The organism is Microbacterium sp. M3, assembly GCF_033548675.1.
In the GTDB taxonomy this organism is placed as follows: Bacteria; Actinomycetota; Actinomycetes; order Actinomycetales; family Microbacteriaceae; genus Microbacterium; species Microbacterium arthrosphaerae.
In genome coordinates, this window is the sequence record NZ_JAWTZT010000002.1 from 865684 (window position 1) to 922147 (window position 56464).

The 56464-nt window shown below is 71.9% G+C and carries 52 protein-coding genes and 2 tRNA genes (2 of these 54 running past the window's edge); 25 read left to right on the forward strand and 29 right to left on the reverse strand.

Annotation, left to right across the window (positions count from 1 at the left end; genetic code table 11):
- Positions 1-309, reverse strand: partial view of a helix-turn-helix domain-containing protein gene (locus R8Z57_RS09380; RefSeq protein ID WP_318353482.1) — the 5' end (the start) only. The gene continues 666 nt to the left of window position 1, outside the view; the window shows 309 of its 975 coding nt (coding positions 1-309); it begins with the start codon at positions 307-309; its stop codon lies off the left edge, out of view.
- A 123-nt stretch (positions 310-432) separates the two neighbouring features.
- Here R8Z57_RS09380 and R8Z57_RS09385 point away from each other — a divergent pair, with 123 nt between their 5' ends.
- On the forward strand, positions 433-4287 hold the full coding sequence (locus tag R8Z57_RS09385; RefSeq protein WP_318353483.1) for a S8 family serine peptidase: 3855 nt from the start codon (positions 433-435) through the stop codon (positions 4285-4287).
- A 58-nt stretch (positions 4288-4345) separates the two neighbouring features.
- Here R8Z57_RS09385 and R8Z57_RS09390 read toward each other — a convergent pair whose 3' ends face one another.
- From R8Z57_RS09390 to R8Z57_RS09425, 8 genes are all read right to left on the reverse strand, one after another.
- Positions 4346-5167: a serine protein kinase RIO gene (locus tag R8Z57_RS09390; protein WP_318353484.1), complete on the reverse strand. Its 822-nt coding sequence runs from the start codon at positions 5165-5167 to the stop codon at positions 4346-4348.
- 279 nt (positions 5168-5446) lie between these two features.
- Positions 5447-5830, reverse strand: a complete 384-nt coding sequence (locus R8Z57_RS09395) for a pilus assembly protein TadG-related protein (RefSeq protein ID WP_318353485.1) — start codon at positions 5828-5830, stop codon at positions 5447-5449.
- 68 nt (positions 5831-5898) lie between these two features.
- Positions 5899-6375 (reverse strand): TadE family protein, encoded by a 477-nt coding sequence (locus R8Z57_RS09400; protein WP_318353486.1) that lies wholly within the window; start codon positions 6373-6375, stop codon positions 5899-5901.
- Positions 6350-6763, reverse strand: a complete 414-nt coding sequence (locus R8Z57_RS09405) for a TadE/TadG family type IV pilus assembly protein (RefSeq protein WP_318353487.1) — start codon at positions 6761-6763, stop codon at positions 6350-6352. The genes R8Z57_RS09400 and R8Z57_RS09405 overlap by 26 nt, the downstream gene beginning before the upstream one ends.
- A gap of 25 nt (positions 6764-6788) precedes the next feature.
- A complete protein-coding gene (locus tag R8Z57_RS09410) occupies positions 6789-6977 on the reverse strand; it encodes a hypothetical protein (RefSeq protein WP_318353582.1) in 189 nt (62 codons plus the stop codon).
- Positions 6978-7010: 33 nt separating this feature from the next.
- Positions 7011-7943 (reverse strand): type II secretion system F family protein, encoded by a 933-nt coding sequence (locus R8Z57_RS09415; protein ID WP_318353488.1) that lies wholly within the window; start codon positions 7941-7943, stop codon positions 7011-7013.
- On the reverse strand, positions 7940-8800 hold the full coding sequence (locus R8Z57_RS09420) for a type II secretion system F family protein (protein ID WP_318353489.1): 861 nt from the start codon (positions 8798-8800) through the stop codon (positions 7940-7942). The genes R8Z57_RS09415 and R8Z57_RS09420 overlap by 4 nt, the downstream gene beginning before the upstream one ends.
- The gene (locus tag R8Z57_RS09425; RefSeq protein WP_318353490.1) at positions 8797-9945 is read right to left on the reverse strand and encodes a CpaF family protein; all 1149 of its coding nucleotides are present in this window, start codon (positions 9943-9945) and stop codon (positions 8797-8799) included. Before R8Z57_RS09425 ends, R8Z57_RS09420 begins: the two co-directional genes overlap by 4 nt.
- A gap of 102 nt (positions 9946-10047) precedes the next feature.
- Here R8Z57_RS09425 and R8Z57_RS09430 point away from each other — a divergent pair, with 102 nt between their 5' ends.
- The 3 genes from R8Z57_RS09430 to R8Z57_RS09440 all read left to right on the forward strand — a co-directional run bounded on the left by R8Z57_RS09430 (position 10048) and on the right by R8Z57_RS09440 (position 11241).
- The gene (locus R8Z57_RS09430; protein ID WP_318353491.1) at positions 10048-10254 is read left to right on the forward strand and encodes a PLDc N-terminal domain-containing protein; all 207 of its coding nucleotides are present in this window, start codon (positions 10048-10050) and stop codon (positions 10252-10254) included.
- A 72-nt stretch (positions 10255-10326) separates the two neighbouring features.
- Positions 10327-10408: transfer RNA gene (locus tag R8Z57_RS09435), tRNA-Leu, on the forward strand.
- Between the two features lie 47 nt (positions 10409-10455).
- A complete protein-coding gene (locus R8Z57_RS09440) occupies positions 10456-11241 on the forward strand; it encodes a DedA family protein (RefSeq protein ID WP_318353492.1) in 786 nt (261 codons plus the stop codon).
- Positions 11242-11250: 9 nt separating this feature from the next.
- Here R8Z57_RS09440 and R8Z57_RS09445 read toward each other — a convergent pair whose 3' ends face one another.
- Positions 11251-11583, reverse strand: coding sequence for a hypothetical protein (locus R8Z57_RS09445; RefSeq protein ID WP_318353493.1), 333 nt, complete (start codon positions 11581-11583; stop codon positions 11251-11253).
- 85 nt (positions 11584-11668) lie between these two features.
- Entirely contained in the window at positions 11669-12568 is a 900-nt protein-coding gene (locus R8Z57_RS09450; RefSeq protein ID WP_318353494.1) for a Ku protein, read from the reverse strand.
- A 71-nt stretch (positions 12569-12639) separates the two neighbouring features.
- Here R8Z57_RS09450 and R8Z57_RS09455 point away from each other — a divergent pair, with 71 nt between their 5' ends.
- A complete protein-coding gene (locus R8Z57_RS09455) occupies positions 12640-15207 on the forward strand; it encodes an ATP-dependent DNA ligase (protein ID WP_318353495.1) in 2568 nt (855 codons plus the stop codon).
- A 32-nt stretch (positions 15208-15239) separates the two neighbouring features.
- On the opposite strand, the gene R8Z57_RS09460 is transcribed toward R8Z57_RS09455, so the two are convergent.
- Entirely contained in the window at positions 15240-16151 is a 912-nt protein-coding gene (locus R8Z57_RS09460; protein WP_318353496.1) for a cation diffusion facilitator family transporter, read from the reverse strand.
- A gap of 103 nt (positions 16152-16254) precedes the next feature.
- Between R8Z57_RS09460 and R8Z57_RS09465 the strand changes: the two genes are divergently transcribed.
- Entirely contained in the window at positions 16255-17892 is a 1638-nt protein-coding gene (locus R8Z57_RS09465; protein ID WP_318353497.1) for a CocE/NonD family hydrolase, read from the forward strand.
- A gap of 22 nt (positions 17893-17914) precedes the next feature.
- On the opposite strand, the gene rdgB is transcribed toward R8Z57_RS09465, so the two are convergent.
- The 3 genes from rdgB to murI all read right to left on the reverse strand — a co-directional run bounded on the left by rdgB (position 17915) and on the right by murI (position 20232).
- Entirely contained in the window at positions 17915-18538 is a 624-nt protein-coding gene (gene rdgB / locus R8Z57_RS09470; protein ID WP_318353498.1) for an RdgB/HAM1 family non-canonical purine NTP pyrophosphatase, read from the reverse strand.
- Between the two features lie 3 nt (positions 18539-18541).
- Entirely contained in the window at positions 18542-19279 is a 738-nt protein-coding gene (rph, locus tag R8Z57_RS09475; protein ID WP_318353499.1) for a ribonuclease PH, read from the reverse strand.
- Between the two features lie 101 nt (positions 19280-19380).
- Positions 19381-20232: a glutamate racemase gene (gene murI / locus R8Z57_RS09480; protein ID WP_318353500.1), complete on the reverse strand. Its 852-nt coding sequence runs from the start codon at positions 20230-20232 to the stop codon at positions 19381-19383.
- A gap of 41 nt (positions 20233-20273) precedes the next feature.
- Between murI and R8Z57_RS09485 the strand changes: the two genes are divergently transcribed.
- The gene (locus R8Z57_RS09485; RefSeq protein ID WP_318353501.1) at positions 20274-21608 is read left to right on the forward strand and encodes a nicotinate phosphoribosyltransferase; all 1335 of its coding nucleotides are present in this window, start codon (positions 20274-20276) and stop codon (positions 21606-21608) included.
- Between the two features lie 102 nt (positions 21609-21710).
- On the opposite strand, the gene R8Z57_RS09490 is transcribed toward R8Z57_RS09485, so the two are convergent.
- From R8Z57_RS09490 to R8Z57_RS09500, 3 genes are read right to left on the reverse strand one after another with little or no spacing between them, the layout of a single operon-like run.
- Positions 21711-21977 (reverse strand): DUF3039 domain-containing protein, encoded by a 267-nt coding sequence (locus R8Z57_RS09490; protein ID WP_318353502.1) that lies wholly within the window; start codon positions 21975-21977, stop codon positions 21711-21713.
- Positions 21978-22027: 50 nt separating this feature from the next.
- Positions 22028-23512: a hypothetical protein gene (locus tag R8Z57_RS09495; protein ID WP_318353503.1), complete on the reverse strand. Its 1485-nt coding sequence runs from the start codon at positions 23510-23512 to the stop codon at positions 22028-22030.
- 56 nt (positions 23513-23568) lie between these two features.
- The gene (locus R8Z57_RS09500; RefSeq protein ID WP_318353504.1) at positions 23569-24900 is read right to left on the reverse strand and encodes an ABC transporter ATP-binding protein; all 1332 of its coding nucleotides are present in this window, start codon (positions 24898-24900) and stop codon (positions 23569-23571) included.
- A gap of 336 nt (positions 24901-25236) precedes the next feature.
- On the opposite strand from R8Z57_RS09500, the gene R8Z57_RS09505 reads away from it, so the two are divergent.
- The 5 genes from R8Z57_RS09505 to R8Z57_RS09525 all read left to right on the forward strand — a co-directional run bounded on the left by R8Z57_RS09505 (position 25237) and on the right by R8Z57_RS09525 (position 29117).
- The gene (locus R8Z57_RS09505) at positions 25237-25929 is read left to right on the forward strand and encodes a phosphocholine cytidylyltransferase family protein (protein ID WP_318353505.1); all 693 of its coding nucleotides are present in this window, start codon (positions 25237-25239) and stop codon (positions 25927-25929) included.
- Positions 25930-26000: 71 nt separating this feature from the next.
- Positions 26001-27005, forward strand: coding sequence for a hypothetical protein (locus R8Z57_RS09510; protein ID WP_318353506.1), 1005 nt, complete (start codon positions 26001-26003; stop codon positions 27003-27005).
- Positions 27006-27083: 78 nt separating this feature from the next.
- Positions 27084-27386, forward strand: a complete 303-nt coding sequence (locus R8Z57_RS09515; RefSeq protein WP_318353507.1) for a hypothetical protein — start codon at positions 27084-27086, stop codon at positions 27384-27386.
- A gap of 34 nt (positions 27387-27420) precedes the next feature.
- Positions 27421-27657, forward strand: a complete 237-nt coding sequence (locus R8Z57_RS09520) for a hypothetical protein (RefSeq protein WP_318353508.1) — start codon at positions 27421-27423, stop codon at positions 27655-27657.
- Positions 27658-27725: 68 nt separating this feature from the next.
- Entirely contained in the window at positions 27726-29117 is a 1392-nt protein-coding gene (locus R8Z57_RS09525) for a maltokinase N-terminal cap-like domain-containing protein (RefSeq protein ID WP_318353509.1), read from the forward strand.
- 36 nt (positions 29118-29153) lie between these two features.
- Here R8Z57_RS09525 and R8Z57_RS09530 read toward each other — a convergent pair whose 3' ends face one another.
- A complete protein-coding gene (locus R8Z57_RS09530) occupies positions 29154-30431 on the reverse strand; it encodes a CDP-glycerol glycerophosphotransferase family protein (protein WP_318353510.1) in 1278 nt (425 codons plus the stop codon).
- A 98-nt stretch (positions 30432-30529) separates the two neighbouring features.
- On the opposite strand from R8Z57_RS09530, the gene R8Z57_RS09535 reads away from it, so the two are divergent.
- Positions 30530-31567, forward strand: coding sequence for a glycosyltransferase (locus R8Z57_RS09535; RefSeq protein ID WP_318353511.1), 1038 nt, complete (start codon positions 30530-30532; stop codon positions 31565-31567).
- A gap of 9 nt (positions 31568-31576) precedes the next feature.
- Here R8Z57_RS09535 and R8Z57_RS09540 read toward each other — a convergent pair whose 3' ends face one another.
- From R8Z57_RS09540 to R8Z57_RS09550, 3 genes are read right to left on the reverse strand one after another with little or no spacing between them, the layout of a single operon-like run.
- Positions 31577-33028 carry a CDP-glycerol glycerophosphotransferase family protein gene (locus R8Z57_RS09540; RefSeq protein WP_318353512.1) on the reverse strand — a complete coding sequence of 484 codons (1452 nt, stop codon included), beginning with the start codon at positions 33026-33028 and terminating at the stop codon, positions 31577-31579.
- Positions 33025-34302: a CDP-glycerol glycerophosphotransferase family protein gene (locus R8Z57_RS09545; RefSeq protein WP_318353513.1), complete on the reverse strand. Its 1278-nt coding sequence runs from the start codon at positions 34300-34302 to the stop codon at positions 33025-33027. The genes R8Z57_RS09540 and R8Z57_RS09545 overlap by 4 nt, the downstream gene beginning before the upstream one ends.
- A gap of 48 nt (positions 34303-34350) precedes the next feature.
- A complete protein-coding gene (locus R8Z57_RS09550) occupies positions 34351-35970 on the reverse strand; it encodes a S1C family serine protease (protein ID WP_318353514.1) in 1620 nt (539 codons plus the stop codon).
- A gap of 114 nt (positions 35971-36084) precedes the next feature.
- Here R8Z57_RS09550 and R8Z57_RS09555 point away from each other — a divergent pair, with 114 nt between their 5' ends.
- Positions 36085-37284, forward strand: a complete 1200-nt coding sequence (locus R8Z57_RS09555; RefSeq protein ID WP_318353515.1) for an aminotransferase class I/II-fold pyridoxal phosphate-dependent enzyme — start codon at positions 36085-36087, stop codon at positions 37282-37284.
- A gap of 9 nt (positions 37285-37293) precedes the next feature.
- Here the strand turns inward: R8Z57_RS09555 and R8Z57_RS09560 are convergent, their stop codons facing one another.
- Both R8Z57_RS09560 and R8Z57_RS09565 read right to left on the reverse strand, forming a co-directional pair.
- Positions 37294-38097: a carbon-nitrogen hydrolase family protein gene (locus R8Z57_RS09560; RefSeq protein WP_318353516.1), complete on the reverse strand. Its 804-nt coding sequence runs from the start codon at positions 38095-38097 to the stop codon at positions 37294-37296.
- Positions 38094-38612 carry a DUF6328 family protein gene (locus R8Z57_RS09565; protein WP_318353517.1) on the reverse strand — a complete coding sequence of 173 codons (519 nt, stop codon included), beginning with the start codon at positions 38610-38612 and terminating at the stop codon, positions 38094-38096. The genes R8Z57_RS09560 and R8Z57_RS09565 overlap by 4 nt, the downstream gene beginning before the upstream one ends.
- A 92-nt stretch (positions 38613-38704) precedes the next feature.
- Here R8Z57_RS09565 and R8Z57_RS09570 point away from each other — a divergent pair.
- Together R8Z57_RS09570 and R8Z57_RS09575 are read left to right on the forward strand one after the other, a co-directional pair.
- Positions 38705-38778: transfer RNA gene (locus tag R8Z57_RS09570), tRNA-Met, on the forward strand.
- A 180-nt stretch (positions 38779-38958) separates the two neighbouring features.
- Positions 38959-40410 (forward strand): DUF1254 domain-containing protein, encoded by a 1452-nt coding sequence (locus R8Z57_RS09575; protein ID WP_318353518.1) that lies wholly within the window; start codon positions 38959-38961, stop codon positions 40408-40410.
- Between the two features lie 240 nt (positions 40411-40650).
- On the opposite strand, the gene R8Z57_RS09580 is transcribed toward R8Z57_RS09575, so the two are convergent.
- Positions 40651-41241, reverse strand: a complete 591-nt coding sequence (locus R8Z57_RS09580) for a hypothetical protein (RefSeq protein WP_318353519.1) — start codon at positions 41239-41241, stop codon at positions 40651-40653.
- Between the two features lie 109 nt (positions 41242-41350).
- Between R8Z57_RS09580 and R8Z57_RS09585 the strand changes: the two genes are divergently transcribed.
- The gene (locus R8Z57_RS09585; protein ID WP_318353520.1) at positions 41351-42391 is read left to right on the forward strand and encodes an AraC family transcriptional regulator; all 1041 of its coding nucleotides are present in this window, start codon (positions 41351-41353) and stop codon (positions 42389-42391) included.
- Here R8Z57_RS09585 and R8Z57_RS09590 read toward each other — a convergent pair.
- On the reverse strand, positions 42363-42836 hold the full coding sequence (locus tag R8Z57_RS09590) for a MarR family winged helix-turn-helix transcriptional regulator (RefSeq protein WP_318353521.1): 474 nt from the start codon (positions 42834-42836) through the stop codon (positions 42363-42365). The two genes, R8Z57_RS09585 and R8Z57_RS09590, sit on opposite strands and share 29 nt — an antisense overlap.
- Before the next feature lie 81 nt (positions 42837-42917).
- Between R8Z57_RS09590 and idi the strand changes: the two genes are divergently transcribed.
- Genes idi through R8Z57_RS09625 form a run of 7 tightly spaced genes read left to right on the forward strand, consistent with a single transcriptional unit; the run spans position 42918 to position 48539 of the window.
- Positions 42918-43484, forward strand: a complete 567-nt coding sequence (gene idi, locus R8Z57_RS09595; protein ID WP_318353522.1) for an isopentenyl-diphosphate Delta-isomerase — start codon at positions 42918-42920, stop codon at positions 43482-43484.
- Positions 43481-44536 (forward strand): polyprenyl synthetase family protein, encoded by a 1056-nt coding sequence (locus R8Z57_RS09600; protein WP_318353523.1) that lies wholly within the window; start codon positions 43481-43483, stop codon positions 44534-44536. The genes idi and R8Z57_RS09600 overlap by 4 nt, the downstream gene beginning before the upstream one ends.
- Positions 44533-45411, forward strand: a complete 879-nt coding sequence (locus R8Z57_RS09605) for a phytoene/squalene synthase family protein (protein ID WP_318353524.1) — start codon at positions 44533-44535, stop codon at positions 45409-45411. Before R8Z57_RS09600 ends, R8Z57_RS09605 begins: the two co-directional genes overlap by 4 nt.
- The gene (crtI, locus tag R8Z57_RS09610; RefSeq protein WP_318353525.1) at positions 45408-46973 is read left to right on the forward strand and encodes a phytoene desaturase family protein; all 1566 of its coding nucleotides are present in this window, start codon (positions 45408-45410) and stop codon (positions 46971-46973) included. Before R8Z57_RS09605 ends, crtI begins: the two co-directional genes overlap by 4 nt.
- Before the next feature lie 2 nt (positions 46974-46975).
- The gene (locus tag R8Z57_RS09615) at positions 46976-47329 is read left to right on the forward strand and encodes a lycopene cyclase domain-containing protein (RefSeq protein ID WP_318353526.1); all 354 of its coding nucleotides are present in this window, start codon (positions 46976-46978) and stop codon (positions 47327-47329) included.
- The gene (locus R8Z57_RS09620; protein WP_318353527.1) at positions 47326-47649 is read left to right on the forward strand and encodes a lycopene cyclase domain-containing protein; all 324 of its coding nucleotides are present in this window, start codon (positions 47326-47328) and stop codon (positions 47647-47649) included. Before R8Z57_RS09615 ends, R8Z57_RS09620 begins: the two co-directional genes overlap by 4 nt.
- A complete protein-coding gene (locus tag R8Z57_RS09625) occupies positions 47646-48539 on the forward strand; it encodes a prenyltransferase (protein WP_318353528.1) in 894 nt (297 codons plus the stop codon). The genes R8Z57_RS09620 and R8Z57_RS09625 overlap by 4 nt, the downstream gene beginning before the upstream one ends.
- Before the next feature lie 269 nt (positions 48540-48808).
- Here the strand turns inward: R8Z57_RS09625 and R8Z57_RS09630 are convergent, their stop codons facing one another.
- Both R8Z57_RS09630 and R8Z57_RS09635 read right to left on the reverse strand, forming a co-directional pair.
- Positions 48809-51730, reverse strand: a complete 2922-nt coding sequence (locus R8Z57_RS09630; RefSeq protein ID WP_318353529.1) for a UPF0182 family protein — start codon at positions 51728-51730, stop codon at positions 48809-48811.
- Positions 51731-51813: 83 nt separating this feature from the next.
- A complete protein-coding gene (locus tag R8Z57_RS09635; RefSeq protein WP_318353530.1) occupies positions 51814-52941 on the reverse strand; it encodes a PDZ domain-containing protein in 1128 nt (375 codons plus the stop codon).
- A gap of 146 nt (positions 52942-53087) precedes the next feature.
- Between R8Z57_RS09635 and R8Z57_RS09640 the strand changes: the two genes are divergently transcribed.
- Complete coding sequence (locus tag R8Z57_RS09640; protein ID WP_318353531.1) at positions 53088-54554, forward strand: zinc-dependent metalloprotease; 1467 nt, start codon at positions 53088-53090, stop codon at positions 54552-54554.
- Between the two features lie 775 nt (positions 54555-55329).
- Here the strand turns inward: R8Z57_RS09640 and R8Z57_RS09645 are convergent.
- Positions 55330-56464, reverse strand: the 3' portion of a protein-coding gene (locus R8Z57_RS09645) for an ATP-dependent helicase (protein WP_318353532.1). Its footprint extends 641 nt past the window's final position; the window shows 1135 of its 1776 coding nt (coding positions 642-1776); its start codon lies beyond the right edge, outside the window; its stop codon occupies positions 55330-55332.

Sequence of the window (56464 nt, forward strand, 5' to 3'; positions counted from 1 at the left end):
GCGGTAGAGATCGCTCAGCTCGACGAGAGCCTCGTGCGCGCGGGTGAGGCCGCGCTCGCGCTCGAGCAGCAGCGGACGCAGCGAGATCGCCGGCGGCGAGGCCACGTAACGGTCGCTGTTCGACGCCTGCCGCGCGAGCAGCCCCAGGCGCTCCAGCTCGGCGACCATCGGACGCACCCGCGGCAGCGACATGCTGAGCGCCGACGCGATCTCGGGCGTCGAGGCCGACGGCTGCTGCAGGACGCAGCGGTAGACCGCGGTGTGGGCCTCGTCGAGGCCGAGCGCATCGAGCACCGTGTTCTCCCCCATGCCTCCATCGTCACCCGCCGACCGTGGCGGATGGTGGCCATGGCAGTTCTCCGCCACCCACTTTAGGCGGGACGGCGGCGAAGGTGGGGAGGACGAATCCCCACGACCCCGAGAGGCTCGCGCATGTCACGACCCCAGCCCTTCGGCCGTCGCCTCCGCCCGATCGTCGCCGCCACGAGCGGCCTGGCGATCGGCATCGCAGGCATCGGCCTCACGACTCTGCCGGCGGGCGCAAGCCCCACCCCAGACGCTCCCCCCGCGACGGGTGCGTCCGCCGGCAGCGCGCACACCGTCACCCTGATCACGGGCGACCGCGTCACGGTGACCGACCTCGCCGACGGCACGCACACGGTCTCCATCGACACCGCGGTCGATGGCGCCGGCGTGCAGACGTACGAGGTCGGCGACGACCTGCACGTCGTACCCCAGGGCGCCATGCCGTACCTGGCGGCCGGCGCCCTCGACGAAGACCTGTTCAACGTGTCGCTCCTCATCGAGTACGGCTACGACGACGCCTCGGTCGACGCCACCCCGATCATCGTCGAGCAGGACGACGCAGCCGCGCGCACGTTCGCCGCGCCCGTGCCGGGGATCGAGCTGCAGACCCCGCTCGAGAGCATCGGCGGTGCCGCCGCCACCCTCGGCCACGGCGACGCCGCCGCCGCCTGGCAGGCACTCACCGCGCCTTCTGCCCGCACCTTCTCGACGACCCCCGCGCTCGCAGGCGGCATCGAGGCGATCCACCTCGACGGCAAGGTGCGCGCCTCGCTCGACTCCAGCGTCCCCTACATCGACGCCCCCGAGGCCTGGGACCGCGGCCTCACCGGCGAGGGCGTCACCGTCGCCGTGCTCGACACGGGGTACGACGACACCCACCCCGATCTGCAGGGCCACGTGGCCGAGGGCTCGAAGAGCTTCGTCCCCGGCGAAGAGGTCGCCGCCGACCCCAACGGCCACGGCACGCACGTCGCCTCGACCATCGCCGGCACCGGCGCCGCGAGCGGAGGCACGCACCGCGGCGTGGCGGACGGCGCGCAGCTGCTCGTCGGCAAGGTGCTCGGCGCCGACGGCTACGGCCAGGACTCGTGGATCATCGAGGCCATGGAATGGGCCGGCCAGAACGCGCCGATCGTCTCCATGAGCCTCGGCTCGACCGAGGCGTCGGACGGCAAGGACCTCATGGCCGAGTCGCTCAACCGGATCGCCCAGGAGACCGGCGCCCTCTTCGTGGTCGCCGCGGGCAACGCCGGCGCGGCCGAGACCATCGGCGCCCCCGGCTCTGCCGCCGAGGCGTTCACGGTCGGCTCGGTCGATGACCCCGACGGCTACCTGTCGTACTTCACCAGCCAGGGGCCGCTCGCGCGCTCGGGCGCGATGAAGCCCGACGTGACCGGCCCCGGCAACAACGTCACCGCGGCGCGCTCCGCCGACAGCGGCGGCGAGGGCCCGTACATCGCGATGAGCGGCACGTCGATGGCGACGCCCCACGTCGCCGGTGCGGCAGCGATCCTCCTCGGCGCGCACCCGGAGTACACCGCCGCCCAGCTGAAGGCGGCGCTCGCGAGCACGGCCGTCGACCTGGGCTACACCCCGTACCAGGGCGGCTCGGGCGTCATCAACGTCGCCGCGGCGCTGGACGCGCCGGTCGTCGCATCGGGCTCGGGCGACTTCGGCATGCTCGCCTGGGGGCAGGAGCCGACTCCCGTCACGCGCGCGGTCGAGTTCACCAACCGCACGGATGCCGAGCTCACGGTCGCGCTCGAGGCCAGCCTCAGCGACACCACCCCCGGCGACGGCGGCGGCGACCCCGGCCCGATGTCTGCCGGCATCGCGTTCGACGCGCTGACGCTCGACACCGAGTCGCTCACGATCCCCGCCGGCGAGACCCGCACCGCGACGATGACCGTCGACCCGGCGAAGGTGCCCGCCGGCACGCAGCTGTCGGGCGCGCTCGTCGGCGCTGTCGACGGCGAGCCGGTCACCCGCACCGCCCTCGGCACGATCGCCGAGGCCGAGCGCTACGACCTCACCCTCACCGCGACGGACTTCGAGGGCAACCCGACGGAGACGTACGCCTTCCTGTGGAACCCGGCCACCCAGTTCGCCGAGCCCATCTACGTCGGCGGCGAGACCACCCTGCGCCTCATGAAGGGCGACTACTCGGTCGTCTCGTTCATGGAGCTCAACCGCACGCCCGACACCATCGCCAGTGTGCTCGTCGGCGAGCCGACGCTCGAGCTCGATGGCGACAAGACCGTCGCGTTCGACGCGCGCACCGCGAAGGAGGTCACCGTCGATGTCGGCGCCGCGGGCCTCGAGGCCGTCCACCGCCGCATGGACGTCAAGGTCGACGACTTCCTCGCGAGCGCGATGATGCCGGTCAAGACCGACGAGATGTGGGCGCAGCCGATGAAGATCGACGACGCCGACTTCGACTTCACGACGCGCTGGCGCCTCCAGACGCCGCTGCTCACGGTCTCCGACGGCAAGAAGCCTCTCGATCTGATCGTCTTCGGCGGCTCCGAGTGGCTGGACGGGTCGTTCAAGGCGCGCGCCGTCGACGGCGGCACCGGAACCCCCGAGGAGCTCGCCGCCGCGGGAGTCGCCGGCAAGATCGCCGTGGTCACCCGCACCGCCGAGCTGACGGCATCCCAGCAGGCCGCCAACGCGCTCGCCGCCGGCGCGAAGCTCCTCCTTCTCGTCAACGACGAGGACGGTGAGCACAACGACTGGGTGGGCTCGGAGGTGGACTACTCCGACATCGCCCTCCCGGTCGCGGGCATCAGCGGCGTCGAGGGTCGCGAACTGCTCGCGAAGCTCGGCGGCAAGAAGAAGGTCACGCTCTCAGCGGTGGGGGTTCCCGCCACCGAGGTGGTCTACGACATCGCGGAGTGGGGTGACGGCGAGATCCCCGAGGATCTGACCTACACGCACACCGCGGACGACCTCGCCCGCATCGACACCCGCTACCACGGCCAGGAGGAGCAGCTCGCCGAGTTCCGGTACGACTTCGTGCCGGGTGCCCAGTACGGCAGCGGCTTCCCCTACATCGCGCACCGGGGCATGGACCGCACGGAGTGGATCAACACCGACAACCTCCGCTGGAACCAGTGGGTCGCGGTCAGCTCGGTGATGTGGGAGATCCGCGACAAGCTGCGCACCTACGAGCCCGGCGAGCGCACCACCGAGGAGTACTTCGGCGGCATCGTGCGGCCGTACGTCGCCACCGGCTTCTGGGTGCCCTACCGCGTCTCGGACTACGCGCAGGTGAACATCCCGAGCTGGGCCGACGGCGGCAACGGTGACCACACCGGCACGTTCGACACGTGGATGCCCGACTCGACCGTTCAGCAGCACACCGACCTCTACCTGGACGGCGAGCTGATCAAGCAGACCGAGCACCAGGGTGCGAACGTGTTCGACCTTCCCGACGGCGAGCAGCAGTGGCGCGTGGTGAGCACCGCGACCCACGACGGCTCGCACCTCGCCGGGTCGACGAAGACGGTCAGCGACTGGACGTTCACCTCCGAGGGCAAGCTCGGCGACTGGAACTACCGGCTGCTGCCGCTCATCCAGGCGTACTACGACGTCGACGTCAACGAGAAGAACCTCGTGGGCGAGGGCCGCAAGAAGGGCACGGCGGTGACGCTCGGTCTCGAGCTCGGCCACGTCGCGGGCACGGTGCCCTCCGGCGCGATCACCGAGGCGACGCTCGAGGCGCGCAGCGAGAACGGCGAGTGGAAGCCGGTCGCGCTGAGCGGCGCCCAGACGGACGCCCCGACCGGCGCGGTCGAGCACGACGGCGGCATCTTCGTCGATAGCCGCGCCTGGGTGAGCGGGTACACCGCGCAGATCCCGGTGTCGGACAAGGGCGGCTGGGTCGACCTGCGTGTGACGGCCAAGGATGCCGCGGGCAACACCTTCTCGCAGGAGATCGAGAAGGCGTTCCAGGCGACGCCCGCAAAGGGCGTCCGCTGAGCTGACGCACGATGAGGGGTCCGGTCAGCCGACCGGGCCCCTCATCCGCGTCCGCGGATCACCACATCATCGCGATCAGGCGGCCGAACACCTCTTCCGGGTCGGTGTCGAGGCCGCGGCGTGCGAACCACGCGGCCACGTTGACGACGTCGCGATGCAGGAAGTCGAATCCCTGCGGATTCGCCGCCACGTCCACGATCTGCGGCAGATCGATGACGACGACACGACCGTGGTGCACCAGCAGGTTGTACGGCGACAGGTCGCCATGTGCGAACCCGGCGTGGGCGAACGCCTCGAGGATGCCGATGACCTGGGTGTAGGCATCCCGCAGCTCTTCGCCGTGGAGCCTGCTCTGCGCGAGGCGCGGCGCGGCGACCCGTCCGTCGCCGATGAACTCCATCAGGACCTCGGTGTCGCTGACCTGCACCGGGTACGGCACCGGCACGCCGGCCCGCCACGCGCGGCACAGCGCGTCGAACTCGCTCACCGCCCAGTGGCCCGCGGCCACGGTGCGGCCGAAGGACGACTTGCGCTGCACGGCCCGCGCGTCGCGGGTGTTGCGCATGGTGCGCCCCTCTTCGTAGCTGCCGGAGCGGTGGAAGTCGCTGTTATGCGACCCGCGGTAGCGCTTGGCCGCCAAGCGCACCCCGACGGTGCCGGGCACGGCGCGCTCGATGAGGTGGACGTCGGCCTCCTTGCCGGTCTTGACGACACCGAGCTCGGTGTCGAAGGCGCCCGCCGCGGTGACGAGCCACGCGGGATGCGGCAGCGGGCCTCGCTGGGCGGGAGGGGATGCCGGCCACGTGGACCAGCGTTGATCAGTTCCCGGTTCGAGCTCCGGGGTGAGAACAGAAGCGGACGCTTCGCGTTCGAATGACATCGGATGGACACTCCAAGACAGGAGGTCGCCGACGATCAGTGGGTGCGGACGACCTCGCGGAAGGGGGAAGAGCTGCGAGGCGCGACAAAGGCAGCCATCATGCGTCCTCCTTCCCTCGGGGTGCCGCGGCACCGGTCCGCCGATCACTCTAGCGCCGTCGTGGCGCGGCAGCCATCCTTTTCTCGCCGCCCGGCCACCCCGCCCCGCCACCCGGCCCGGCCACCCGGCCCGGCCACCCGGCCCGGCGCGCTCAGCGCATGGTCGTGCGGCTCGTCGCCCTCAGCGCAGGGCGGTGCGGCTCGTCGCCGTGGACTGGAGGGCGACACCGTCGGGGACGAAGACGGTGATGACAGGCGGATGCCACGACCCGGCGACCGTCACGCGCGCCGAAACGCCGTCGGGGCTCGCCGCCGAGACGAGCTGTGCCTCGCCGCCGAGGGCGGCGACCATGGCCTCGGCCTCACGGCGCACGCCCGCGTCGGACAGCGTGGCGACCGGCTCCCCGTCCGTCACCGACAGCTCGAAGCCGTCCGCAGCGGCGAGGGCGGCGGCATCCGCGACCGCGTCGAGCTGCTTCTGCGCGAGGTAGAGGCTGGTCGCGGCGGTGCACACGAGGACGACGGCGAGCGCCAGCACGGCGTAGCCGAGCGTCAGGATCAGCACGCTTCCTTCGTCGTCCGACCGGCGACGGATCCGACCGCGTTCATGGTCCCTCGCGACGCACCAGCACTTCATCGCTCGCTCCAGAACCGCGACACCTTGTGTGCTGCGGACGCTTCGACCGGGATCACGGCGATCTCATCGAGCCCGAGCACCGGCGGCACGAGCGGCAGCGCGACCTCCGCCCGCACGGTGATGTGGAGCGTCGCGCCCGCACGCGGGCAGGACGCTCCGGCGGGCGTGCAGGCGACGGACAGGTCGACGTGGTCGATGCCGTACTCCGCCGCGACCGCCGCCAGTACCGCGTCCGCCCGCGTGCGCGCGTCGTCGGCGTCCGACGCGGTGGAGACCGCCCGAGCCACGTGGCGGGCCGCCGCCTCCGCGCCCAGGCTCTGCCCCTGGATGAGACCGAGAGTGACGACGAGGTACACCAGCGGCACCAGCATCAGCAGCCCGACCACGATGAACTCGAGTGCCGCCGACCCGCGTTCGGGGTCGTCGTCGGGTGGCGGGCAGGTGAGGTCAGTCGAACGATTCGACGGGCGCATGCGCCGTCACCTCCAGCGAGCGCGGGGCGCCCAGCAGACCGATCAGCGGGAGCGTCGTGCGGATCCGCACCTCGACGGCGGCATGACCGAGCGCTGACGTCTCGTGCACCGTCACGTCGCCGGCGTAGTCGGCGCCGATCGTCCGCGAGACGATGTCGCGTGTGCGCTCGGCGCCATCGCCGAGCGACGTGTCTGCCAGTGCGGCGTGATAGGCACCCTCGACGGCGGCGTCGTGCACGACGTTGCGGACGTACACCGCCAGGCCGAACTGCAGCACGGCGAGCGTCAGCACCGTGAGGAGAGTGCCCACCAGGACGAACTCGACGGGACTGGACCCCTCCTCGTCGCGCAGCAGCGCCGCCGCGCGCGCACGAAGCCGCCGGATCACGCGACCCGCCGCGAGACGCACGACCCTAGAGCCCAGAGACGCGCGCGATGGCCTGCTCGAAGAGGTCGGCGAGCGCCGGGCCCGCCAGCGCCCAGATCACGACCACCAGCCCGGCGGTCATGAGCGTGATGAGGACCCAGCCCGGGACGTCACCCCGGTCGTCGTCCGCGAGGTCGTACAGCGCCGCGCGTGCCCGGGACGTGAGCCGCAGCATCCGTGCTTTCATCATTTTCTCCTTTCCGGCTGTTCAGCCGAGTCCGAGCCGAAGCATGAAGATCCCGGGGAAGACCGCGAACAGCACGCTCAGCGGCAGGATCAGGAAGACCAGCGGGAAGAGCATGTAGATCTCCTTCCGCCCGGCCCGTTCGATGAGCGTCCGCTTCGCGTCCTCGCGCGCGTCGGCGGCCTGCGCCTGCAGCACGTGCGCCAGCGGTGCGCCGCGCTCGATGGCCGCGACCAGCTGATCGACCGCCCGCGAGAGGGCGGGGATCTCGAGCCCTGCGGCCAGGCGGGTCAGCGACTCGCCCAGTGTCGATCCCGTTCCGACGGCCACGACGACTCCGCGCAGCTCCGTCGTCAGCTCCCCCGCACCGACCTCGCTGACGCGCCGCACGGCGTCGAGGATGCCCTCACCGGCCGAGAGGCACAGCGCCAGGAACTCCAGGACCGTGGGAAGCTCCTCCTCGATGCGGGCGGCACGGGCCTTCGCGGCTCTCGTGAGCCATGCGTCGTAGCCGAGGCCCGCGGCCACGGCAGCCACGGGAGGCAGCAGCCCGAGCGCTGCCGAGCCGCGCCCGGTGAGCACGAGCGCCACCACCAGCACCCCGCCGGCGCCCAGGCCGGCGATCGCCCAGCCGAGTTGGCGTCCGCGGAAGCGCGCCGGGTCGAGCGTCCAGCCGGCGCGGTGCAGGCGGCGCTCGAGCGCCGCGTCGCCGCCGGCCAGGCCGGAGAGCCGGGCCTGCACCAGCGTGGACCAGGCGAACGGCGAACGCAGCGGACCCGGCGCCGTCACGTCGAGCCCCCGTGGATCGGTGACGTCGCGGATGTAGGGCGCGATCCGTCGGGCCAGGCTCGGAGCGCCCCAGCGTGGAGCGAGCGAGACCAGGAGGCAGGCGCCCACGCCGAGCGCCGTGCCGAGCACGAGCGCGTAGGCGAGGTCGCCGGGCGCGAAGCCGCTCATCCGAACCACCGTCGCGGCTCGGGCAACCGGCCCAGGCGCAGCATGAGACGGTACGCGACCACCGAGACGGCCGCGCCGATGAGGATGAGCGCGACGCCGCCCGGGCTCGCGTACGCGCGAGACCCCTCGGGTCGCACCGCGAGGAGCGCGAGGATCACCCATGGTGCGACGACGCCCAGGACGGCCGCGCCGCGGATCCACGACTGACGTGACTCGACCTCGCCGCGCAAGGACGCGTCGGCCCGCACCGAGGTGGCGAGCGCGCGGAGCACCGCGGTGAGCTCCGTGCCGCCGACCTGCCGCGCCATGCGCAGCGTCTCGACGATACGGTCGGCCACGGGGTCGGCGAGGTTGGTCTTCAGCCGCTGGATGCTCGACTCGAAATGGCCGGACGCCGCCATGTCGCGACCGAACGCCGCGAACGCCGGCCGCAGCTCGCTGGGTGCGGAGTCCGCGAGGCTCGCCACCGCATCAGGCAGCGACATTCCGGCGCGCACCGAGGCGATGAGCAGATCGCAGACGTCGGGCCACAGCCCGCGGCGGGTGCGCAGCAGCTTCGACCGGCGCGCGCGCAGCCACGCGAACGGGGCGAGAGCCCCCGCCACCGCGGCGACGAGCGCGAGCGCCGCGACCGGCGCGATGAGCCAGGCGACCGCTCCGCCGACGAGCGCGCACGCTGCTGCGATGACGACGAGAGACACCTCCGAAGTGCGCGGCATCCCGGCATCTTCGAGCAGCCGCGCGAGTCGTCCGCGCCGCGGCTCGTCGGCACGACGCCGGGTTCTCGCCGGCCACAGCCAGGGCGAGGCGATCAGCAGCACACCGGCGGCGAGCACGGCGCCCCACACGAAGGTCATGCGGCATCCAGCCGGTACAGCGTCCGCGCAGCGATCGCACCGTCCTCGACGCCGGTCGGTGCCACTATCTCGACCACACGGCGCACGCCGGACGCGTCTCGCCGGCAGTGGGCGACGAGATCGACGGATGCCGCGACCGCCGGCAGCACGAAGCTCGAGTCGATGTTGCGCCCGGCCAGGAGGGGCAGCGCCGCGAGCTTGCCGAGCGCCTCACGCGCCGAGTTGGCGTGGATCGTCGCAGCTCCCGGCACCCCGGTGTTGAGTGCGAGCAGGAGATCGAGCGCCTCTGCGTCGCGCACCTCGCCCACGACGAGGCGGTCGGGACGCATGCGCAGGGCTTCCTTGACCAGCCGGCGGAGGGTCACCTCGCCGGTGCCCTCGAGGCTCGGCTGCCTTCCCTGGAGCGCGACCAGATCGGGCGCGCCGACCGCGAGCTCGAACGTCTCCTCCACCGTCACGATCCGGTGGTCGGGCGGGCAGGCGGCGATCAGGGCGCCGAGGAGCGTCGTCTTGCCTGCGTGCGTGGCCCCGGAGACGAGGACCGAGCGGCCGCCGACCATGGCGTCGCGCAGCAGCCCGGCCGCCTCGGGCGCGAGTGAGCCGGCGGCCACGAGCCGGCCCAGGTCGCGGTACGCCGGCAGGAACTTCCTGATGTTGACCGCCCAATGACGGCGCGTGATGTCGGGGATCACGACGTGCAGCCGGCTGCCGTCGGGCAGCGAGGCGTCCACGAACGGCTGGCTGAGGTCGACCCGGCGGCCGCTGGACTGCAGCATCCGCTCGACCAGATCGCGCACCGCGGTGTCGGTCAGCATCAGCGGTGTGCGCTCGGGCACGCCGCCCCGTGCGACGAAGATCCGGTCGGGCGCGTTGATCCAGAGCTCCTCGACCGTCGGATCGTCGAGGTAGGCCTGCAGCGGACCGAGACCCGCCACCGCGGCGAGCACCTCGCGCACGCACGCGGTCTCGTCGTCCACCGGCGCGAGCCCGCGGGCGAGTGCGAAGTCGTTGTGGCGTCGCACCTCGGCGCGCGCGACCTGTGCGGCGAACTCCGGGTCTCGGGTCGGGTCGGAGCGCTCCGCGCGGAGCCTTTCGCGCACCCGCTCGGCCACCAGGGTCGCAACGGGGGCGGCGGCGGAGGTCACCGCAGCATCCTCGCAATTCGCCGCCGCGTCAGCCGAAAGTTATCCACAGATGCGGTTGCGCCCAGGGCGGGGCAGGATGGAGGAACCGACGGAAGGACGATCATGACCAAGACGGAGATGGCGCCGGCGACGAAGGCCGGCCTCGGCATCCTGAGCATCGTGCAGGTCGCGTTCGCGTTCCTCGCCTTCTGGGATCTCGCCCACCGCGACCGCGACGAGGTGCGCGGACCGAAGGCGGCATGGATTCCCGCGATCCTCGTCAACTGGATCGGCCCGGCCAGCTACTTTCTGTTCGGCATCCGCCGATAGCCGAGCTGCTCGCGAAAACGGGGGCTGGCCCCACAGCCGACGCGCAGGCGCCTCAGTAGACTGAACCCACTCGCGGGAGTGGTGGAATTGGCAGACACGCAGGATTTAGGTTCCTGTGCCTCCGGGCGTGTGGGTTCAAGTCCCACCTTCCGCACGCGAATCCGCGCATCCTCCGCCGACTGACGACGGGAAACCCACACCGTGCACGCCGTTCCCACCGCCCTCATCCCGTGGCTCGATCCGGCCTCGATCATCGACTGGGCGGGCCCCTGGGCGCTCGCCGTCGTGTGCTTCATCGTCTTCGCCGAGACCGGCCTGCTCGTCGGGTTCCTCCTTCCGGGCGATACGCTGCTCGTGATCTCGGGGCTCCTCTCCCACCCGCAGGACTACGCCCCCAACGGCGTCTTCGGCCTGAGCGTCTGGTGGGTGGCACTGCTCATCGGCCTCGCGGCGTTCGTCGGCGGTGAGGTCGGGTACTACATCGGCCACAAGGGCGGCCCGTCGGTCTTCGAGAAGAAGGAATCCGGCCTCTTCAGCGTCAAGAACGTCGAGCGCACCAACGCGTTCTTCGCGCGCTTCGGCGGGCTGACGATCATCCTCGCCCGCTTCGTGCCGATCGTCCGCACGTTCGCCCCCGTCGCCGCCGGCGTCGGTCACATGAACAAGTGGAAGTACACGCTCTACAACTTCATCGGCGCCGTGATCTGGGGCTTCGGCCTCACGATGTTCGGCTACCTCATCGGCTTCATCCCGCCGGTCGCCGACTTCGTCGAGAACTACATCGACCTGATCCTGCTCGTCGCCGTCGGCGGGACCGCCGTCGTCACGCTGTGGCACTACCTGCGCGAGCGCAGCAAGGCCAAGAAGGCCGCCGCCGCCGGTGAAGACGTCGTCACCGATCACGACGAGGCCGAGGCCCTCGTGCTCGACCCCGAGGTGTTCGACCGCGGCCCCGAGCACCACGAGGGCGACGCGCCCAAGGCCTGAGGCCGCGGGTCAGCCGGCCGCGGATCTCCTGCCGAGCGCCCCCGCGCGCGAGCGACGGAACCAGGCCGGCTGCAGGAATGAGGGCAGCCACCAGAAACCGACGATCGCGAGCAGCATCAGTGCGGCGGCGATGACGATCAGCACGCTTCCGATCGGCGTGCGGACGCCGATCGTGACCGCGACGCCGGCCGACAGCATCCCCACGCCGATGTAGAGGCAGCAGAATCCCATGAAGCTGCCGTATCCGCGGGCCACCCGCATCCAGTTCTTCCAGAGGCCGAGGTACGCCAGCAGGCCGAGCGCGAAGAAGAGCAGGGCGATGATCCAGGCGAGCAGGTTCATCCGGTCCGCTCGCCGCGGGAGCGCGTGATGGTTCCGCGCACCTCGTACACGCGGCCGGCGTCCCGGCGTTCGTTGCAGGCCACCGTCAGGACGCCTTCTTCTTCTTCGCCGCGGGCTTCTTCTCGGCCGCCTTGGGCTTGCTCTTGGCGGGGGCCGCGGCATCCGACTTCTTCTCGGTGGCCTTCGCGCCACCCTCGCGAGCCGCGCGCGATTTTTCGACGCTGGCGCGGAGGGCGGCCATGAGGTCGATCACCTCGCCGCCGGACTCCTCCTCCTGCTCGCCGAACGTCTCTGCCGTGTCGACCGCGTCGCCCTTCTCGAGCTTCGCCTCGATGAGGGTGCGCAGCTCTTCCTGGTACTCGTCGGTGAACTCCTCTGGGTCGAAGTCGCTCGAGAAGCTCTCGACGAGGGATGCCGACAGCTCGAGCTCCTTCGCCGAGATCCGCACACTCTCATCCAGCGACGGGAACGCCGCCTCGCGGACCTCGTCGGCCCACAGCAGGGTCTGGAGCACCAGCACGTCGCCGCGGACGCGGAGGGCCGCCAGGCGCGTCTTCTGCCGCAGCGAGAACCGCACGATGGCGGTGCGGTCGGTCTGCTCGAGCGTCTTGCGCAGCAGCACGTAGGCCTTGGGCGAGGCCGAGTCGGGTTCGAGGTAGTACGCGCGGTCGAGCGTCAGCAGGTCGATCTGCTCGCTCGGCACGAACTCGACGACGTCGATCTCGCGACTCTTCTCGGCCGGCAGCGACGCCAGGTCGTCCTTGGTGAGCACGACGGTCTTGTCGCCGTCGTCGTACGCCTTGTCGATGTCGGAGTAGGGGACGACCTCGCCGTCGATCTCGCAGATGCGCTGGTAGCGGATGCGCCCGCCGTCCTTGTTGTGCACCTGATGCAGCGAGACGTCGTGGTCTTCGGTCGCGGAGTACACCTTCACCGGGACGTTCACGAGTCCGAACGTCAGTGCGCCTTTCCAGATCGCTCTCACTCCCCCAGTGAACACCAGCGCGCCGACACCGGGCCACCCCTTGCGCCGCGGCGCGCCGATACTCTGAGCGCATGGCGCGGGACGAGCAGATGGTGCGCATCGGCGGCAGGCGCCTGCGCATCACCAACCTCGAGAAGGTGCTCTACCCCGAGACGGGCACGACCAAGGGCGAGGTGATCGACTACTACAGCCGCATCGCCGAGGCCCTCATCCCCCACGTCGTCGGCCGTCCCGTGACCCGGAAGCGCTGGCCCGACGGCGTCGGCACGGAGGACGACCCGGGCATGGTGTTCTTCGCCAAGGATCTCGAGCGAGGCGCTCCCTCGTGGGTGAGACGGATGCCGATCCCGCACTCCACCGGCACCAAGGACTATCCGCTGGTCGGCGACGTGCCGACGCTCGTCTACCTGGCGCAGGTGGCCAGCCTCGAGCTGCACGTGCCGCAGTGGCGGTTCGCGGCCGACGGCGGACGCGGCCCCGCCGATCGCCTGGTGCTCGACCTCGATCCCGGGCCCGGTGTCGGTCTCGCGGAATGCGCCGTGGTCGCCGGGTGGGCGCGCACGCTGCTGGAGGGCATGGGGCTCGAGCCCTACCCCGTCACGAGCGGTAGCAAAGGCATCCATCTGTACACGGCGCTGCCCCCCGGCCAGTCCACCGAGCAGGCGTCGGCGCTCGCGAACGAGCTCGCCCGCGCGATCGAGGCCGACCATCCCGACCTCGTCGTCAGCAGCATGAAGAAGACCGAGCGCACGGGCAAGGTGCTGATCGACTGGAGCCAGAACAACGGCTCCAAGACGACGATCGCCCCGTACTCGCTGCGCGGCCGCGTGCATCCGACCGTCGCCGCGCCTCGCACGTGGGACGAGCTCGCCGATCCCGGGCTACGACACCTGGAGTTCACCGAGGTGCTCGAGCGCGTGGAGACCCTCGGCGACCCGATGTCGCCGCTCGGCTTCCACGCCGGCGGTCGCGAGGCGGAGTCGGGCCCGCTGTCGGCGTACATCTCCAAGCGCAGCGCCGACCGCACCCCTGAGCCGGTGCCGCGCAACCCGCTCGGCGCCACGCCGAGCGACGACAAGCCGACCTTCGTGATCCAGGAGCACCACGCCAGCGCCCTGCACTGGGACTTCCGCCTCGAGCACGACGGCGTGCTCGTCAGCTGGGCCGTGCCCCGGGGCGTCCCCCACTCGTACAAGCGCAACAACCTCGCGATCATGACCGAGGACCACCCGATGGAGTACGGCGCGTTCGAGGGCACCATCCCCGCCGGCGAGTACGGCGGGGGCACGGTGACGATCTGGGACGACGGCCGTTACGACCTCGAGAAGTGGCGCGACGACGAGATCATCGCCACCCTCGAGGGACGCCCGGGTGGTCCGCTCGGCCGCGTGCGGCTGGCGCTCATCCGCACCCAGGGCGAAGGCGAGAAGTCGAGCTGGCTGCTGCACCGCATGAAGACGGATGCCGCGGGCCGGCCACAGCCGGACGGCACCCCCGTCGAGCCCAGCCCCCAGGCGGACGAACCACATGGCGCCGGCGCGCGCAAGAGCCCGACTCGGACGGCGCGCGCGGACTCCTCGACCCCGGCCGCGGCCTCGACCCCGGCCCCGGCCTCGGCCCCGGCCCCGGCACCGGCACCGGCACGCGACCGGTCGCCGCTCGACCACGGGATGCTGCGCCCGATGCTGTCGACGTCGGCGACGCCGGCGCAGGCGCGGCGGGCGGCCGAGCGCTGGGGGGACCCTGCGTGGGTGGAGATGAAGTGGGACGGCATCCGCGCCGTCGGCGTCTGGGACGGCGAGCGCCTGCGCCTGTTCGCCCGCAGCGGCAACGAGGTGACGCACCGGTACCCCGAGCTCACGGGGCTCGACGCGGGCTTCGGCCGCGAGCCGTGCGTGCTCGACGGCGAGCTCGTCGCGCTCGAGCCCGACGGGCGGCCGAGCTTCCCGCTGCTGCAGCTGCGGATGAACCTCGAGCGCGCCGGCGACATCGCGCGCGAGGCGCGGCGCACGCCGGTGCGCTACTACCTGTTCGACGTGCTCGCGCACGACGGTGACGATCTCGCCGCCCTGCCGCTGCGGGAGCGTCGCGACGTGCTCGACGCCGTCGCCGGCTCGACCATCGACCCGATAGCCGTCCCGCCCGTCTTCGATGACGTCGACGCCGCCCTCGACACCAGTGAGCAGCTGCGCCTGGAGGGCATCGTGGTCAAAGACCCGGGCTCGCCCTACGTCCGCGGCGGCCGCAGCGAGGCGTGGCTGAAGGTGAAGATCACCCGCACGCAGGAGGTCGTGATCGCCGGCATCCGGCCGGGAAAGGGCGGACGCAGCAGCACGTTCGGATCGCTGCTGCTCGGCATCCCGTCGCCCGAAGGGCTGCGCTACGCGGGCCGAGTCGGCAGCGGTTTCAGCGACTCGACCCTCGCCACCCTGATGAAGAAGCTGCTGCCGCTGCGCACCGACGACAATCCGCTGGTCGGCGTGCCGCCCTTGGACGCGCGCGATGCGCTGTGGGTGCGCCCCGAGCTCGTGGGCGAGGTCGAATACGGCGAGTTCACTCCCGCAGGCATCCTGCGTCATCCCCGCTGGCGCGGCCTTCGGCCCGACAAGAGCCCCGCCGACGTGCGCCGGGAGGACTGACCGGCGGCCTCTCGCTGAGGCGGGCCTCTCGCTCAGGCGTGCGCCTCGTGCTCGACGTGACCGGCCGGCTCGAGCTGGAAGGTCGAGTGCTCGACGTCGAAGTGCTGCGACAGACACGTCTGCAGCTGACTCAGGATGCCGGGGGCCTGTCCGTTGCGCAGCACCCGGTCGTCGACGACGACGTGCGCGGTGAACACCGGTGCCCCGCGCGTCAGCTGCCACACGTGGACGTCGTGCACGTCGACGACGCCGGGCGTCGCGAGGATGTGGTCGCGGATCTCCCGCACGTGCGTGCCCTTCGGCGCGGACTCCGCCAGCACCGAGAGCACCTCCCGCAGCAGGCCGATGGCCCGCGGCACGATCAGCGCGGCGATGAAGAGCGACGCGATGGCGTCCGCCTGGTCCCAGCCTGTCGTCACCACGACGATCGCCGCGACGATGACGGCCGCCGAGCCGACCAGGTCGCCCATCACCTCCAGGTAGGCCCCGCGCACGTTGATGCTGTGCTTCTGCGCCGCGCTCAGCAGCCACATCGCGATGGCGTTCGCGATGAGGCCGACGATAGCGACGACGAGCATGATCCCGCCCGACACCTCGACCTCGGCGGGGTCGAGCAGCCGAGCGACGCCTTCGAACGCCACCGAGGCCGACAGCACGATGAGGATGATGCCGTTCACGAGCGCGCCGAACACCTCGGCGCGCTGGTAGCCGAAGGTGCGACGGTCGTTGGCCGGCCGGGCCGCCAGCGTGCTCGCGATGAGCGCGATCACGAGGGCCGCGGCATCCGTGAACATATGAGCCGCATCGGCGATCAGCGCGAGCGAACCCGACAGCGCCGCCCCGGTGACCTGCACCACCATCACCGTTGCGGTGATGGCGAGCGAGATCGCCAGCAGCCGGCGGTTGCCGGCCCCGCGGATGCCCGACGGCGCGTGATCGTGCATGCGCCCAGGCTATGCCTGTCACGGGCAGTCCACGCGCCGTCACGCTAGTCGGGAACGAGTGTGATTCTCAGTCGCAGGCCGGAGGCGGTGATAGCGTCGCGCCGTGCAGGCACGACCTCTCGGGAACGTGACGACCGATCGCCCGTGGCACCGCTCTGGAGCGGCGGGCTACGCGCGGCAGCGGATCGCACGGATGCTGCGCCCGCCCGTGATCGTGACGCCGATGAGCGGCGAGGTGACCAAGCTCACCGACGTCGAGATCCCGGTGCGCGACGGGACGATCCTGCGCGCGAACGTCTACCTGCCGCCGGATGCGGCGCGGGTGCCGGCGATCCTGAGCGCGCATCCGTACGGGAAGGACGCCCTGCCCCGGCGCACGCGCCGCGGCTACCGCATCAACCCGCAGTTCCGCATCCTGCGACAGACCGCCCCGATCCGCATCTCGGGGGAGACCAGCTGGGAGGCCCCCGATCCCGCGTGGTGGGCGGCGCACGGATATGCCGTCGTCAACCTCGACGTGCGCGGGGCAGGACGATCGGACGGCGTGGGGTCGCTCCTGAGCGACGCCGAGGCCGAGGACGTGTCAGACGCGATCGAGTGGATCGCCTCGCAGGACTGGTGCGACGGCGGCGTCGCGATGCTCGGCGTGTCGTATCTGGCGATCTCGCAGTTCAAGGTCGCCGCGGCCGCACCACCGCACCTGCGGGCCATCGTGCCGTGGGAGGGCTTCACCGACGCCTACCGCGACTTCTTCTACCCTGGCGGCGTCCGCGAGGTGGGATTCTCACGGCTGTGGACCACACTGGTCCGGCGTTCGACGCGCATGTCGCCCGACCTCGGACGCGAAGCCGCCGCCCGTCCGGACGACGACGCGTGGTGGCGGTCGCTCGCACCCGATCTCGCGCGCATCCGGACGCCGATGCTGGTGTGCGGCAGCTTCTCAGACGCGAACCTGCACACACGCGGGTCGTTCCGCGCCTTCGCGGAGGTCTCGTCGACCGAGCGGCACCTCTACACGCACCGGACCGGCAAGTGGGCGGCCTTCTACAGCGACGAGGCCAAGGCGGTCCAGCGGGCCTTCCTCGACGCGCACCTGAAGGGGATCCCGCACGATCTCCCCCGCGTGCGCCTGGAGGTGCGCGATCGCGGCGACCGCATCCACGAGGTCAGACCCGAGGTGGAGTGGCCGCCGCCGAGCACGACGCTTGCGCTGCACCTCCACGGTGACGGACGGATGCGGCCGACCCCCGTCGACGGCGCAGCCGAGGTGTCGTTCCCGGGCCGCCGGCGCGCGGCCCGGTACTCATGGAGGTTCGAGGAAGACACGGAGATCACCGGCGAGGCACGTCTGCGCGTGTGGCTCAGCTCCTCCGCCCCAGGGCCGGTCTCGGTGTTCGCCGGCCTCTCGAAGTGGATCCAGGGACGCTTCGTGCCGTTCGAGGGGTCGTACGGCTTCGGGCGCGACCTCGTCACGACCGGCTTCGCCCGGGTCGCGGTCGGCGAGGCGGGCGGGGCGGGCGAGGCACCGTGCCCCGTCGACATCGCGTTCGCCCCGTCGGCGACCTTCTTCCGCGCCGGCGACGAGCTGCGCCTGCATGTCGCGGGTCGCCCGCTGTCGCCGCGAAATCCGGTGTGGGGGTCCTTCCCCGCCCTCTACCGCTCGAGCGGGCACGGGCTGTGGACCCTGCACTCCAGGCCGCGGCATCCGCAGATCCTCGAGCTGCCCGCGGTCACCCGCTGAGGCCCCCCGGCGGGTGCCCCTCTCAGAGGCCGGCGAGGAGCGGTGCCAGCTCGGCGAAGGCGCGAGAGCGGTGGGATGCCGCGTTCTTCTCCTCCGCCGTCCACTCGCCGACCGTCCGCTCGGCGCCCGGCTGCTGTCCGTCGGGAATGAAGACCGGGTCGTAGCCGAACCCGCCGCCGCCGGAGGCGGCCGTGGCGAGGCGACCGGGCCAGACGCCCTCGACGACGTGCTCGGCCTCCGCCGCGCCTGCCCCGGACGCCGCCTCGGGCACCACGAGCGCGATCGTCGACACGAATCGTGCCGCGCGGTGCGGGTCTCCGATGTCGGAGAGCTGGTCGAGGAGCAGGTTCAGGTTGGCCGCGGCATCCTTCGCGTGCCCCGCCCAGTAGGCCGAGAAGACGCCCGGGGCGCCGCCCAGCACGTCGACGCAGATGCCCGAATCGTCGGCCAGCGCCGGGAGTCCGGTGTGCGCGGCGGCCGCGCGCGCCTTGATGAGCGCGTTCTCGGCGAACGTCACGCCGTCCTCGACCGGCTCGGGACCGTCGTAGCCGACGACCTCGAGGTCGGGCCTCGTCGCGGCGACGATCGCCTGGAACTCCTCGATTTTGTGCGGGTTGTGCGTCGCGAGGACGATCTGGCGCGGCATCCGCTACTCCGCCGCGAGCGCCGCGGCCTGGTGGTCGCGCAGGTCGGCACAGCCGTTGACGCCGAGCTCCAGCAGTGCGTCGAGCTCGCGCTTGTCGAACGGCGCTCCCTCGGCGGTGCCCTGCACCTCGACGAACAGACCCCGGCCGGTGACGACGACGTTCATGTCGGTCTCGGCGCGGACGTCCTCGACGTACGCGAGGTCGAGCATGGGCTCGCCGTCGATGATGCCGACCGAGACGGCCGCGACCGAGTCGAACAGCACCTGGGCCCTCTGGCCGATGAACTTCTTGCCGCGACCCCACTCGATCGCGTCGGCGAGGGCGACGTACGCGCCGGTGATGGCGGCCGTCCGCGTGCCGCCGTCGGCCTGCAGCACGTCGCAGTCGATGACGATGGTGTTCTCGCCGAGCGCCTTGGTGTCGACCACGGCACGCAGGGCACGGCCGATGAGGCGCGAGATCTCGTGCGTGCGGCCCCCGATGCGACCCTTGACACTCTCGCGGTCGTTGCGCTCGTTCGTCGCTCTCGGCAGCATCGCGTACTCGGCGGTCACCCAGCCCTTGCCCTTGCCGGTCAGCCAGCGCGGCACGCCGTTCGTGAACGACGCCGTGCACAGCACCTTGGTGTTGCCGAACGAGATGAGGGCAGACCCCTCGGCCTGGCTCGACCAGCCGCGCTCGATCGTGATGGGACGCAGCTGGTCGACGGTCCGGCCGTCGGCGCGCGTGATGTCGGTCATTTCTCTCCTTCTACGGCGAGCATGTCCCGATTTCGTTCGCTAGCTGGCCCCGGAAGGGCCGAAATCGGGACATGCTTCGTGAAAAGTGGGACATGGATGCCTCAGCCGAGGCGCGTGGGAAGGTCGATGGCGCCGGTCTGCACGAGCCGGACGGAGCTCACCTCACGGCCCATCAGCCGGTGGGCGAGGTCGAGGAACTCGTCGGCGGACGCGCCGGTGGCCTCGTAGACATGGCGGGGTGCGGCATCCGGACCCGCGAGCAGGTCGCGGGAGACCAGCTGACGGTAGACGTCCTTTGCGGTCTCGGTGTCGCTGGACACGAGGCTCACGTCGGGACCCATGACGTAGCTGATCGCGCCCTCCAGGAACGGGTAGTGGGTGCAGCCGAGCACGAGGGTGTCGACGCCGGCATGGCGGAGCGGCGCCAGGTACTCCTCGGCGACGGCGAGCACCTCGGGAGACCCGGTGACGCCGGCCTCGACGAACTCGACGAACCGCGGGCATGCCTGCGCGAAGACCGTGAGTCGCTCGTTCACGCCGAGCATGTCCTGGTAAGCGCCCGAGCTGATGGTGCCGGCCGTGCCGATCACGCCCACCCGTCCGTTGCGGGTCGTCGACATCGCGGTGCGCACCGCCGGCTTGATCACCTCGACCACCGGCACGTCGTACCGCTCGCGGGCGTCGCGCAGCATCGCCGCCGAGGCGGTGTTGCAGGCGATCACGAGCATCTTGACGCCCTGCGCGACGAGATCGTCGAGCACCTCCAGCGCGTAGCGGCGGACGTCCGCGATCGGCTTGGGGCCGTAGGGCGACCGCGCCGTGTCGCCGATGTAGAGGATCGACTCGCGCGGCAGCAGGGCCGACACGGCCCGCGCGACGGTGAGCCCGCCGACACCGGAGTCGAAGATCCCGATCGGCGCGTCGGCGCCGTTCTCAGCCGGTCGAAGGGTCACGGTGCCCCAGCCTACGCCAGCGGCTCACTAGGCTGGCCCGCATGCGCCCCTCGACCGCCCTGCTGACGGACCGCTACGAGCTCACGATGATCGACGCGGCGCTGCGCGACGGCACCGCCGACCGCCGCTGCGTCTTCGAGCTCTTCGGACGCCGCCTTCCCGGCGCCCGTCGCTTCGGGGTCGTGGCCGGCACGGGGCGCCTGCTGTCCCTCCTCCGGGACTTCCGCTTCGCCGACGACGAGCTGCGGTTCCTCCGTGACGAGAAGGTGGTGGATGCCGCGACCCTCGACTTCCTCGAGGGCTACCGGTTCTCGGGCTCGATCACGGGCTACCGCGAGGGCGAGCTGTACTTCCCCGGCTCCCCCATCCTCACGATCGAGGGCACCTTCGCCGAGGCGGTGATCCTCGAGACCCTCGCCCTCAGCGTGCTCAACCACGACTCCGCCGTGGCGACCGCCGCGGCGCGCATGAGCGTGGCCGCGGGCGACCGCCCGCTGGCCGAGATGGGCTCGCGGCGGGCGGCCGAGACGTCGGCCGTAGCCGCCGCACGCGCGGCCTACATCGCCGGCTTCGGCGCGACATCGAACCTCGAGGCGGGTCGGCAGTGGGGCATCCCGACGATGGGCACCGCGGCCCACTCGTGGACGCTGCTGCACGACACCGAGGAGGACGCGTTCCGCGCCCAGATCGAGGCACTGGGCACCGGCACGACGCTCCTCGTCGACACCTATGACATCCGCGCCGGCGTCGAGACCGCCGTCCGCATCGCCGGCACGGAGCTGGGCGGAGTGCGCATCGACTCCGGCGACCTGCCGACGGTCGCCGCCGAGGTGCGGGCCCAGCTCGACGAGCTCGGTGCGACAGGCACCCGCATCACCGTCACGAGCGACCTCGACGAGTACGCGATCGCGGCGCTCGCGGCCTCACCCGTCGACGCCTACGGCGTCGGCACCTCGGTCGTGACGGGGTCGGGCACCCCGACCGCCGGGATGGTCTACAAGCTCGTCGCCCGGCAGGACGGCGACGGCGGCTGGGTGGCGGTCGCGAAGGCCTCGACCGACAAGGGCTCGACGGGCGGACGGAAGGCAGCCTTCCGCACGCTGGATGGCGGCACCGCGACGAGCGAGCTCATCGTCGTGTCGGACGGCTTCGAGGAGCTCGACACCGCGGCCGCTCACCCCGGCGCGCGCGCCCTGCAGGTGCCGCTCGTCGTCGACGGCGAACCGGATGCCGCCTACGAGGGCGCCGCGGGCGTGGAGGCCGCGCGAGCCCATCACGCGCGGGTGCGCGAGGAGCTCCCGGTCCGCGCGCTCGCGCTCAGCCGTTCAGATCCGGCGATCCCGACCGTCTACACCGACGCCGAGTCCGCGGTCTGAACTCGCCGGGTCGTTGCGGGGCCGCCGGTCTGAGCCGCCACCGGGTCGCTGAGGGCGCCGCCGGCTGCTGAGGCGGCACACGGCCGCCGAACCGGCGGTGCGTCAGCCCTGGAGCGACTCGTAGATCTCTTTGCAGGTGGGGCACACCGGGAACTTCTCGGGATCGCGCCCGGGTGTCCACTTCTTGCCGCACAGCGCGCGCACCGGCTTGCCGGTGAGCGCGGACTCGAGGATCTTGTCCTTCTTCACGTAGTGCGAGAACCGCTCGTGGTCGCCCGGCTCGACGTTCTCTTCGCGCAGGAGCTCCTCGAGCTCGCGGTCGAGGGTCGCGACGCCTCCCTGGTCAGGGCTGTCAAGGGGGGTGCTCATGGTGTGCCAGTGTAGTCGCGGGCGGTCGGGATCGGGCGGGGCCGGTCCGCTCAGGTGGACTCCGCGAACTCCATGAGCCGGCCGCCGCGCCGTTCGAACGCGATGGAGCCGACGGCGATGCCGACCACCAGGACGCCGAAGCCGATCGCGAGTCCGCCCCACAGGGCGGTGGTCGCCGCGGCCGTGTCGCCTCGCAGCGCGAGCCAGCCGCACCACAGCACCGGAGCCGACAGCGCGAGCACGCCGAGCATCACCGCCCCCTGGGCGATCGCGCCCCCCGCGCCGGTGCGCTGCGGCTGCTGGAAGGGGCTCTCTCCCGGGCGCGACACCGCGTACGGCGCCACCGCAGACGCGACGCTCGAGAGGCCGAGACCCGCGAGGAAGAGCACCGCGCACACGCCGGTCATCGCGGGCAGGATGGCCCACCGACCGTGGAACATGACGGCGATCGGCACGGCGACCGCGAGAAGCGGCACGCCGACGAGCAGCACCGGGACCAGGCGCCCGACGCGATCCGACACGCCGCGCACACCGCTGGCGATATGCATCCAGATGGCCGTGGAGTCGTAGGCGATGTCGTCGTGGGGCAGCCAGCCCAGGAACAGCGCGGCGAAGGGCACCGGCACGAGCGCGACGAGCTCGGGCGGCACCCCGGCGATGAGAAGGGGAACCGTGGTGATGGCCGCAGCGACGGGGATCACGAGGGCGTTCACGATGTAGCGGCGGTCGCCGAACCAGTACAGGAGGCTTCGTGCGGCGACCGCTCCGCCCGGCGTGCCGGGTGCGACGCCGAACCAGCCCAGACCGCCGCGCTCGCGGCCGAGGCCGGGTCGCTCGGTCGTGGTGAGCACCCGCCTGACCGCCCACGCCCAGAGCAGCGCGAGGACGACCACTGTGCCGACGGCGACGAGCGCCGGCAGCCACGCGTCGCCCCCCGAGGCGGCGATGCCGGGGAGAGCCCAGGCCGCACCGAGCGGTGTGAGTGCGAGCGCGTCGACCGCCTCGACAAGCTGGGTCGGAACGCTCCCGCCCCATTCCAGCGACGAGAGGAAGACGCCGACGGGGACCACGACGACGAGGACGACCAGCACGAAGAGGCCCGAGAGCTCGCGCGAGCGCCGTTCGCGAAGGAACATCGACGCCAGCGCCATGCAGAGCCTCGCCAGGAGCCCACAGGTGACGACCCCGAGCACGACACCCGCGAACGTCGCCCCGAACGGGGCGCCGTGCGCGTTCCACACCACGCCGGCGCAGATCGCGACGGCCAGCAGCACGAAGATCGGCACGCTGAGGAATCCGGCCACCGCGAGCACCGCGGCCAGTCGACCCCGCGGCAGCCCGAAGAGCGCGAACCGGCGGGGGTCGAGCGGGTCGTCGGCCGAGGCGACGAGAGGGGCCAGCGCGAAGCCGAGGGTCACGGCCGACCCGCCCAGCACGGTGACCGCGAGGACCACGTCGGTGGCGGCATCCGTCATCGTCAGCATCGCCCAGCAGGCGGCGACCGTAGCGGCGACGAGGATCACCAGACCGCTCACGACGCGCGCGACATGCCGCGCGTCGCCCCGGGGGGTCCCGACGAGCAGAGCGATCCTCAGTCGGAGAACGTGTGCAGCCACTCCAGGCCCTCCACGTCGCTGAGGCCGCCGGCGAGCTCCACGAAGCGCTGTTCCAGCGTGAGCTCGCCGCGCACCTCGTCGACGGTGCCCTCGGCCAGCACCTGGCCGGCCACGATGACGGCCACGCGCGTGCAGACGCGCTCGACGAGCTCCATCCCGTGGCTCGAGAGGATCACGGTGCCGCCGTGGGCGACGTACGCGGAGAGGATGTCGAGGATGATCGCGCTCGAGACCGGGTCGACGGCCTCGAAGGGCTCATCCAGGACGAGCAGCCGCGGCGAGTGGATCAGCGCACCCGCGAGCATGACCTTCTTGAGCATGCCCGCCGAGTAGTCCGAGACACTGCGACCGAGCGCGTCGCCGAGGTCGAAGGCCCGCGCCAGGTCGGCGGTGCGACTCTCGACCACGGCCGGCGGCAGTCCGCGCAGCACGCCGTAGTAGTAGAGCAGCTGACGGCCGGTGAGGCGGTCGAAGGTGCGCAGCCGGTCGGGCAGCACGCCCATCAGCTTCTTCGCGGCCAGCGGCTTGGCGGCGGCATCCACTCCCCCGACATGGATGGTGCCGCGGTCGGGTTCGAGCAGCCCCGCGATCATCGACAGGGTGGTCGTCTTTCCCGCGCCGTTCGGGCCGACGAGGCCGTAGAAGGTGCCCGCGGGGATGGTCAGATCGATGCCGTCGACCGCGAGGGTGCTGCCGAAGCGCTTGCTCACCCCGCGCAGCACGAGCGCGTCGCCGGCGGTCGCGAGCATGGGAGAGAGAACGACCGGGGCGGATGCCGCCACCGCCGCCGCGTCGGTCGCCGCAGGCGCCACGGGCGCGGGCTCCGTGGTCGGCGCGACGGCGTCGTCCGGCGACGCGGCTTCGCTGGACGCGGGTTCGACGGGCAGGACCGGCTTCGCCGCCGCGGGCTCTCCGCGGAGGACGGTCGGCTCCGGTTCGGGAGCGGCATCCACCTCGGGTGCGGCGTCCGGCTCAGGCGCGGCATCCTCCTCACGCGCGACGTCAGGGTCAGGTGCGGAATCCGCCTCACGAGCGACGTCCGGCTCAGGCGCGACGTCCGGCTCGGGCGCGGCGTCCGGCTCAGGCGCGGAATCCGCCTCAGGTGCGGCGTCGACCTCAGCGGGTCCGACGCCCTCCACTGGACTGGGCGGCAGCGGGGGGCGTGGCGGCACGATGATGTCGGCAGCGGCGCTGGCCGCCAGCTGCAGATCGCTCGGCAGCGGAGGCGGCGGACCGGGATCCGGTGCAGGCGCGGGCGCCGGGGAGACAGCCGGGGCCTTCTTGCGCGGAGCGGACTTCTTCTTCACCGACCGGGGTTTGCGCGGCTTCGGCTGCGATGAGCCCTCGGTCGCTGACGAAGGAGCCGGAAGCCTGACCACGCGCGCGTTCGTGTGACGGTCCGGCTCTTCCGGATCGATGTCATTCGGCACCGGGAGGGAGGCTGTCACCGAACCAACGTATCAAGCGCCTCCCCCAGAGCGGCAGTCGGCGTCGTCGCGTTGCGGCATTCGCGTTATGTCACGAATCGGCAACGGGAGGCCCACATTATGCGGCTTCCCAGGGCTCATCGCTACCATGGACGAGGCACGAAGGGGTGTCGCGCCGGTGAACCGGCAGTGAATCACGCACTTCAGGAGCAGACTTTGACCCTTCAGACCGTCATCCTCGCAGCCGGAATGGGCTCGCGCCTCGGACGCAGCCTCCCCAAGCCGCTCACGGAGCTGAGCGACGGCCGCAGCATCATGCAGCAGCAGCACGACAACATCCGTGCCGCGTTCGGCCGCGACGCCGAGATCACCACCGTCGTCGGATATCGGGCCGAGACGATCGTCGAGGCGTTCCCTGACGTCGACTACGTCTACAACGACCGCTACGACCAGACCAACACCTCCAAGAGCCTGCTGCGCGCGCTCGCGACCACCGGCAAGGGCGGCGTGCTCTGGATGAACGGCGACGTCGTCTTCGACCCCCGCGTCCTCGGCCGTGCCATCGCCCTCATCGAGCGCGACCAGTCGTTCGTCACCGTGAACACCTCGAAGGTCAGCGACGAAGAGGTCAAGTACACCGTCACCACCGAGGGCTTCATCAAGGAGCTGTCGAAGACGGTCAAGGGCGGCATCGGCGAGGCCGTCGGCATCAATTACATCTCCAGCCGCGACAAGAAGGCGTTCATGCGCCACCTGACCCGCGTCGACGACCAGGACTACTTCGAGCGCGGGCTGGAGCTGGCGATCGCCGAGGACGGCGTGCTGCTCGAGCCGCTCGACATCTCCGACCTGTACGCAGTCGAGGTGGACTTCGCCGAGGACCTCGAGCGCGCGAACCTCTTCGTCTGAGTTCTGCGTCGAAAGCGGCCGGGGTGTCAACCCCGGCCGCCTTCGCGTTCACGCGACATAGGATCGGCCCGATGGCCGACAAAGTGCACCGGATCCACTCGCTGCCAGGAGACTCCCCCTGGCACGGCGGGCTGCCGCCGACGGGGTCGGACGAGCACCCGTTCACCATCCGCGCCCTGGACCGCGTGCTGGCGATCCAGCGACCGGTCGTGCTCGCACACCTCCGCAGCATCCGTCTGCGGCATCCGGAGGCGTCCTCGGCCGACATCGTGCGCATCCTCGAACGCCGCTATCTGGCCACGGTGACGACAGGCGGTGCAGCAGTCGGCGCGACCGCGGTGGTGCCCGGCATCGGCACGGGCGTGACCCTCGCGCTCAGCGGCGTCGAGACGGTCGCGTTCCTCGAGGCGACGACTCTGTTCGCGCAGTCGGTGGCCGAGGTGCACGGTATCCCGGTCGCCGACCCCGACCGCGCTCGGGCGCTCGTGCTCACCCTGATGCTGGGCAAGGAGGGCGTCGACCTCGTGGCTCAGCTCGCCGCGCAGGCAGCCGGCCGGGGCCCGAGCCGCGCAGGGTACTGGGGCGAGCTCGTCACCAAGACGCTGCCCCGTGCCGCGGTGGGCCCCCTGGTCGACCGGCTCAAGACGAGCTTCATCCATCAGTTCGCCGCGCGCGGCGGCGCGTCGTGGATCGGCAAGGCGCTGCCTTTCGGCATCGGCGCCGTCATCGGCGGAGCCGGCAACAACATCCTCGGCCGGCGGGTGCTCGTGGGTTCCCGTCGCGCGTTCGGCGCACCGCCTTTCGCGCTGCCGGCCGACCTCGAGCCGCGTCCCGGCGCTGACCGCATCGAGCGACTCGCGGGTCGCGGGATCCGTCGCGCCGGCGAGATCGTCGTCGGTGGCGTGACGCGCGGCACCGCGGCCGTCGGTGGCGTCGTGCGGCGGCGGAAGCCCGCCCTCGAAGCCGGCGCCGGCGTCACCCCGCCCGACGGGGACGCGCGCGAGGGCGAAGGCGCTCAGGAGTGGACGGAGGTCTCCGAGGCACCGGCGGAGGCTCCTCCCCAGACGCGCCGCTGATCGGCCTTTCCACAGTCGCCATCGCCTCCGTCGAAAGCCGGGGCCGGCGCGTCGGACACCGCTCCTACGGTGGCCGGCATGCTGCGCGCACTCGACCCCGACGAACCCCGCCCGCCCCTCGCCTACCGTGTGCCGTGGCGGGTCGACAGCGTGTACGACCGGCATCCGCTCATCACCAATGCCGGCCCCGCGACCCTGGACTTCGTACGGGTCCTGACCGTGGGGCCTGCGGGCTCTGCGCTCGAGGAGTGGGGGCAGATGCCCCCGGGCGACACGGCAGAGCTCTGTCTGTGCGACGCCGACCCCGACACCACGATCGTCACGCTCGCGTGGTTCCGGCCGCAGGACGGTGCGGAGTACCTGTGGAAGTTCGTCACCTGATGCCGCGGTGCGCGGGCCGAGCCAGAATGGTGGCATGGGTCTGTTCAGCCAGCGTCCCGAGGAGACGAACGAGTGGGCCGGTCTGCCGTCCGAGCCCGCGAATCCCGAGTCGGCCGCTGAGCGATTGGCGGATGCCGCTCCCGTCGACGTCGGCGGACTCGGGTTCGGCGACCTCGCACTGGGGGGCGGCGGCGCCGTGGAGTCGATCGTGTTCCCGGTGAAGCCGGCGGTGGAGATCGTCCAGTCCCAGGAGTCCGGCGAAAACGAGTAGCTCGGACCTGCAAGCGCTTGCACGTGGCGTGTCGACACGCTCGCCGTGCGGGGCATACCCTCACAGGTATGGACAGCACGTTGGCGTGCCTGGCGGCGTGGATGCCGCGGCAGCGGTGGTACGCCGCCAAGGGGCGCCCGCCGAGCCTGCGGCTGGTGTCGTGGTGGGACCTTGGCGAGTCCGGTGCCGCCGAGGCCGCGGGCGTGCCGGCGGGAGGCGACGTCCGTGTGCGCACCTTCCTCGTGGCGGACGAAGGCTCGCTTCCCGCCGTGCTGTACCAGATCCCGGTCGTCGAGCGCGCCACCGAGACGGTACACGCCGACGCCGCGCACCTGATCGGCAGCCCCGTGCCGGGGACGACGTTCATCGACGGACCGCACGATCCGGCCTACGCCGCCGCGCTCCTGCGCCTGGTGGCCGGCGGTGGCAGCGCGCGCGGACCCCAGACGGTCGCGATCGGGCATCCGGTGGCGGCTGCGCGGGTCGAGGATCGCCCCTCCCAGGTCGTCAGCGGCGAGCAGTCCAATACTTCGCTCATCTACGAGGGGCCCGGGGTCCCGGTGATCTGCAAGGTGTACCGCCAGCTGCATCCCGGGCTCAATCCCGACATCGAGCTGCAGGAGGCACTCGCCGCGGCGGGCTCCGCGCACGTCCCGCGGCCGATCGGCTGGCTCGAGGGCGCGTGGCCCGATCCCGACACGACCGGCGTCGTGCACGGCTCGCTCGCGTTCGCGCAGGAGTTCCTGCCGCAGGTCGAGGACGCCTGGCGGGTGGCGTTGCGCGCGGCCGCCACAGGCGAGGACTTCCGCGACGCCGCCCGGGCGCTGGGCACCGCCACCGCCGACGTGCATCTCTCACTCGCCGAGTGCTTCCCCACGCGCGCGGCGTCGGCGGGCGATCGCGACGCGGCGGCGGCGACCTGGGAGCGGCGCCTCGCCATCGCGATCGCAGAGGTGCCCGAGCTGGCGCCGTTGCGCGAGGCAGCTGAGGCGGTGTACCGGCGGGCCCTCGAGGTGCCCTGGCCCGCGCTGCAGCGCATCCACGGCGACTACCACCTCGGACAGGTGCTGCACTCCCCCGAGCGCGGCTGGGTGCTCCTCGACTTCGAGGGCGAGCCGCTGCGCCCGATGGTCGAGCGCACGCAGCCCGACTTCGCGCTGCGCGACGTCGCGGGCATGCTCCGCTCGTTCGACTACGTCGCCGGCTCGCTGCGCCTGGACGACCCCGACAGATCCGCCGATGCCGTCCGCGCGTGGGCGCGCGAAGCGCGCCATGCCTTCGTCGACGGCTACGCGGCGGCGTCCGGCGGCCTGGACCCCCGGCATCCGCTCCTGGCAGCCCTCGAACTCGACAAGGCGGTGTACGAGGCGATCTACGAGGCGCGCAACCGCCCGACCTGGGTCGCCATCCCGCTCAGCGCGGTCGCCCGGCTGGTGGAGCGCCCCGCACCCGTGGTGTGACCGGACGGCCGTGTCGGACGCCGCCGCGGAAGGCGCTCAGGCCTCGTCGTCGAGCTCGGCCTCGTCGTCCGGCTCGTCGTCGGCGTCCGCGACCGAACGGGCGTACCAGCTGTCCCAGTCATCCATCAGCCGCTGCACCGCCGTGTGGAAGCGCTCCGTCGCGGCGCCCGGCGCGGTGTCGCCGAAGTAGTGCGCCACCCACTGCTCCAGGCGCGCGACGGCGTCGGGGTCGCCGAGCACGCGCTCGGTCTGCGCCACGATGTCGGCTGCGGCCGAGGCATCCAGCCATTCGCACGCCGACAGGTAGCCGTGCGTGTCGATCGCGGCCGCCGGATCGACCGGCCGCGTGATCATGAGCGGCTTGTCGGCCGCGAGCCGGTCGTAGACCATCGCCGAGATGTCGACGATCGCCACGTCGGCGGCCGACAGCTGCCAGCCGAGCTCGGGACCGTCGTCGAAGACGTGCTGGGCGGTGGCGTCCGCGGCGTTCGCGGCCGCCAGGGCGGCCACGATGCGCCTGTTGGCGGCGCCGTACTCCGGGTTCACCACACCCGAACGGGGGTGCGGGCGGTAGATCACGCGGTGGCGTCCGGTGGCCAGCAGCGCGGTGACGAGGGCCTCGCCGTGGCTCGCGATGGAGCCGTAGTGCGCAGACGGCCGGTCGCCCTCCCAGGTCGGTGCGTACAGCACGACCGTGCGCTCGTCGGGCGTGTACGGCAGCGTGCCGGAGTAGTGGTCGGCCTGCGGGCGTCCGATCTCGATCGTGCGGCGGTCGATGTCGTAGTCCCACAGCACCCGCGACAGCCGCTCGCGCGCGGCGTCGCCCGCGATCATCGCGTAGTCGTACGCCTTGTACTGGTTCGTGGTCATGTACATCTTGTCGGACTCGCCGTGGTTGATGAACACGTGCCAGCGCCGGCCGTACCGGAACATCTGGAAGTTGCGGGTGTTCTGGTTCACGTAGAGCACGACGCGGATGTCCTGCTTCGCGATGAACCGCTCGAGGTCGCGCACCGTCGGCACGAACGCCACCGGCAGCGCGCCGTCGTCGAGCAGCGCTTCGGCACCGGTCGCCGCGCGGCTCAGGACGACGACCGGCCACGTCTTCGCGAGGCCCGCGAGCGGCTTGTACCACTGCCGCATCTGGTACATGTTCACCGCGCCGTCGGCGAAGTAGACGGCGACCCGGTAGTGGAACGGCGGATGCTGCGGCCTCGCCGCGAGCGTCCGCCGGACGTCGATGACCGCCGAGCGGTTGCGCACCGCCTTCCGGACGAGCGCGACCGCCTTCTTGGCATCCGAGACGAGACCCACCCGTCCAGCCTACCCAGCGGTGCCCGTGACATGATCGACGCGTGCATGTCGAGCAACACGGGCGCAGGGACGCTCCGGTCCCCCCACCCGACGCCGGCGTGACCTTCGTGATGCCGGTGCTCAACGAGCGCGGCTACCTCCGCCGTGCCGTCGAGACGGTGCTCGCGCAGGACATCCCCGGTCCCACCGAGCTGATCCTGGCGCTCGGTCCCTCGACGGACGGCACGACCGAGCTCGCGCGGGAGCTCGCCCGCGACGACGCACGGATCGTCCTCGTGGACAACCCGGCGGCCGACATCCCTGTCGGGCTGAACCTGGCGATCCGGGCCGGCCGGTACCCGACGGTGGTGCGCGTCGACGCGCATTCGGAACTGGAGCCCGATTACGCGCGGGAGGCACTGGCCACCCTCGACCGCGTCCGTGCCGCCAACGTCGGCGGAGTCATGCGCGCGGACGGCCGCACGCCGTTCCAGCGCGCGGTCGCGCGGGCTTACAACTCCCCGATCGGCCTGGGCGGAGGCGCCTATCACGGCGGCACGCAGGAAGCGGAGGCGGAGTCGGCGTACCTCGGCGTGATGCGACGCCACGTGCTCGACGAGGTCGGGCTCTTCGACGAGAGCATCCGCCGCGGCGAGGACTGGGAGCTCAATCTGCGCATCCGCCGGGCCGGCTACCGCGTGTGGTTCGATCCGGCGCTCTCCGTCACCTACTGGCCGCGCGAGAGCTGGACGCGGCTCGTCCGCCAGTTCTCGGCGACCGGGCGGTGGCGGGGCGAGCTCGTCCGCCGGTTCGGGCGCGGCAACTCCCTCCGCTTCTTCGCTCCCCCGGCCCTCGTGCTCACGATCGCACTGGCGCTCGTCGTCGCCCTGCTGCAGCTCACCGGCGTGCTGCACGGATGGTGGGCGGTCGCGGCATCCGTCGTCTATCTCCCCCTGGCCGCGTACGCGCTCCTCGTGATCGCCGTCGCCCTGGGCCCCGGCGGCGGTCACGGCTGGCGCGACAAGCTCTGGACGGCCGCGGTGCTGCCCACCATGCACCTGTCGTGGGGAACCGGGTTCCTACTCGGCGTCATCGGCGGCGCGCACGACACCGTCGACACCTCGCGACTGGGCAGCCGCAACACGCCCCTGCCGTGAGCCGCGCGCTCAGGCGCTGATGAACCCCTGATCGAGGATGCGGGTCACGACCCGTTCGGCGGCGCGCCCGTCGTCGCGCGCGTTGAACTTCTGGCGCCACTGGGCATAGCGCGCCGCGTAGTCGTCGGTGTGGTCCGTGCCGAGCGCCGCGACAAGCTCCTCCTGGCTGCGCACCATCGGCCCCGGCGCGTGCGCGGCGAGATCGAAGTAGAAGCCCCGCAGCTCGCCGCGATAGTGCTCCATGTCGGGCACGAGGAAGTACATGGGCTTGCCCGTCACCGAGAAGTCGAACATCACCGACGAGTAGTCCGTGATGAGGGCATCCGCCAGCAGCAGCAGCTGCGACGTGTCGGGGAAGCCGGTCACGTCGACCACGCGCGGGCCCTCCGCGTCGCGCCCCGGCAGCAGCGTGCGGGAGTGGCCCCGCACCAGCACGACCGCATCCGTGGCCGCCGCGAGCGCCACCGGGTCGACGAAGTCGACGATCTGGTCGCGGTCGTCCCGCCAGGTCGGCGCGTACAGCAGCACGCGCTCCCCCTCGCGGATGCCGAGCGCCCGCCGGGTCGCTCCACCGTCGCCCGTGGTCAGCACGTCGTTGCGCGGGTACCCCTCCACCCACACCGGGCGCGTGAGGAACGCGTACGCCTTCCCGAGGATTCGCGCGGCGTACGGGTTCTGCGCGAGCAGGATGTTCCAGCGTCGCGACTCGCGCACCACGGCGGCCATGCGGCGCGGGTCGAAGCCGGGCCGGTGCAGCGCGAGCCGCTTGAGCGGCGTGCCGTGCCACGTCTGCAGCACGACCTGCCCCTTGCGCCGTGAGAACCGGCGCCGCAGCCAGTCGTTGACGACCAGCAGGCGCGCGGCGCCGCGGGCGCGCCACCAGTCCGGGCTTCCCTCGACCACCGGCACCGCACCCTCGGGCACCGCCACCGACAGGTCGACGACGCTCCAGTACCGCGTCACGCCCGGCGCGCGGCGCGCGAGCTCGCGATCGATCGCCAGCGGGTTGCAGCTGGCGTTGCGGCCGTAGAAGCTCTCGAAGAACACTGCGTTCTCGAAGCCTTCGGCCGGCCGTGTGGCATAGCGGCGCTCGAGGGCGTCCTGCCCCTCGCCGGAGTCGTAGGCGGGGTCCATCGGTGGTCCCACCCGCAGCGCCCATCCGTCCAGGCTTGCCCGCAGGGTGCCGAGCTGCGTCAGGCCGATCGCTTCGGGGGGATGGATGCCGCGTTCCTCCGCGTCCGTCACGCGCACCTCGTACGCCCCCGACGGCAGCGGGAGCTCCGTCCCGCCCCAGCGTGCGGCCCGCAGCGCCAGGACCGCGCGCCAGGTCTTGCCGCCGCCGGTGATGCGCGCGGTCACGCGCGCCCGCGCGCCGACGAGCTCGACGGTCGCCGGTCGCTGCCCCTCGCCCGAGAGCACGAGCGCCGGGCCCCCGTCCGTCGTGAAGCGGGCCTCGGTCATCCGTTTCCTTCCCTCGGGCGGGCGTCCTGGGCCGTTCCGGCCAGAATCGCACGGTACACCCTCTGCGCGTTGCGGCCGTCGCGGAAGGCGTGGACGCGGGCGCTGAGCGCCGATGCGCGGGCGATGAGGCGCGCGCGCTCCGCCGGGTCGCCGAGCAGCGCGTCGAGCTGACCGGCGGCCTCTGCCCAGCCGGGCGCCCAGTCGTCGCCGGCCACGTCGCGGTAGGTGCCGTAGAAGCCGCGCCGCCGGGCGTAGGCGTCGACGTCGGGAGCGAGGAACAGCGTCGGCAGCGGCACGAGCGCAGCGTCGAAGGCGAGCGACGAGTAGTCGGTCACGAGCGCGTCCAGCCCCGGCAGGAGCGGAGTGATGTCCGACACGAGGTCGCTGCCGAGCGCCTGCACCCGCGGCGTCGGGAACGGTGGGACGTAGTCGCCGGCGCCGAGCGGGTGCGAGCGCACGAGCAGCGTGGCGTCGCGGCGGTCGAGCACGTCGACGATCCGCGCCCATTCCTCGGGGGTGGGCACCGCGGGGTCGACGGCGCCGTCGCGCCAGGTCGGCGCGTAGAGCACGAGCGCGCCCTGATGCGGCGCTCGGGGAACGGCGCGCGCGATGGCCGCCCGGGCGGCGGTGCGGCGGTCGGCCGCGGTGCCGCGCGACAGCACGTCCACGCGAGGCTCGCCGGTCACCGGCACGCTCCTGTCGGGCAGGGCGAAGGCCGACTCCAGCCGGCCGCGCACGAGGTGGGAGGCGGCCGGCAGCAGGCGGATCCGCCGGGCCGCGCCGCGGAACATGGCTCGCAGCAGTACGCGCACGGGCACAGCCGCCGGCGTGCGAGCCAGGACCCCCGGCGTGCGCAGCGTCTCGAGCGAGTCCAGCCCGATCCGCTTGAGCGGGATGCCGTGCCAGAGCTGCACGACGTACGCGCCCGAGACGGCGTAACGGTTGACGTCGCCGAACCCGTGCGTGACGACGATCACCCGCGCGCGCGCCGTGCGCCACAGGCCTCGCATCGAACGCTTCGGGATCGACGGGATGCCGCGGGCCGCGGCATCCCTCGCCTCCCGGGCGGTGCCGACCAGCCAGACCGCGCGGCGATCGTCCGCCGCTGCCTGCTCCCAGACCGCCAAAGCGCCGTCGCCGATGCCGACGGCGCAGCCGAACACCCATTGGTCGCGCGAGCGCGGGACGAGGAGCGTCAGCATGCGTCCGGCGGCATACAGCGGGATCGTCGCGAGTTTCCGGGCGTTCCCCGCGCCGAACGAGAAGGACGCCATTCCGCGAGCCTACCTGCTCGCGGAACGGCGTCCCTGGCCCTCGAGGGCTTACTGCTCGAGCGTGCCGAGCGTGACCGTGACGGTCTCGGTCTTGCCGTCGCGGACGTAGGTGACCTCCGCCTCGCTGCCGGCCGCCGCCGCCCGCACCTGCGCGGTGAGATCGGTGGCGTCCGTGATGGGCAGACCGTTGAATCCGGTGACGACATCGCCCTCGCGCAGGCCGGCGGTCGCGGCCGCACCACCGTCGGTCACGGCGTCGATGTAGGCGCCGGTGATCTCCGAGCCCTCGACCGAGGCCGCGGGCTTGACGCTCGCGCCCAGGAGCCCGTGCGTCGCGGAGCCGTTCTCGATGATCTCGTCGGTGATGCGCTTGACCACATCGGACGGGATCGAGAAGCCGACGCCGATCGAGCCGGAGCCCTCGGACGAGGAGCCGCCCGCGGTCGCGATCGCGACGTTGATGCCGATCAGCTCGCCGTCGGAGTCCACGAGCGCGCCACCGGAGTTGCCGGGGTTGATCGCGGCGTCCGTCTGGATCACGGCGATCGAGATGGTCTCGGTCGCGGCACCCTGCTGCTGGCCCTGACCGAAGTCGAACCGGAACGGGCCCTGCTGGCCGTTGCCCTCGTCCTGCGGCGCCTGGTCCTCCTCCGCACTGTCGGGCGCTGCCGACGACGCGATCTGGATCGAGCGGTTCAGGGCGCTCACGATGCCCTCGGTCACGGAGTTCGCGAGACCCAGCGGCGCGCCGATCGCGACCGTGGTGTCGCCGACGTTGAGCTTGCTCGAGTCGGCGAAGTCGATGGGCGTCAGGCCCTCCGCGTCCTGGAGCTTGATGACCGCGAGGTCGTACATCGGGTCGGTCCCGACGACCTCGGCGTCGTAGACGCGGCCGTCCGAGGTGGTCACGCGGACCGTCGCGTCGCCCGTGGCGCCGTCGAGGGTGACGACGTGCGTGTTCGTGACGACGTAGCCGTCCTCGGTCAGCACGACGCCCGAGCCGGTGCCGGCCCCGCTGTCACTGGAGGCGGCGATCGTCACGACGCTCGGGACGACCTTCGCCGCGATCCCGGTGGTCTGGTTGACCGAGTCGGTGTCGTTGACGGTCACGGACGACGGCCCGGCCGCGGGAGAAGAGCTTACCGGCGCGAACCAGGTGACGCCCGCATACGAGCCGCCGAGGCCCGCCGCACCGCCGACGATCGCGGCGGCGACGATGAGCCCGACGACCTTGCCCGCGCCCGACGGCTTCTTGGCCGGCTTGGCGGTGGGGACGGTGCCGGTGGCACCGCCGATCGGCAGCGTCGGCTGCGTGTCGGCCGGGTTCACGCCGAACGCGGCGCCCGGCGCCGGCTGGCCGGCATACGAGTGCGGGTACGGCGCGGGCTGACCTGCCCACCCCTGCGGCCGCGCATACGCCTGCGCGCCGGTCGGATAGCCGGCGGGCGGCACGGGCTGCGTCGGCGCGCCCTGCGGCGGCACCGGCTGCTGCGGCGCGGCCTGCTGCGGTGCGGCCTGCTGCGGTGCGGCCTGCTGCGGCTGCTGCGGTGCGGCCTGCTGCGGGTCGGCGCTGTGTGCGGGGGTCGACGGCGAAGCGGGCGGAACCGGGGGCACCGGCGGGACTGCGGGGGTCTGGTCTTGCGGGCGCTCGCCCTGGTTGTCGCTCATGGTTGCTCCTTCTGCAAAGCTGTGACCACTGTGCCCACCGATGCTGTGCGTTTCTTATGTCGGGAATGGGACTCCGCTATGCAACGGGGATGAGCTCCCCGATACGGTGAAGCGATGCGAGAGATCCCCGGAGCCTGGTACCGGACCGCCGCCGGTGCCGGACTCGTCGGTGCCGACGGGTCGATCCACCCCACCATCTTCGCCGAGATGTCGGCCCTCGCGGCGCGAACGGGCGCGATCAACCTCGGGCAGGGGTTCCCCGACGAGGACGGCCCCGCCGAGGTCCTCGACGCCGCCCGCGCCGCGATCGCCGACGGGGCGAACCAGTACCCGCCGGGTCGCGGCATCCCGGACCTCCTCTCGGCCATCGCCGAGCACCAGGAGCGCTTCTACGGCCTGCGGATCGACCCGGCGCGTGAGGCGCTCGTGACCGCCGGAGCGACCGAGGCGCTCGCCGCGACCCTGCTCGCGCTCCTGGACGCGCCGGGCGACGAGGTCGTCGTCTTCGAGCCGTACTACGACTCGTACGCCGCCGTCGCCGCCCTGGCCGGCGCGAGGCTGGTCACGGTGCCGCTGCGGTGGCCGGACTTCCAGCCCGACCTCGACCTGCTGCGCGCCGCGGTGAGCGACCGCACGCGGGTCATCCTGGTGAACGATCCGCACAACCCCACCGGCGCGGTCTTCGACGCCGACGTGCGCGGAGAGGTCGTGCGCCTGGCCGAGCGCCACGACGCGGTGATCGTGACCGACGAGGTCTATGAGCACTTGGTCTTCGACGAGGCGCACGTCCCGATCGCGACCCTTCCGGGCGCGTGGGAGCGCACGCTGACGATCTCGTCCGGAGGCAAGACGTTCTCCACCACCGGCTGGAAGATCGGCTGGATCACCGGGCCGGCACCGCTCATCGACGCGGTGCTGGCGGTGAAGCAGTTCCTCACGTATGTCAACGGCAGCCCGTTCCAGCCCGCGATCGCAACCGGGCTCCGCCTCCCCGACGCATTCTTCCGCGGCATCGCGCAGACCCTCCGGGACAAGCGCGACCTCCTCGGCGGCGGCCTGCGGGCGGCGGGCTTCGACGTCTCGACACCGGCCGGCTCCTACTTCACGGTCGCCGATGCGCGACGCCTCGGAGCGACGGATGCCGCGACCTTCTGCCGTGGCCTCCCCGACCGGGCCGGGGTCGTCGCCATCCCCCTCACCGCGTTCGCGACGCCCGAGCGGCGGGCGGACTACGCCACCCTCGTCCGCTTCGCGGCGTGCAAGCGGATGGACGTGCTCGAAGAGGCGGCATCCCGTCTCGCGCAGCTGGCGTGACCGGACGCGTCAGCGCGGCTCGACCCGGAACCGGCGCAGCGTCAGGGCCGGGTTGACCCGCCGCACGCGCTCGATCGCGCCGACGTCGAGGTGCGCGACCGCCACGTCGGTCGCGGTTCCCACCGCGGCGATCTCGACGCCCTGGGGGTCGACGATGAGCGAGTTCCCGACGCCGAGCGGCGGCGGATGATCGGCCGCCGCGACGAACACCGTGTTCTCGATCGCGCGGGCGTGCAGGAGCGTGCGCCAGTGGTGCTCCTTGAGCGGCCCTCGCACCCATTCCGACGGCACGAGGAACACGTCGGCGCCGGCGTCGACGAGCGTGCGCCCGACCTCGGGGAAGCGCAGGTCGTAGCAGGTCATCAGCCCGAACCTCAGTCCGCCGAGCGCGAACGTCTGCGGCTCCCCCGGCTCGCCGGGTTCGACCCAGTCCGACTCGCGCTGGCCGAACGCGTCGTACAGGTGGAGCTTGCGGTAGTGAGCGAGAAGGCCCGTGCCGTCGACGGCGACGACGGTGTTGCGCACGCGATCGGCGTCGCTCGCCCGCTCCAGAAGCCCGGCCACGATCACGATGTCGTGCGCGCCCGCGATCCGCGTGAGCGCCGCCACGAACGGACCGTCCAGCTGCTCGGCGTTCGCCGCGAGGGACTCGTCGAACGGGTCGACGAAGTAGCTGGAGTACTCGGGAAAGGCCACGACGCGCGCCCCGCGAGCGGACGCCGTGGCCACCAGCTCTGCGATGGCGTCGAGGTTGGCCGCGGTGTCGGCGGTCGGGGCGAACTGCGCCACGCCGATGGCGAGGGTGTCGCTCATCGCGCGCCGCCGTTCGTGCGCAGCCGGGCCCGCATCAGTGCCGGAACGACGAGCCACAGGATGAGCACCAGCAGCGCCAGCGGGATGAGCGCCCACCAGAAGGCCGACCCGCCGAGCACGACGTCGAAGACGAACGCCACGACGCCGACCAGCAGCACCGACACGGTCAGCAGAGCCGTGATGAGGGCGACGTGTCCGTACCGGACCACGGCCGCCTTGGCGCGCTGCTGGAAGAGCACCCGGTGGAGCGCGACCGGCGCGAGCGCCACGATCGAGCTGAGGGCCGACAGGACGACGAGCCCCAGGTAGACCGATCGCTGGGCATCGGAGAGGTCTCCGAACGTGGGCTGGAAGGCGAGGGCGAGGAGGAAGCCGGTGAGGATCTGGGTGCCGGTCTGCAGCACGCGCAGCTCTTGCAGCACCTCGTTCCAATTGCGGTCGGCGCGCTCCTCGGGCGACTCGTCGCGGCCGTCCACGCGGTCGTCCAGGGGGTCGGTGTCACGCGCGCCGGGCATGCCTCATCCTGTCGCGCGTTCGGCGCGCGGAGCAACCCGACCGCCCCGGTGTCACGAGCGCTCGAAACCCGTGCTAGGCTTACTTCTTGTGCCGCGGGGTGGAGCAGCTCGGTAGCTCGCTGGGCTCATAACCCAGAGGTCGCAGGTTCAAATCCTGTCCCCGCAACAGAAAACGAAGGAAGGGCGTCCCGCCAGGGGCGCCCTTCCTTCGTTCGTGGTGCCGACGGTTGGGTCGACGGTGTCACCGTGAGTCAAGAAGTCGGCGCACGAGGTCAAGCCGCGGCATCCGATCTGCGTCACACTCGACGGCGATACCCGTTATCGACTCCGTCGAAAGGCAGATCTCATGGGCCATTGGACCCCCCGCAGGCGCGGCACCGTCGCCGTCGCCGCTGCGCTTCTGAGCGCCACCCTTGTCGGTACCGGTCTCCACCCCGCCGCGGCGGACGAGACCGACTACGAGCTGGGCTACCAGCTCGGGCTGCAGGCCTACCGGTACGGCCTGCCGCTGGTCACGACCGACAAGACGTTCGAGAACCAGACCAGCATCGATGTCTCGAACGACCGCGGCTTCGGCCCGGTCAACCAGTTCAACCCGGTGCGGGCGTTCATCGACCCGGCCGACCGATCGGTGGTCGCCCCGAACCTCGACACCCTGTACTCGATCGCGTGGCTCGACCTCAGCGACGAGCCGCAGGTCATCCATGTGCCGAAGATCAAGGACCGGTACTTCGTCGTTCCTCTGATGAGCCCATACACCGAGAACTTCGCCAACCTGGGCTCGGTCGACGAGACCCCAGCCGGCGACTACGCCATCGTCGGCCCCGACGACTCCGACGTCGTGCTCCCGAAGCACGTCACCCGTGTGGAGTCGCCCTACGACCGGGTTTTCATCATCGAGCGCGTGTACGCCGACAACGACAGCGCCAAGGACATCACGGCCGTGAACCGCCTCCAGGACAAGATCTCGGTCATCCCGCTCAGCCAGTACCCGAAGAAGAACTGGCGCGCCCCGGTCCCCGCCAGCCCCGACACCACCATCGACGACCCCGGCCTGCCCACCGGCATGGCCTTCTACGACAAGCTCGGCGACCTGCTCGCAGAGTTCCCGCCACCGGCCGCCGACCAGCCGATGCTCGACGAACTGGCTGCCATCGGCGTCGGACCGGGTCTTCAGCCGTCGACCGACGCATCGCTGTCGGCCGACACCGTGGCGGGCATGACCGCGGCGATCGCGGCGGGACAGGCGACCGTGCTCGGCGACGCGCAGGCGATCTACGGCCAGAACTTCGCCCGCCACAACGGGTACCTGGTCACGCCGACGGGGACGTACGGCACGGACTACCGCCTGCGCGCCGTGGTGACCCAGGTGGGTCTGGGCGCGCTCCGGCCGGAGCAGTCGATCTACCCGCTCGCGCTCCTCGACCGCACGGGGAAGCCGCTGACCGGCGCGAAGAAGTACGTCGTGCACATCCCGGCCGGTGGACTTCCGCCCGTCACCGACGACGGCTTCTGGTCGATGACGCTCTACGACAACGACGGCTTCATCGTCGCCAACGAGATCGACCGCTACGCGATCAACGACCGCACCGACCTCCACTACAACGCCGACGGCTCGCTCGACCTGTACATCCAGGCCGAACGCCCGGCCGACCCCGCGCACGCACAGAACTGGCTGCCCACGCCGGCCGGCGGCTTCCGTCTGCTGTGGCGCACGTACAGCACCGAGCGGACCGAGATCCCGGGCATCCTCGACGGCACCGGCTGGCTGGCACCCGCTGTCATGCCGGTCGGCTGATCCCGCACCGACCGACCCGGATGGCCGGCAGCCCCGAGGCTGCCGGCCATCCGGCGTTCGTGCACGCGATGCGCCGCTGCGACCGCGAGCGGCGGTGGCGGCATCCGCTCCCGCGCCGCGGGCGGCCGGCCATGCGTGCGCCGGGCGCGGCAGCCGCCCTCCGGCCGTCAGCGCCCCGAACGACACCGCCCCTCCCCGCCGGGTGACGCTCGGCGGGAAGGGGCGGTGAGGTGTGACGACTCAGAAGCTCCGCGGCGGCAGCGGCGTGATGAAGGGATCGAGCAGCTTCGCCGACATCTCGACCGTCAGCACCTCCTCCGGCGCGAGCGGGATGATCCGGCGCTTCGACTCGTCGATCTCCCACACGTCCTCGCCGATGAGGCGGCCCTCGTCGTCGTACGGCCAGATCATGTGCTCGACGTTGGCGACGAGGTAATGGGCGTCCGGGTCGACGGGCGCACCCGCCTGGGCGAGCACGAGGCCCGGCGTCTGCTGATAGATCGTCGCGGTCGAGACGATCATGTTGTCGCCGACGGCGAGCTTCTCGTCGTCGGTGTAGAAGATGCACTGCGCCGACTGCGACCACTCGTCGTACACCGCCTTGACGGCGTCAGCGCCGTCGAGGACGGTGTTGATGCCGAAGACGTTGAAGTGGTACACCGGGTGCTCCACGGTCATCTCCGGGGCGAAGATCTCCTGCCAGCGACCCGCCATCTCGAGGTTGCGGTGACGGTCGTAGGCCTGCAGCAGCCAGCGGTGCCGCGGATTGTCCGTGGTCTCGAGCAGGCGCGCGATGGCGATGTTGGTTCGGGTGATGTCAAAGCGGCTCATGCCAGGCCTCTCCTTCGAGTGCGCACTCCACGTGCGGGTGGGATCCACCGGATCCACTCTCGGCCGGATCGCGACCGGAGGCTTGACCCCGGGCGACGAGTTCTTGACCATGGATGACATGTCGCTGGTGCGGGGAACGTCGCTGCTCGGCTTCACCGACCTGGTGGACGAACTCGGCGGCGATCCGGACGAACTCCTCGCGCGCGTGCACCTCCCTCGCGCCGCGATCGGCGATCACGACACGTTCGTGAGCTACCGCAGCGTGGTGGCGGTGCTCGAGGCGGCCGCACCGGCGACCGGGGCCGGGGACTTCGGCCGGCGCCTCGGCGCACGGCAGGGGCTGGAGATCCTCGGGCCGCTCGGCGTCGCGGCACGGACCGCTCCGACCGTCGGTGAGGCGCTGCAGGCGATCGAGCAGTACATGACCTTCTACAGCCCCGCGCTCGCCGTCGGGGTGCGACCGGGGCCAGGCTCGACGATGGCGACCCTGGAGTGGCGTCTCGTCGCGGAGCGCCCGCCGACACACCGGCAGGCCGCCGAGCTCGGACTCGGCGTCACCTGCCGTGTGATCCGGCTCCTCGCGGGCGATGACTTCCTGCCCACCACCGTGCAGCTGCGTCACGAGCCGCTGGCGGAAAGGGCCGGTTACGTGCAGTACTTCGGCTGCCCGGTGGAGTTCTCGGCACCCCTCTACGGCTTCACCTTTCCCGCGGCGATCCTGGCGCGGCCCCTGAAGTCGGACAGTGCGGTCCACGCGGTGGTGCAGGACTACCTGAACACGATCGTCGTGCCGACCGCGTCGACCACCGTGGACGCCGTCATCCGCCTGATCCGCCGGATGCTCCCCACCGGCGCCCTCGACCTGGACCTCGTCGCCTCACAGCTCGCACAGCACCGCCGCACGCTGCAGCGCCAGCTGTCGGCGCAGGGAACCAGCTTCGCGCGCCTGGTCGACGACGTCCGGCGCGACGAGGCCGAACGCCACCTCCGCGACACGGACATGCCCCTCGGTCAGCTCGCGGGGGTCATCGGGCTCAGCGAGCAGAGCGCACTCACACGCGCCTGCCGCCGCTGGTTCGGAGCCACGCCGACCGAAGTGCGCCGCCGCGGCTCGACAGGTCTCAGTCGTCGGGATCCATCGCGTGACTGAGGTCGTCCAGGAATCGCGCCACCACCGCGAGCTCGGCCTCGTCGTAGCCCATCGCCATGGACCGCATGGCGCGGAGGCGGTCGCCGAAGACGCGGAAGAAGGTCTCGCGGGCCGGATCGGTGAGGACGACGACCCGTGCGCGGCGGTCGCTCGGATGCGGTCGGCGTTCGACGTGGCCCGAGACGACGAGGCGATCGAGGAGCTTCGTCGTGGAGGCCGTCGAGATGCGCAGGTGGCGCGCGATGTCGCGAGGGCTGACCGGCCTGCCGTTGCGCTCGCGGATGATGAGCAGCCGCAGCGCGGCGACATCGGTGGCGTTCATGTCCATGTCGCCCCTCATGCCGCTGTGCATGCGCTCCATGGCGTCGCTGACGGCACGGATCGACGTGAGCACACGCATCACCGCGTGCTCATGCTCGGTCTGTGGCTGCCAGCGCTCGGACATCGTAGAAGTTCCCTCCAACCCGTTGTAGCATCGCACAACAGACATTGCTAGAGAAGCTAGCGATTCGAAAGGATGCATCGGATGACCGACACCGACCACGTGGTGCTGCTCGACGACGACGGCCGCGCCATCGGCACGGCGCCGAAGGCGAGTGTCCACGGGCCCGACACCGCGCTGCATCTGGCCTTCTCGTGCCACGTGCTCAACGCCGACGGACAGGTGCTCATCACGCGGCGTGCGCTCGGCAAGCGCACCTGGCCGGGAGTGTGGACCAACTCGTTCTGCGGACACCCGCGCCCGGCCGAGCCGGTGATGACGGCGGTGCGGCGCCACGCCGACTTCGAGCTGGGGCTCACCCTGAGCGACATCCGCGTCGCACTCCCGCTGTTCCGCTACCGCGCCACCGACGCGAACGGGATCGTGGAGCACGAGGTGTGCCCGGTCTACATCGCGTACGCCGATGCCGAGCCCGTGCTGAACCCCCTCGAGGTCATGGACGCACGCTGGGTCGACCCGCAGGCGCTCGCCACCTCGCTCGAGGCCACCCCCTGGGCGTTCAGCCCGTGGCTGGTGCTGCAGGCGCAGCAGCTGCACCTCTTCGACGGCGCCGCAGCCGCCGCCGCCGCCGATCAGCGAAGGGCATCATGATCCCGTCGGCCGACGACCCCGACCTCGACATCGCGATCGATGGCTCGCTCGCACGCATCCGCGAACGGGCTACCGAGCTCGGGCCGTCGTTCGGCGCGCTCACCGACGCGATCACCCTGGCCGCACAGGGTGGCAAGCGATTCCGCCCCGCACTGGTGATGGCAGCCTTCGACGCCTTCCGCCCCGACGGCGCCGACGCGTCGGCCGCCCTGTCGGTGGCGGCGGCGTTCGAGCTGCTCCACACGGCCTTCGTCGTCCATGACGACGTCATCGACCACGACACGATGCGCCGCGGCGTGCCCAACGTCGGCGGCGCGTTCCGCCAGCGCGGCTATGCCGACGGCGCCGACGCCGAGGGCGCCGCGCTCCTGGGCGACGCCGCCGCGATCCTCGCCGGCGACATCCTGCTGCACGAGGCGTTCCGCCTCGTCGCCATGGCGCCCACCGACCCCGCGACGCGGGACCGCCTGCTCACGCTGCTCGACGACGCCGTGCTGGTGTCGGCGGCCGGCGAGCTCGCCGACGTCGAGAACAGCGTCGCGACGCGCTTCCCGTCCCGCGCCGCGACGCTCGACACGGCGTTCAACAAGACCGCCGTCTACTCGTTCCGCGCTCCGCTGCAGGCCGGCGCGCTGCTGGGCGGAGCCGATGCCGAGGCCATCCGCGTGATCGGCGACGCCGGCGGCAGCCTGGGACTCGCGTTCCAGCTCGTCGACGACCTCATCGGGGCCTTCGGCTCCTCGGCGCAGACCGGGCGCGACAGCGGTCCCGACCTCCGGGAGACCAAGCGGACGCCGCTGGTCGCCCTCGCCCGCGAGTCGGCCGAGCCGGCGCGCGTGGACGAGAGCCTCGCGCTCGCCCGCACCGGGCCGGTCGCCGTGCGCGAGGCGCAGCTCGTGCTCGAGGCGAGCGGGGCGCGCGACCGGCTCGCCGGTCTCGTCGCAGACCTGCTGGACGAGGCCCGGACGCTCTCGCGGCATGCGGTGCTCCCCGACCGCGCCGGCGCGCTGCTCCGGAAGGTCGCCGACGGCATCGAGGGGCGGATCCCATGACCGGCACGCACACCCGGGTGGCGACCGGGCTCGATCTCTACAACCGTGCCGCCGCGGATGCCGCCGCGACGGTGATCGCCCGCTACTCGACGTCGTTCGGGCTGGCTTGCCGCATGCTCGGCCCGCGGCCGCGGCCTCATGTGCGCAACATCTACGCCCTCGCCCGGATCGCCGACGAGATCGTCGACGGGCCCGCAGCCGAGGCCGGCCTCACCCCGGGCGCCACCGCAGCCCTGCTCGACCAGCTCGAGCAGGAGACGCACGACGCGATCGACCGCGGGTTCAGTTCCAACCTCGTGGTGCACGCGTTCGCGACGACGGCACGCGAGTGCGGGATCGGAGCCGACCTCGTGGTGCCCTTCTTCGCCTCCATGCGCACCGACCTGCAGACGCAGCGGCACGACGCCGCATCGCACGACGCGTACGTGTACGGCTCGGCGGAGGTGATCGGCCTCATGTGCCTGCAGGTCTTCGTGAACGCGGGGTCGGGGCATCCGGTCGCCCCGGCTCCCGAGCTCATCGACGGCGCCCGTCGCCTGGGTGCGGCGTTCCAGGACGTCAACTTCCTCCGCGACCTCGCGCACGACCGCGGCGTGCTGGGCCGCGACTACCTCGACGTGTCCTCCGCCGGGGAACGCGCGCGCGTGCTGGCCCGCATCGACGCCGACCTCGCGGCGGCCGCCCGCGTCATCCCCGAGCTGCCCGCCGATTCACGCCGGGCGGTGACAGCGGCCCACGACCTCTTCGCCGAGCTCGCGGCGCGGCTGCGCGCCGGCGACGGCAGCGAGGAGCGGGTGCGCGTGCCGGACGCCGTGAAGGCACGTCTCGCCGCCCGGGCGCTGATGGGCTTCGGACCCCGCGAGGTGCGCGCATGACCGACGCAGGCGCTCCGCAGCGCGCGGTGGTGATCGGCGGCGGCATCGGCGGGCTCGCGACAGCCGCGCTGCTCGCCGCCGAGGGGTGGAGCACGACGCTGTTCGAGGCACGCGAGGAGCTCGGCGGGCGCGCCGGATCGTGGGAGCACGAGGGGTTCCGGTTCGACACCGGTCCGAGCTGGTACCTGATGCCCGAGGTGTTCGACCACTTCTTCCGGCTGCTCGGCACGACCGCCGCCGACGAGCTCGACCTGGTGCCGCTCGATCCGGCGTACCGCGTCTACTCCGAGCCGTCCACCGGCCTGGATCCCCTCGACGTCCGCTCCGGCCGCGCCGAGGCCACCGCTCTCTTCGAGAGTGTGGAGCCCGGCGCGGGCGCCAAGCTCGACGCCTACCTCGACTCGGCCGCGGACGCGTACGAGCTCGCCGTGTCGCGCTTCCTCTACGACACGTACGAGACGACCGCGGGCCTGCGCGATCCCGCTCTCGTTCGACGGATGCCGCAGCTCGCCCCGCTGCTGACCCGCAGTCTCGCGCGCCACGTCGACCGCCGCTTCCGAGACCTGCGGCTGCGGCAGATCCTCGAGTACCCGGCCGTGTTCCTGGGCGGATCGCCGTACGGCGTGCCGAGCCTGTATCACCTGATGAGCCACCTCGACCTCGACGAGCACGTGCTCTATCCCCGCGGAGGCTTCACCGAGATCATCGCCGCCGTGCAGCGCCTGGCCGAGGCATCCGGCGTCGTCATCGAGACCGGGGCACGCGTCACCGCGATCACGACCGACGATGCGGTGGCCACCGGCGTCGAACTGGCCGACGGGCGGCGCGTGCCGGCGGATCTCGTGGTCTCGGGCGCGGATCTGCACCACACCGAGACCCGCCTTCTCCCCCGCGAGCTGCAGACGTATCCCGATGACTGGTGGCGCTCGCGCACGCCGAGCCCCGGCGCGCTGCTGGTGATGCTCGGGGTGCAAGGGCCCCTTCCCGAGCTCGCCCACCACACCCTCCTGTTCACCGAGGACTGGCGTGCGAACTTCGACGACATCTTCGGCTCGCATCCGCGGATTCCCGAGCCCGCGTCGGTGTACGTGTGCCGACCGAGCGCCACCGACGACACCGTCGCCCCGGCCGGTCACGAGAACCTCTTCGTGCTGGTGCCGGTGCCGGCCGATCCGTCGCTCGGTCACGGCGGGATCGACGGCGCGGGCGACCCGGGGATCGAGGCGGCAGCGGACCGCGTGATCGCGCAGATAGCGCAGTGGTGCGGCATCCCCGACCTCGCGGACCGGATCGTCGTGCGCCGGACCGTCGCGCCCGGCGACTTCGCCGACGACCTCGGCGCCTGGCGCGGCAACGCGCTCGGGCTCGCCCACACGCTCGGGCAGAGCGCCGTCTTCCGGCCGCGCAACGCCTCACGCCGCGTCAAGGGTCTCGCGTACGTCGGCGCGTCGACGCTGCCGGGCATCGGCCTGCCGATGTGCCTCATCTCGGCGGAGCTCATCGTCAAGCGCCTGCGCGGCGACCGCTCCCCCGGCCCTCTCGCAGAACCTGCGAGAGTGTGAGGATGCCCGGTGTCTACCTCGCTGCCATCCTCGCCTCCGCCACCGGCGTGCTGCTGATCGATCGGCGCTGGCGTCTCACGGCGTGGCGCGCGCCGGGTCGCACGGCCGCGGCGGTCCTCATCGGCACCGCCTTCTTCCTCGCCTGGGACGCTGTCGGCATCGCGACGGGGGTGTTCGTGAAGGGCGGCAGCCCCCTGCTGCTCGGTCTCGACCTCGCACCGCACCTGCCGGTCGAGGAGCCGGTGTTCCTCGCGTTCCTGTGCTACCTCGCCCTCGTCGCCGCGGCGGGTGCGGAGCGCCTTCTCACCCGCGGGCGGACGGATGCCGCAGCCCCCGCCTCCGAGGAGGTCCGATGACGTACCCGCTCATCGTGCTGCCCTTCGTCGCCGTGACCGCGGCGGTGGTGCTGGCGACGCTCCGTCGTCCGCGGTTCGGACGACGGATGGCGTCGTGCGGGATCGCCGCGGGGGTCCTGGTCGCGCTCACCGCGGTCTTCGACAACGTGATGATCGCCGCGGAGCTGTTCGACTACCCGGAGCACCTCATCTCGGGCGTGCGCATCGGCCTCGCGCCCATCGAGGACTTCGCCTACCCGGTGTGCGCCGCCTTCCTGCTGCCGGCGCTGTGGACGCTGCTCGACCGGTCGCCGCGCCCGCGAGAGGAGGCCACGGCGTGACCGCGGCCCCGCCCCTGCGCCCGGGAAGTGTGGCCCGCCAGCTGTTCGTGTCGTCGCGGCCGGTGAGCTGGATCAACACCGCCTATCCGTTCGCCGCCGCCTACCTCATGACGACGCGGGAGATCGACGCGACGCTCGTCGTCGGCACGCTGTTCTTTCTGGTGCCCTACAACCTGGCGATGTACGGCATCAACGACGTGTTCGACTACGAGTCCGATCTGCGCAACCCCCGCAAGGGCGGCGCGCACGGTGCCGTGCTCGATCGCAGGCTCCACCCGATCACGCTGTGGGCGGCGGGTCTGTCGTGCCTGCCGTTCGTCGTGTACCTGGTGCTGGTCGGCGACCCCGCCTCGTGGGTCGTGCTCGCGGCGAGCCTCTTCTTCGTGGTGTTCTACAGCGCGCCGCCGCTGCGCCTGAAGGAGCGGCCGTTCCTCGACTCGGCGACGAGCAGCATCCACTTCTTCTCCCCCGCGGTCTACGGGCTCGTGCTCGCCGGCGCCGCGTGGACGCTCCCGCTCGTCGCGCTGATCGTGGCGTTCGCACTGTGGGGCGTCGCCTCCCACGCGTTCGGCGCCGTGCAGGACGTGGTCGCCGACCGGGAGGCCGGCATCTCGTCCATCGCGACGGCCCGCGGTGCGCGGTGGACGGTGCGCTTCGCCCTCGCGTGCTACGCCGCCGCGGGACTCGCCATGCTCGCGACGACATGGCCCGGGCCGCTCGCGGCGCTGGTCGTGGTGCCCTACCTCGTCACCGTCTGGCCGTACCGCTCGCTGGCCGACGCCGACGCGGAGGCGGCCACCGCCGGCTGGCGTCGCTTTCTGTGGCTCAACCAGCTCGCCGGGTTCCTCGTGACGATGCTCCTCATCTGGTACGCCCTCCTGACCGCGTGAGCGCCGGCTGACCTTCCGCCGCCCGCGGGACGCGGCCCCGCGAGCCGCGGGATTCGCGCCGAACACGAGGGCGAGGTCCTCGGTTTCGACGCGAACGCCCGGGTTCACGGCGGGGTGCGCTGCGCTCCGGCCCACGCCGGTCACGCCAGGTCGCCCCGCGCTTCGGCCCTGCACCGGGCACGCCGGGCGTCGGGTTCCGGGTGCCCGGCGCGGGGTGCGGAAAGGGCCGTCCACCGAAGTGGACGGCCCTCTCGGGATCGCGCGGCGGCTTACTGCTCGCCGAGGGCGATCAGCTTCTCGACGGCGGCCGTGAGGCGGGCATCCGCCTCACCGTACTTGGTCCAATCACCGGCCTGGAGCGCCGCCTGGCGGTCCATCATCGCCTGCTGGGCCTCCTGCAGGGCGGCCTCATACTCGTCGGCGGGCGGCGTCGGCTCGGTCGGCTCCGTGGGCTCGGTCGGCTCGGTGGGCGGTGCCGGCTCCGTCGGATCCGGCACCGGGGTCACGCCGTCGTCGCCGGCGTCGGCACCCGAGTCGCCGCCGAACAGCGCATCCAGCGCCTCGCTCAACGTGTCTTCGAACGCGATGTCGTCACCGAACGCGACCAGCACCTTCCGCAGCTGCGGAAGCTGCGTCCCCTCGGCCGCCTGGACGAACACGGGCTGCACGTAGAGCAGACCGCCGCCGACGGGGAGCGTGAGCAGGTTGCCGTTGAGCACTTCGGACTGACCGATCGTGAGGACGTTGATCTCCTGCGAGACCACCGGGTCGGAGTCGAAGCGGTTCTGCACCTGACCGGGGCCGGGAACGGTGGTGTCGGCCGCGATCTCGAGCATGCGCAGCTTGCCGTAGTCCTCGCCCTTGACCCCCGGTTCGGCGCCGGCGTTGGAGTCGGCGGCGAGGTAGCCCATCAGCACGTTGCGGCTCTCGGCCCCGGTCGTCGACGACGGGATGAAGGTCGTGAACATCGAGAACGACGGCGCGCTCTGCCCCGGCATCTGCATCGTCAGGTAGTACGGCGGCTGCAGCACATCGGGGTTCTGCGGGTCTTCGGGGGTGGCCCACGCGTTGTCGCGCTCGTAGAAGGACTGCGCGTCGTTGACGTGGTAGACCTGCAGCATCGCCCGCTGCACCTTGAAGAGGTCGGTCGGGTAGCGCACGTGGCTCATGAGGTCGCCCGACATCTCGCTGATCGGCTCGAGGCTCGACGGGTAGATGTTCTGCCACGTCTGCAGCACCGGGTCCTCGGGGTCCCACGCGTAGAGCGTGACCGAGCCGTCGTAGGCGTCGACGGTGGCCTTCACCGAGTTGCGGATGTAGTTGATGTCGTCCAGCGCGAAGCGCGGCTGCGTGTTGGTCGCATCCGCGATCGCCTGCGACAGCGAGACCGTCTTGGAGTACGGGTAGTCGGCGCTCAGCGTGTAGCCATCGACGACCCACTTGATGCGGCCGTCGACCACCGTCGGGTACGGGTCGCTGTCGAGCTCGAGGTAGGGGGCCACCTTCTTGATGCGCGTGAGCGGGTCGCGGTCGTAAAGGATCTGCGAGTCCTCGTTCACGCCGTCGGCGAAGAGGATCTGCTCGGACTGGAACTTCAGCGCATAGATCAGCCGGTTGAAGGTGCTGCCGACCGAAGGGCCGCCGTCGCCTTCGAACGTGGTGCGCGGACCCGAGCTGCCGTCGCTTCCCGATGGGTAGTCGAGCTCGATGGGGTCGGTCCCCGCCGGCGCGCCGACGATGGAGTACTGGGGCGAGTTCTCACCGAAGTACACGCGCGGCTGGAAGTCGGGGTTGGCCGACAGGAAGCCGGTGGCGGGGATGCCGCGCTCCAGGAACACGGGATTGCCGTCGGCGGTGCGCTCGTTGCCCGCGGCGGCGACCATGCCGTAGCCGTGCGTGTAGACGAGGGTCTCGTTGACCCACGACGAGCCGGCGCCCAGCTGGGCGACGTTCAGCTCGCGCACCGAGACGATGGTGTCCTGCATGGTGCCGTCGATCTCGTATCGGTCGACGTCGAGCGGATTGCGGAACTGGTAGTACGGCCGGTACTGCTCGAGCTGACGGACCGTCGGGCCGATGATGGCCGGGTCCATGATGCGGATCTGCGTCGTGGTGGCGGCATCCGCGCGCAGCTGACCGGCGTCGGCCGTCGTCTCGGCCGAGAACTCGGTCGTCTCGAGCCCGTCGATGCCGAAGGCGGCCTTCGTCGCGTCGAGGTTGCGCTGGTAGTACTCGCTCTCGTAGTCGGCCTGGTTCGGCTGCACCTGGAACGTGTTGACGACCCACGGGTAGCCGACGCCGAGCACGATCGCCGACACGACGAGAAGCGCCGTGCCGATGAGGGGGTAGCGCCAGCGGCCGATCACAGCGGTGACGAAGAAGAGGATCGCCACGATGACCGCGGCGATGGCGAGGATCGTCTGGCCCTGGATGATGGCGTTGGCCTCGGTGTAGCCGGGGCCTGTGATGCGACCGCCCGCGCCGGGCTCGACGAGCGTCTTGTACCGGTCGAGCCAGAGGCTCGCGCCCTGCACCAGCAGGTACAGCCCCGCGATGACCGCGAGCTGGATGCGCGCCGACTTCGAGATCCGCAGCTCACGCTGCCCGATGCGCACCGAGCCGTAGAGGTACGACACCAGCGCCGTGACGAGGAGGCAGATCAGCAGCACCGCCGACGCGAAGCCGACCAGCGAGCTCCAGAACGGCATCGCGAACATGTAGAAGCCGGTGTCGAGGCCGAACTCGGGGTCTTTCACCTTCGTGGCGACGCCGTTGAACCACAGCCACGTCGTCTCCCACTGCGCCGACGCGGCGAACCCGGCGAAGAAGCCGAAGAAGACCGGGATGCCCCACATCGCCAGGCGGCGCAGGGGTTCGACGACCTCCTGATAGCGGTCGAGCTGCGAGCTCAGCCGCGCGTACACCGGGCGCAGCCGGTAGGCCAGCTGGATCGAGAGCCACACCGGCACCGCCATGCCGAGGAACCCGACGGCGAACATCACGACCCGGGCGACCCACTGGGTCACCAGCACCTCCGAGAACCCGAGCTGGTCGAACCACAGCCAGTCGGCATAGAGGCTGGCGAAGACGAAGAACGCCACCACCAGGGCGGCGATGACCGCGAGGGTGATGGCGATGACGCGTCGGGTGCGGGAGGGTGTGGCCGGAGTCGGCGACGAGGTCGTGGTCACCGTTCCATCCTAAGCGGCTGGTTCTGAGCGCCCGCCCTGTCCGCGCTGGGCGAACCCCGCGAGATTCCGCCGCACGGACCCCGTCATCCGGCCGCGCAGGTGGGCAGCGCGTCGACGTCGCCGTCGCCGCGCACCGCGTCCAGGACCGCGAGCGCGTCATCGAGATCGGCGACGGAGAACACCTGCAGATCGCCGGGGATGTGCCCGACGACCTCGTCGCAGTTCGCCTCCGGCGCGAGGAACCACTCGGCGCCGGCATCGACGGCGCCCCACATCTTCTGGCGGATGCCGCCGATCGGGCCCACCGTGCCGTCCGCGGTGATGGTCCCCGTGCCGGCGACCTGCTCGCCGCCGTTGAGCTCGCCGGGAGTGAGCGTGTCGATGATCCCCAGGGCGAACATCATGCCGGCGCTCGGCCCGCCGACGTTGTTCAGCTGGATGGTGACGTCGATCGGGAAGTCGTAGTCGGTGATGAGGTTGACCCCGATGAGCCACGTGGTCTCGCCGTCCACGGTCGACTCCTTCGGGGTGACCTCGACGGTCTGCTGCTGTCCGTCGCGCTCGATGAGCAGCTCGACCGGTGCCCCCTCGGCGGCGTTGATGACAGCGCGGAGGGCCGCGGCATCCGTCACCGTTTCTCCGTCCGCCTCCAGGATCGCGTCGCCGTCCTCGAGGACGCCGGTCGCCGCCGCACCGTCGATCACGGAGTGCACCGACAGCTGCGCGCCGACGTCGTAGCCGAGCTCGGTCAGCGCGGCCGCGGTCGCCTCGTGCTGCGAGTCGACCATCATCGCCGCGCTCTCCTCGTTGCGCTCCTCGGTCGTCTGCCCCTCGGGGAAGACCGCATCGATGGGGATGACCGCCTTGCTGGGCTCGAACCACGCCTGGGCGAGCTCGAACCAGGAGGGCGTCTGCTCGCGGTTGCCCTGCACCTGCACCGTGAGGAGGTCGAGCGCGCCGTCGGTGGGGTAGGTCTCGGCGCCTTCGACCGAGATGAGAGGAACCTCTTCGCCGTCGGCGTCCTCGGCGGTGCCGAGCGTGTTGTACACCGGTCCCGGCCGCTGGATGACGTACGACGTGGGCAGGAAGGTGATGACCAGGAGGACGACCAGGGCCACAGCCAGCGCCCACACGCCCGCGACGGTGCGCCGCGACCGCCGCTCGCGCGGCGCGGCGGGCTCGATCGTCGTGTTCTCGTCGAACAGGGCCACGCGGGACCTCTCTTCCGTGCCTTGTCGAATGGATGCCTGGTCGTTCGCGACCGGCGTAAGGCGTCAGGGGTCCGTGCCGGGGAGTGCGAGGAATGCTGCGACTAGCGTAGAGCGCAAGGTCATCGACCGGCTGAAAGGCGGCTGAAGTGGCAGACGACGACACCACCCCGGGCGGCGGGAGCAGTCCCGAGGACGACTTCCAGGAGCTGATCCGTCAGCTCTTCGGGGGCGGCGCGGGCGACTTCGACCCCGAGCAGCTGTCGCGCCTGTCGGGGATGAACATCGATCCCGCGATGATGCAGGCGGTCATGCGGCAGCTGCAGGGCGCCTTCGCCAGCGCCGACGAGAGCGGCATCTCGTGGGACATGGCCGAGCGGCAGGCGCTGCACATCGCCAACCAGGAGGGGCTCGGCGTGACGGCCGGGCAGCGCACCGACCTCGATCAGGCGTTCGCGCTGGCCACGCTGTGGCTGAGCGAGGCGACCACGATCTCCGACCTCGCGTCCCCGCCCGTCACGCTGACGCGGGGCGGCTGGGTCGAGGCGACGCTCCCCGTCTGGCAGGACCTCGCCGCGCCCGTCGCCACCAGCATCGCCGACGCGCTGACGTCAGCCCTGAGCGCGCAGGCCCCCGAAGACATGCAGGGGCTCGTCCAGGGCGCCGGCCGCCTCATGCGCACGGTCGGCGGGTCGCTGTTCGCCTCGCAGCTCGGCCAGGTGGTCGGCAGTCTCTCGAAGGAGGTCGTGAGCGGCGGCGACGTCGGCATCCCCCTCATGCCCGACGGCGAGGCCGCGATCCTCCCCCAGAACTTCGCGGACTTCGGCCGCGACCTCGAGGTGCCGGAGGACCAGCTCGCGCTGTACGTCGCGACGCGCGAGCTCGCTCACGCGCGGCTCTTCCGCCACGCCAAGTGGCTGCGCCTGCACGTGATCTCGCAGGTCACCGACTTCGCCCGCGGGGTGCACGTCGACACCGACGCCCTCGAGGACCTCGCCTCGCGCTTCGACCCGTCCGAGCCGGACGAGCTGCGCCGGGCCATCGAGAGCGGCGCCCTGCTCCCCGCCCGCTCCGAGGCGCAGGAGGCCGCCCTCGCGCGGCTCGAGAACCTGCTCGCGACCATCGAGGGGTGGGTCGAGGTCGTCACCGAGACCGCCACGTCCCGCCTGCCGTCGGCGCAGCGCATCTCCGAGGCGGTGCGCCGCCGCCGCGCGGTGGGCGGGCCGGCCGAGCGCGCGCTCGGCTCGCTCGTCGGACTCGAGATCCGGCCGCGGCGCATGCGCGAGGCCGCCGCGATGTGGCGTGCGGTGACGGATGCCGTGGGCCCGGCCGCCCGCGACGCGCTGTGGGACTACCCCGACCTCATGCCGAGCGCGTCCGACATCGACGATCCGGCGGCGCTCGTCGCCCGCCTCGAGGCCCGTGCGCGCGGTGAGGAGCCGGCGCGCGACGAGATGGACGACGCCCTGGCGCGGCTGCTCGCGGGCGAGGTGCCGGCCGCAGCAGCCGAAGGCGACGCACCCGCGCCCGGCGCTTCCGGCGAGAAGCCCGAGACGGAGGGCGACGACTCGGACGACGACGGATCCGGCGCCCCCGAGGACCACCGCCCGGTCTGACCGCCGCGCGGCGCACCCTCTCCTCCACAGGCCCGCAGCGCCGATCGCTCGGGCGGCGGCGCCTGTGGATTCCCGCCTCGCCGTCGGCGCGTCGGGAAGGATCGGGGCATGCTCCGTCTCGACCCGTCCCACCCGCCTGTCTGGCGCTCCGCCGGCGCGCTGCAATTCGGCGCGGAGCCCGTGGCCGTCCTCGACGACCCGGCGCCGTGGCAGCTGCGGGTGATCCGCGAGCTCGAGCGCGGGGTGCCCGACGGCGCGTTCGTCTCCTTCGCCCAAGCGCTCGGCGCTCCCGATGCGCACGCGGCGACCCGGCTGCTGGCGCGCCTGCGGCGCGTGATGGTGACGGATGCCGCGGCCCCGCGCCTCGTGGCGGTGCACGCTGCAGCCGACGTGCCCGACGAGCATCGCGACGACATCGGGCGGGGACTCGTCGCGGCCGGGTTCGAGGTCGGGGCGCTGCACCGGTTCGATCCGGTCGGGACGACGGACCCCGGCGCCGTCGCCGTCGTCTTCATCGTCCACCGTGTCATGCCGCCGGGTGCCGCCGCCGCGCTCATGGCCGCCGACGTCGCGCACCTGCCGGTGGTGCTCACCGGTTCCGGCGCCGAAGTCGGACCGTTCGTCCTGCCGGGGTCCACCGCGTGCCTCGCGTGCGTCGCCGCCCACCGGCGGGACGACGACCCGACGTGGCCGGTGGTGGCTGCTCAGCTGCTCGGCCGCCCGGTCGACGGCGACGCCGCGGTGCAGTGGGAGGCGGGGATCGTCGCGGGCCGGCTCATCGCGGAACGCGACCGGAGCCGCGCGCCGCACCGGACGCGCTCGGTGGCGCTGCGCGCCGGCTCGCTGCACCGGACCGTGCGCTCGCATCGCCCGCACGAAGCGTGCCGCTGCCGATCTCTCGCAGGAACCGCGACGGCGCCCGGTCCCGCACTCCTCGAGACCACGTCAGCGACAGCGTTCGCCCGGCCCGCGTGATGCCGACGTAGGCGAGCCGCCGTTCCTCATCGACCTGCTCGAACGTCGTCGCGTACGAGATCGGCAGCAGTCCCTCGGCCACGCCGATCAGGTGCACGTGATGCCACTCGAGGCCCTTGGCGGCGTGGAGCGTCGCCAAGGTCACCGTGCGCATCGCCGGTTCGTCGTGGGCCTTCGCCCGTGCGGTCAGCTCATCGGTGAACGAGCGCAGCGTCGTGCCTTCGGGCGCCTCCTGCGCCAATCGCAGCAGCGCGGCGCGCGCCTCCCAGGCGTCGCGGAGGGCTCCGCCCGCCTCCGGCGGGTCGTCGGTGAGACCGCGCGACCGCAGGATGTCGCGGACGGTGTCGACGAACCCGCTCTCGATCGGCGCCACCGAGGCGGCCCGCAGCTCCATGACGGCTTGGCGCACCTCGGGCATGTCGAAGAAGCGGCGGCCGCCGAGCACCGTGGTGGCGATGCCCGCATCGGCGAGCGCCGCGACGAGCTCGGCCGACTGCGCATGAGCGCGGTACAGGACCGCGATGTGCCGCGGATCGGCGCCGCCCGCGATCTGCGCGGCCACGCGTGCGGCGACGGCGCGCGCCTCGGACCGGTCGTCCTCGAAAGCCGTCACCGTGGGGGTCACCGCCGCTGCCCCCGGCTCGGCCGCTGTGGCGGCCTCGAGGTGGAGCGCGCCGGGCCGCCCGCGCATGAGCTCGTTGGCCACGGCCAGGATCGCGGCATCCGATCGATAGTTCGTCTCCAGACGGACGACGCGCGCGTTCTCATAGCGGGTGGGGAAATCGAGAAGGAAGCGTGCATCGGCACCGGCGAAGGAGTAGATCGTCTGGCTGGCGTCGCCGACGACGCAGAGGTCGCGCCGATCCCCGAGCCAGAGCTCGAGCAGGCGGTTCTGCAGCGGCGAGACGTCCTGATACTCGTCGACGGTGAAGTGC

Coding starts and splice junctions, on each gene's coding strand:
- R8Z57_RS09385 (WP_318353483.1), top strand. CDS start 433: ATGTCACGACCCCAGCCCTTCGGCCGTCGCCTCCGCCCGATCGTCGCC.
- R8Z57_RS09390 (WP_318353484.1), bottom strand. CDS start 5,167: ATGTCATTCGAACGCGAAGCGTCCGCTTCTGTTCTCACCCCGGAGCTC.
- R8Z57_RS09400 (WP_318353486.1), bottom strand. CDS start 6,375: ATGCGCCCGTCGAATCGTTCGACTGACCTCACCTGCCCGCCACCCGAC.
- R8Z57_RS09410 (WP_318353582.1), bottom strand. CDS start 6,977: ATGCTGCGGCTCACGTCCCGGGCACGCGCGGCGCTGTACGACCTCGCG.
- R8Z57_RS09415 (WP_318353488.1), bottom strand. CDS start 7,943: ATGAGCGGCTTCGCGCCCGGCGACCTCGCCTACGCGCTCGTGCTCGGC.
- R8Z57_RS09420 (WP_318353489.1), bottom strand. CDS start 8,800: ATGACCTTCGTGTGGGGCGCCGTGCTCGCCGCCGGTGTGCTGCTGATC.
- R8Z57_RS09430 (WP_318353491.1), top strand. CDS start 10,048: ATGACCAAGACGGAGATGGCGCCGGCGACGAAGGCCGGCCTCGGCATC.
- R8Z57_RS09445 (WP_318353493.1), bottom strand. CDS start 11,583: ATGAACCTGCTCGCCTGGATCATCGCCCTGCTCTTCTTCGCGCTCGGC.
- R8Z57_RS09455 (WP_318353495.1), top strand. CDS start 12,640: ATGGCGCGGGACGAGCAGATGGTGCGCATCGGCGGCAGGCGCCTGCGC.
- R8Z57_RS09460 (WP_318353496.1), bottom strand. CDS start 16,151: ATGCACGATCACGCGCCGTCGGGCATCCGCGGGGCCGGCAACCGCCGG.
- rdgB (WP_318353498.1), bottom strand. CDS start 18,538: ATGCCGCGCCAGATCGTCCTCGCGACGCACAACCCGCACAAAATCGAG.
- rph (WP_318353499.1), bottom strand. CDS start 19,279: ATGACCGACATCACGCGCGCCGACGGCCGGACCGTCGACCAGCTGCGT.
- R8Z57_RS09485 (WP_318353501.1), top strand. CDS start 20,274: ATGCGCCCCTCGACCGCCCTGCTGACGGACCGCTACGAGCTCACGATG.
- R8Z57_RS09490 (WP_318353502.1), bottom strand. CDS start 21,977: ATGAGCACCCCCCTTGACAGCCCTGACCAGGGAGGCGTCGCGACCCTC.
- R8Z57_RS09510 (WP_318353506.1), top strand. CDS start 26,001: ATGGCCGACAAAGTGCACCGGATCCACTCGCTGCCAGGAGACTCCCCC.
- R8Z57_RS09515 (WP_318353507.1), top strand. CDS start 27,084: ATGCTGCGCGCACTCGACCCCGACGAACCCCGCCCGCCCCTCGCCTAC.
- R8Z57_RS09520 (WP_318353508.1), top strand. CDS start 27,421: ATGGGTCTGTTCAGCCAGCGTCCCGAGGAGACGAACGAGTGGGCCGGT.
- R8Z57_RS09525 (WP_318353509.1), top strand. CDS start 27,726: ATGGACAGCACGTTGGCGTGCCTGGCGGCGTGGATGCCGCGGCAGCGG.
- R8Z57_RS09540 (WP_318353512.1), bottom strand. CDS start 33,028: ATGACCGAGGCCCGCTTCACGACGGACGGGGGCCCGGCGCTCGTGCTC.
- R8Z57_RS09545 (WP_318353513.1), bottom strand. CDS start 34,302: ATGGCGTCCTTCTCGTTCGGCGCGGGGAACGCCCGGAAACTCGCGACG.
- R8Z57_RS09550 (WP_318353514.1), bottom strand. CDS start 35,970: ATGAGCGACAACCAGGGCGAGCGCCCGCAAGACCAGACCCCCGCAGTC.
- R8Z57_RS09555 (WP_318353515.1), top strand. CDS start 36,085: ATGCGAGAGATCCCCGGAGCCTGGTACCGGACCGCCGCCGGTGCCGGA.
- R8Z57_RS09560 (WP_318353516.1), bottom strand. CDS start 38,097: ATGAGCGACACCCTCGCCATCGGCGTGGCGCAGTTCGCCCCGACCGCC.
- R8Z57_RS09565 (WP_318353517.1), bottom strand. CDS start 38,612: ATGCCCGGCGCGCGTGACACCGACCCCCTGGACGACCGCGTGGACGGC.
- R8Z57_RS09575 (WP_318353518.1), top strand. CDS start 38,959: ATGGGCCATTGGACCCCCCGCAGGCGCGGCACCGTCGCCGTCGCCGCT.
- R8Z57_RS09580 (WP_318353519.1), bottom strand. CDS start 41,241: ATGAGCCGCTTTGACATCACCCGAACCAACATCGCCATCGCGCGCCTG.
- R8Z57_RS09585 (WP_318353520.1), top strand. CDS start 41,351: ATGGATGACATGTCGCTGGTGCGGGGAACGTCGCTGCTCGGCTTCACC.
- R8Z57_RS09590 (WP_318353521.1), bottom strand. CDS start 42,836: ATGTCCGAGCGCTGGCAGCCACAGACCGAGCATGAGCACGCGGTGATG.
- idi (WP_318353522.1), top strand. CDS start 42,918: ATGACCGACACCGACCACGTGGTGCTGCTCGACGACGACGGCCGCGCC.
- R8Z57_RS09600 (WP_318353523.1), top strand. CDS start 43,481: ATGATCCCGTCGGCCGACGACCCCGACCTCGACATCGCGATCGATGGC.
- R8Z57_RS09605 (WP_318353524.1), top strand. CDS start 44,533: ATGACCGGCACGCACACCCGGGTGGCGACCGGGCTCGATCTCTACAAC.
- crtI (WP_318353525.1), top strand. CDS start 45,408: ATGACCGACGCAGGCGCTCCGCAGCGCGCGGTGGTGATCGGCGGCGGC.
- R8Z57_RS09615 (WP_318353526.1), top strand. CDS start 46,976: ATGCCCGGTGTCTACCTCGCTGCCATCCTCGCCTCCGCCACCGGCGTG.
- R8Z57_RS09620 (WP_318353527.1), top strand. CDS start 47,326: ATGACGTACCCGCTCATCGTGCTGCCCTTCGTCGCCGTGACCGCGGCG.